The following is a 57,671-nucleotide window of genomic DNA, read 5'->3' as shown; positions in this document are numbered from 1 at the left end:
TTAACCTTTTCAACATCATCTTCAATGACATCTTCCACTTTAATATCATATACAAGGTTTTTACCAGCGAGTTCATGGTTGAAGTCAACAGTGACCCTTCCACCGCTGATGCTTCTTATGATTCCAGTGGTTCCCTCTGAGGATATTGCCATTCCAACTTCAGGTTTCATTCCCTGTTTCCTGAATTCTGACATTGGAATTAGCTGCATTAATTTAGGATCTCTCATTCCAAATCCGTTTTCAGGTGCTATTTCCACTGTTTTCTCTTCACCTTCTTCCATTCCAACTAATGCTTCGTCAAGACCTTTTAAAACATGTCCGCCATTAACAACTATTGGTATTGGTCCGTAAGATTTATTTTCTACATGAATTCCTGCTTCTTTAGCTGCAGTCTCGTCAGTTGTGTCAAATACGTCCCCTGTTTCCTGAATTTTAGCTGTGTAGCCTATCTTAACAAAATCTCCTTCTTTCACTGCCATAACTCTAGCCTCCTGTGTGGTATTCTTTTTCGAAATTCATTTAGAACTTCTTCATTTTTATATTTCAGTACCCGTATTACAGATGGGTATCTGTCTATATACTTATGTATATCTTCCTTAAAAATACCAGCCTCAAGTGCTGATAAAACCCTGTTTTTATGGTGTCTGCTGAAACCTCTAGAAATTGATTTTTCTAGTTCTAAAACTGTTTTAAACGGTCTGTTTTCAATTAGGGACATCAATGTTCTTTCATCCATCATTGTTAACGATCTGAGTTCATTGATATTGCTGTTGTTCACCCTGTCCAGTATTCCATTATAATTTCTGAGCTGGTCCATGGGTGCCCTACCATACTCAATTTCCCTTTCTAAAATTCTCATGGTTTCAGTGGGGAGCATAGTTTCAACGGCATGCAGATCACCATCTCCAACATTTTCCCTTATTTTTGTGCCACTAACCCCTTCTAAGCGTTTTATAAATATGAATTTGTTTTTAAAATCAAAATTTATTTTGTTTAATGATTTGGAAAGGGATACTATCACGTAGTTGTCTTCGTCTAACTTGCCTTGATAGAGAACATCTTTGGTTTCCATGTCCACTATTTTGTAGGGTTTAGGTGCCACACCAAAGCCATTTGATATCCTGTTTAATATGGTTTGAAAACCATCAAATGGCCTGTATCCTCTTGGAATGTAATCTGCATCCAATGCTTTGAATGTGGCTGCAAGACACATGGAATACTGTCCAGAACCCATAATACCCATTGGAGGACCTTCCACAACAATATCTGCACCCACAGAAACAGCTGTATCAGCACGTGCCTCTCGGGTCATGATATAAGGATTTCCCCTTCCATTTCTCTCAAAAAGTCCAGGAACAATGGCAACAAATATTCCTTCTGGAACCTGCTTTTTGGCTTGTTCCATACAGTACCTATGGCCCAAGTGCATGGGTGAATACTCAGTAAAATCTGCAATTATCTTCACATCAGATTTAACATCACCGTAGGAAGGTTGTTTATTTAGGTCTCCTTTGAAGAGTTTTTCATCCCTCTTGAAAATTTTAGTTATCAATTCAGCTTCAACCAATTAATTACCCCAAACATTTTATTTACATTCTACGATATCTAGAACATAATTAATAGTTCACTCTACAAAACATATAAAACTCTTTAAAATAAGGATTCATGATACAATGTTGGACATGTGCATAGTAAATTGTAGGCTAAACCCATCAGATCAGGAATGTTCCATAGGCATTGAAAATGGGAAAATTGTTTCGATACAACGGTTACCATCTGTAGCTGATGAAATTGTTGATTTGAATGGAAAAATAATATTACCTGGATTGATAGATGTCCATGTTCATATGAGGGACCCTGGACTTACTTACAAGGAAAATTTCAAAACAGGAACAGAATCTGCTGCTGCAGGAGGTTTTACAACTGTCCTGGACATGCCCAATACAAAACCTCCCACCAACACAGCTCATGATTTTAAAAATAAGTTAAAAATAGCAGGATCAAAATCAATTGTTGATTTCGGACTTCACGCAGGTACTGCTAATCCTGAAGAGATTCCAGGTTTAGGAGATCTTAATCCTGCATCCTTTAAAGTGTTCATGGATCTCCATGATGACGAATTTTTAATGAATCTATTTTCAGAAATTTCTGATCTCAATCAATCAGGGACCCATGATCATCTAGTTTCTATCCATGCAGAGGATCAGGAGATCGTGAAAAAGTACACAACTATGAAATCATCTGAAACTAGGAGTGATTCCATGGTGTATGCAGATGCAAGACCACCACTTGCAGAAGATGTGGCTGTTTCTAAGGCAATAATGATGGCCAAAGAATTTAATTTAAAGGTCCATATTTGTCATGCAAGTACTGAAACGTCTTTGAATTCAATACAAAATGCCAAAACAGAAGGCTGTAATATAAGTAGTGAAGTAACACCCCATCATCTGTTTTTAGATTCGAGTTACCTTAAGAAATTTGCCAATTTTGCCAAAACCAACCCTCCCCTCAGGAGTGATTCAAAGAAGATAAGACTCAAAGATCTTCCAATAACAGATATTGTGGGCACTGATCATGCCCCACACACCATTGCAGAAAAGGAAAAAAATGTCTGGAACGCCCCTCCAGGAATTCCTGGACTTGAAACTGCACTTCCATTACTGTTAAACCAGATCAATCTGGGAAATATTTCTTTCAATGAAATCAGGAGACTCCTATGTGAAAATCCTGCAGAAAGGTTTAAAATTAAGAATAAAGGACATATAAAGACAGGGATGGATGCTGATTTCGTTGTGGTGGATATGAAAAAAGAGTGGATCATCGATTCTGATAATTTCTATTCAATGGCACATTATTCTCCTTTCGATGGAATGAAAGTTACAGGAGTTCCAATAATGACGATTTTAAGGGGTGAAATCATAATGAAAGACTCCGAAGTATTCAAGGCCATTGGAAACCATGTCTACAGTTGAAAAATTTTCTACAGAAGATTTTTTTACTACTATCTAGATAATTAAAGTTAATTTAATTTCTTAAATTTGTCCTATTAATTATATTTCAAAATTATTATTGTTGGATTATGATTTAAATAGGTATATTTACTTCTTTGCAACAGTTTAACTAAAACAATTTCATTAAACAGTAAATTGATAAAGCTCGGAAGATAATATGTAGATACAAGAAGGTGGTAGAAAATGTGTGAATCAACTGTGTACTCAACTGAAAATTCAATGATAATGGAAGATGTGTTGAACATTAAAATTGATGGCAATAAAATTTATCTCACTGACATATTGGGCATGAAAAAAGAGTTGTCTGGAGTGATTGTTGAAATTGATCTTGATAAACATGGAATATACATCAAACTCAATTAATTTTCTTTTTTTGATGATAAAATATTTTTTTTAATTAGATCCTTGTTCTTAAAATTAGATTAGAATAGTTAGGTTTCAAGTATTAATGAAATGCTTTAAAAAAAAATGGTTGGTGGATTTAAATCCACCATTCAAACAAATTAATTACTTCATTGATAGTGCGTCCTTAGGACATGGTTCTATACACTGGTCACAGAGTATACAGTAACCCTTGAGAGGTACTTTTTCTCCAGTGAGTTTCAGCATATTGTATGGACATACATCCACACAGTCACCACATTCTGTGCACTTGTCTGGGCTAAATGAGATCCTGTTTCGTTTAACGACTTTGCCGTCTATTACTTTGTCAATCTCAGATATGGTTAGAGCTCCTTCAGGACATGCTGTGGTACAAGCACCGCAACGTGTACACATTGCAAATGATGGTTCTGCACCTGTTTTAGCATCTCCAGGAACTTCCATTCCAGTGTTGGTAACTACCCTTATTGCGTCAGTTGGGCATATTCTTGCACATGCTCCAATATGATCACATTTGGATTCGTCCCATACTATACCCTCTTCTGATGCAGGTTTGGAAGGACCTAATTCAACTTCAAGATCTATAGCATCTACAGGACACAGTTTTTCACATAATCCGCACGCTGTACAGACTTCTGGAAGGGTAACTGATAATGTAGATGGTTTAGGTTCTATAAAGTCACCAGGACATTCTTCAACACAGAGATTGCACCCTATACAGGTGTTCTCATCCACTTCAAATTTGAGCATGTTCTTGGAACGTTTTTCTGGTTTCTTGCCTGAAATGTAAACTGCATTCCATGGACAGGTCTGTGAACAGACACCACATTTTATACAGGTTTCTTCATCAATGGCAATACTTCCACCAATTTCGTCGAGTGTGATTGCGTCTACTGGACATTCATCCACACACATTCCACAACCTACACAGTCGACGATGGCTATAGGTCCGCTGATGTCAATATCAGTATGTTTAGGTTCTTTGACACCTTCAACTCCTATGACTTCAACTGGGCATATGTCAACACATCTCTGACACATGACACAGTATCCTTCAAGTGGAATCTTGCTTACTTTACCTTCATCGAGTTTCAGTACTTGTGGTGGGCAAACATCAATACAGTCACCGCATTTATCACAAAGGGCGGGGTTGTAAGCTACACGAGCTTGTGCAACTCCGTTTTCACCAACAGTAATTTCTTCGGTTTTCAATGCACCTTTTGGGCATATATCCACACATTTAGGTGCGCCTCCACAGACATCACAGAATATCACATCTTCGGGTGAAACTTCTATGGCTGCTGTAGGACATGCACCCTGGCATGCGCCGCATCTGATGCAGTCTTCCTTGTTGACTACTATCATTTTATCACCTGCGGTTATACCTTGTTTATGAGGTGTCCTTGACCGTCGTACACTTCAACTGTTGCGAGTTTCATGTTTGAGTCGATTGTGTGAGTTGCACAGGATAGACATGGATCGTATGCTCTTATTACCATTTCCATGAGGTTGAATATTTTATCATCTACTTCAACTCCAGGTTTTATGTAATCTTTAGCAACTTTCTGTATACCCATTTCCATGGCAGGGTTGTTCTGGATTGTTGCAACCACAATGTTTGCTTTGGTTACGAGTCCATCTTCATCTGTCTGGTAGTGGTGGGTTAATGTACCCCTTGCTGCTTCAACTATACCCACACCTTCTCCAGCCTGTCTTTCGATAGGTCCAGGGAATTTTTCACCGGATAAATCTCCTTCAAGAGCATCTGCAGCCATTTCTGCAGCTGCTATGAGTTCGATTAATCTTGCCCAGTGGAAGAGTAGTGGTTGTTGAGCGTATCCAAAGGTTTCTTTGAACTCTTTGAATGCATCCTGTGCTATTGGTGATGGCATTTTGTCAGCCACGTTTAGCCTGGATAGAGGAGCAACTCTGTAGATACCTTCTGGGTATCCTAAGTCTTTGATGTATGGGAATTTGAGCCATGAGTAAGGTTTAACTTTCTCAGCCATATAGTCAAGGTAGTTTTCGCTTCCAAATTCAGCGTATATTTTACCTTCCTTGTCTTTCATCCTGACATCACCGTTGTAAACATCCCAAACACCCTTGTTAACTAAACCGGTGTGGTAAGTTTCAACAGCTCCTAAGGTTTCAACTAATTCTAGGTTTTCTTCGAAGATTGGTTTTGCAAGGTCAAAGGTTGCCTGTGCAAGTTCCACGTTTCTCTGAGCCTTCTTGAGAAGGTCTGCCTGAGTTTCAGCATCAAGTTCTGTTGAGATACCACCTGGGGTGGATGATGTTGGGTGAATGGACCTTCCACCAGTTGCTTTGACTATGTCTAAAGCGTTTTTCCTCAGTTCAATTGCCTGAAGTGCAACGTCTGGTGCGTCTTTAATGATCTGGAAGACGTTTCTTGTTTTACGATCTTTACCTGCTATGAAATCAGGTGCTGCTAAGAAGTAGAAGTGAAGTGCGTGGGAGTGCATGAATGAACCCCAGTTCATCAATTCCCTCATTTTGTAAGCAGCTGGTAAAATTTCGTCGTCTTTGAATCCGTAACACTGGTCTGATGCTTTAGCAGCTGCCAGGTGGTGCTGCACATCACAGATACCACAGATTCTTGGTACTATCCTAGGAACCTCTTCAACTGGTCTTCCTTGGAGGAATTTTTCAAATCCTCTGAATTCCATAACGTGAAGTCTGGTTTCCTCAACATTTCCTGCATCATCGAGATGCACTGTTATCTTTGCGTGACCTTCAATCCTTGTCACTGGTTCCATTGTTAACTTAACCATTTATTTTCCCTCCTTTTGCACCTTCATTGGTATTAATGCAGCTGGGAGTGTGTATGTGTAAAATGTACCCACAATATCATCTAACTGGTCAGCAACTTCTTCTGGGTCAACTGTTTTATCATGTTCAACACCGAAGTCTGAACCAATTGCACTTATCATCTTTGCACCTTGGTCAGTAACCTTTGCTGTTGGTCCGTAACATCCTCTACAAGGAATGCCTATTGATGGACATTCTGCTCCGCATAAAGATGTTGTTGATGGGCCCATACATACGAGTCCCTGTGGAACTAAGCACAGTTCTTCATCTGGTCTACCAAGTTCAAACTGCCTGATGATTTTGTCCATAGCCATTCCTTCCGGTGGTTTTTCCCTTGGACAAACTTCGCAGAGGTTTGTTGTAGGTAGTGAAACAGCTTCTCCTGTTAAAAGAGCAACTAATGCTTCAGCTAAAACATCAGACCTTGTTGGGCATCCTGGTATGGATAGATCAACATCTATTACGTCTGATAGTGGTCTTACTCTGCTTTCGAGGTGTGGTATATCTTCATTTGGGATGATACCTTCTTCGTTGTATGTACTTGCAGAGTTTACGTAAGCTTCCTGTGCAAGTTCATCGGCTGTGTGTAGGTTTCCGAGTCCTGGTATTCCACCATAAACTGCACAAACACCGTAAGCTATGACGAATTTTGCTTTTTTCCTTAGCATTTCGGCAAGTTCACGGTTTTCGTCGTTTCGGATTCCACCTTCAATAATTAGAACATCCAGGTCATCTGGTACTTCATCGTATTTAACATCCATGAGTACAGGACTGAATTCGAAGTCTGCTAATCCCATCACGTCGATTATAGCTTCGTGTATATCTGCAATGGACAAGTGACAACCGGAACATCCAGCCAACCACATAGTCCCTATTTTTGGTTTATCTGCCATATTCTTCAATCCTCCGCTTATGCTTCAACTGATAGTTGTTCTTTGAGTGGGGATTTTCCCAGACCCTTTATACGGTTAACCATCATTGTAACAGTATTTGCGAATTTTTCTCCTTCTGAAGCAGAAATCCAGTCGTGGTAAATTCTTTCCCTTCCAATTCCTAGGTCTTCTGCTAATTTGTAAATTAATCTCATTCTTCTGTCTAATTTGTAGTTTCCTGCATCGTAGTGACAGTCACCATGGTGACATCCAGCTACAATAACACCGTCTGCTCCCTCACGGAATGCTTTAAAAACAAACTGTGGTTCTATACGTCCAGAGCACATAACTCTGATTACACGTACGTTTGGAGGATATTGCATCCTTGCAGTACCAGCAGTGTCTGCTCCACCATAGGAGCACCAGTTACAACAAAACATAACGATCTTTACATCATCCTCAGCCATAGAGTTTCCTCCTGATTTATCAATGTACCGTCAAGTTCACCATTTTCTGGTGACTTATTAATGTACATTATATGGATAGCAAAATAGTTATTATAAAGGTTACTCCAAGAACGATTCCGAAAGGCATATATATAAGAATATGATTCCCAAGTTTAGTATTATCATATCATTTTTTTAAGACTAAATCCTCTAAATTTACATTTAATTGTTAAATGGAATATTATAATTGATTTTTAACAATTAATATAAGGAAATATTCATTTAAAATAGATTTAAAGTTCAATTATGAAATTTAATATTTGGCACAAATTCACTTAAATATCCATATTTAACCTTGTTATATGCCTATTTGTTTAAATCAAAATTAAGTTGTTAATAACTTAACGCTGTTAATTATAGGGATATTTAGTCATTTTTAAATAAAATCAGTTATAGAAATTGACTCAATTGTATTTAAAAATACAATAAATTAAAAAAATAAAAATAAGTTGGTGGTTACACTGCTGCTTGAAATAACAGATCTCGCTGTAGAAGTTAATGGAAAAGAAATACTAAAGGATATTGATTTGTATATCGATAAAGGAGAAACTCATGTACTGCTTGGACCAAATGGAAGTGGAAAAAGTACGCTCTTTATGTCACTGCTTGGGTTTCCCAAGTACAACATAACAAGGGGAGAAATACTCTTCAAAGACCAAGATATAACCCACATGACAACAACTGAAAGAATAGAACTGGGATTGGGAGTTAGTTTTCAAAACCCCCCTGCAATTCGAGGAGTCAAACTTAAAGACTTGTTGAATATTGAAACCAGTAAAAAAGGAAAAAGTCCAATGGGTCAAGAACTCAGTCCAGAAACCCTGGCACTTGCTGACAAACTGAAATTAAATGATCAGTTCCTTGAAAGGGATGTTAACCTTGGTTTCTCAGGCGGAGAGGTTAAAAGATCCGAAATTCTTCAACTGTTGGCACAGCAACCAGATTTTATAATGTTCGACGAACCTGATTCAGGTGTTGACATTGAAAATGTTGAGCTACTGGCAGAAGAGATTAATGTACTGTTGGATAAGGATAAGAAGCCAGGTCTACGTGAAAAATCGGGCCTTTTAATCACACATTTAGGTTACATACTAAACTTCGTAGGTGCGAACACTGCCCATGTTCTCATGGACGGTAAAATAGCTTGTTCAGGAGATCCAAACGAAATATTAGAAGATATCAGGAAGGAAGGATTTAAAGGGTGTGTGGAATGTTGCAAAATACAATAGAACGTGCAGAAAAAGCTAAGAAGAAAAAAGCAGCCCTTGGTGAAGACATTGACATTGAAGAGTTCGAAGGTGAGGAAGCTGGAGAACACGAAGAAGTGGAATCCCTAAGGGATCTGCCTGGGAAGTACCAGAAATCTCTACTTAAAGTCGGTGTAGATCCATCTGAAACAGGAAGAGCTGGCTCATTCCTACAGATCGATCAGTCGAAAGTGTGCAGTAATTGCGAATCAGAAAATATTGAACTCATGGGACTTCCACAGGCTCTGGATAAATATGATTGGGTTAAAGATTACATGTGGAATGCAGTTCCTGTTGACACAGATAAGTACACTGCAAAAACTGCTTTAGGAGAACCTGGAGGGTACTTCATAAGATCGCTTCCAAACACCAAGGAAGTATTTCCAATACAGGCTTGCATGTTTATTGGGGATGAGAAAGTTGCTCAAACAGCACACAACATAATTATTGCAGAAGAGAACTCCGAACTTCATATCATCACAGGATGCTCAACTGGCAGTGATGTACAGTCAGCCATGCATGTTGGAGTTTCAGAATTTTATCTGAAAAAGGGTGCCAAGATAACCTTCACAATGGTGCATAATTGGGCTGAGCAGGTTGAAGTTAGACCAAGAACTGGTGTTATATTAAGCGATGATACAACCTACATAAGTAACTACATTTTAACTAGTCCAGTTAACACCATACAGACATACCCAACAGCATACTGTCAGGGAGAAAACTCAAAGGTAGTATTTCAGTCAATTCTCGGAGGTCAAAAAGACTCCATTTTAGACACTGGTTCCAGAGCAATTCTCACAGGCAAAAATTCAAGTGCTGAAATGATCACAAGAGCAGTTTCAAAAGATGAATCCCAAATATACACAAGGGGCCATCTTGCAGGTAAATCACCCGATGTGAAGGGACATTTAGAATGTATGGGTCTTGTTCTTTCCGATGATTCATTGATCTATTCTGTTCCTGAACTTGAAGGAAGTGCCACAGATCTTGAACTGTCACACGAAGCAGCTGTGGGTAAAATTGCTGAAGAAGAAGTTTTATACCTGATGTCCAGGGGGCTCACAGAGGAAGAAGCCGCATCAATGATAGTCAAGGGATTTTTAAGCATGGACATTGCAGGACTTCCACCAGAATTAGCTGCTGAAACACAACGAATGATAGATCTGAGCATTCAAGGAATGTAAAACAATAATTCAGGTACAACTCACCTGACCATTATTTTTTTTTAAAATTATACGATGATGCTGTAATGGATGTTCTTTTTTATATAAGCCTAACTTTCTTTTGAAAAATGAAAATTTAGACCGGACCAAGCTCCATGAGATTAAATATAACAGATAGTCACAATAATAATCATAATTCTAGGGATTTAATCTTTAAAATAGTATCAAAATTATAATGAAGGATAATTGAGAGAAAAATGATAGTTATGACTCTTCATTCAAATGTTCAATTAATGAAAATGGAAAAAATGTTTGGGTTTACTCTGAAATGATTATGAATTCACCCACTTTCTCGACCTTTCCAAAGGGTACTAATAAGTTATCTCCCTTTTTCTTAGCTCCCTTGATATGAACATTTCTGCCCTTCTCAACTTTTATTACCACATCGGTAATTTTTCCAGTTTTTCCGTTTATAACTAGTTCTTCGAGTTCGCCCAGTATTCTTGCGTTGTTAGTTGCTACTTGGTAACCTTTGATCTCACTCCAGACCTTTTCTTCCCCTTTTATAAGTTTTCTCTCTTCAACAACCATTGCTATCACCTATGTTTTTATCCCAATGTTACTCAAGACTTCCTCTAAAACTACTATGTCCTCACAGCTATTAATATTTACGGCCAGTTCAATTTTCCTTAGCTTGAGTACTTCCTCATCTTGTTGCTTGTTGTTACTTCTTAATATATTTAATCCCGACGGAACCACATCATCTAACACAATACTGGGCTTCAAGCCATATTCTTGGAAAATGTCCTCTGGAACTGCCACACACATGGCAGGTTTTGGAGAATTGTTATAAGCAGCTATAACTTCGTCAATAATATCAGCATTAATTAAAGGCAGGTCCGATGTGGTGGTTAAAATTGTTTCATCATCATCAGAGTAGCATTTTTGAATTACGTACTGTAAATCTTCCACATATCCATTTCCAGGTGTTTCAACCACTTTAAATCCCCAATTGCCCACAACTTTTGCAGTTTCAGGTGTATTTGCACTGGTTGCAATGATAATATCCTTAATATTCTTAGATCCCTTGAGTGCCTTCAACACATGTAGTATCAGGGGTTTTTTGAAAACTTCTTTGAGTGGTTTTTCAGAGTCTCCCTCCATTCTTGTGCCTTTGCCACCTGCCATCACAATAGCTTTAACCATATAATCACACCATTTTCTTATTTCTTCTGTAATTTCCTTCTGGGTCCCAGTATACATGGTCCTCCTTGTGAGCCACCAACTGGTTTGGTAGGAGTTCCCAATGAATTCATACATCTTGCCATCATTGCTGAACCCATTGCAAGGGCATCAGATACAAAAATTGTTTCTTTGAAGTAATCCTTTGAAAAATCGAGTATTAATTCCGGTTTTTTGCCGGTGATTCCTGCTCTTCCTGTGACCCCAAGCATGGACCCCTCTTCTATAACTCCTTCTTCAAATGCTTCTTCTATCAATCTTTTTACCACGTTTGTACTGACATGATCCAGAGTTGCGAATAATGTGTGTATTCCTGATGTTTCAAATATTTCATGACCTAACTTGACTAAGGTTGGAATTTCATCCCCATCTTTACCTACATCACAACCAATGAGGGTGGTTCCAGCTTCGTAGGCTGCCTTTGGATCAACTGGCACAGTACCAAAACGTTCCCTGTTCTCTGGTACCTTTCTAATATCTACATGTTCATGGATTTCTGTTGCATATTTGGCTGCAGCTTTCCAGTCTGCTCCTTTAATAATTCCCTTCTCATAAAGATCAAGGGCAGCACCTCCCCTCTTATCAACCTTTTCTGTTCCACGGATGATGGAATCTGATATGGCACCTGCGAGTCCACAGAAGTTTCCTATGGTTCGAGCATATGGTTTGTCGTTGTTGGTTATTCTACCTGCCAGTGTTGTTCCAAAGTCCATTGATACACATGGATTTCTGAAGTCTACATTGGTCCAGTTCGATGCAACTTTAATACCAGCTGTTACAAGTTCACCCTCCATTTCGTTTGCAACGACTACTCTGCCTGTTGGCGGTAGCACGCCCACTACTGCCCCATCGAACATTACCTGATCAAGGTAGGATTCTTCTTGAAGATCCTTCCTAAGGTTGTCCTTGGACATTGCAGGAGCCATCTTTCTTGGTGGTATTCCAGCTTCTAGACAACCCTTTGCAAGGGCTATGATCAATTCACCTACTTCATCTGGAGTTGCAAATCCTGCTGTAACCCCTGTTGATCTAACAACAAAATCAAGATCCTCTTCAACATCCACATGCGCCTTTTTAAGAGATTCTAATATGGTGTCCCTAACCATTTCAGAAACAGATTCTTTGGTGAGTTCCACTTCCCACACTGTTTCTCCAAATACTTTTTCTCCCTCTTTTGGAGGTCTTATGTCCCTTGTCATTTTAACTGTTTTATCAAGGAGGTAAGTTTTGCTGGTTGTGAGGTTGGTGGCTGTTAATATGCATTTGGTTGTAGTGTTACCTAATTCAACTGATGCTACAACGTAGTAGATATCCCTCTTCATATTGAGTCCGGAACCCGCAGTTTTTTTCATAAAAGGTGTGGATTTAATTGTTTCAGTGTAAATATAATGACTCTTTGCAAATATGGGTTTTGAACCTCTACCAAATAAATTACCTAACAATGACATAAAATCTCCTCCTAAAAACAATTGACAAATTGTTAAACACTATAAAATAGGCGTGTTCTAATCTTAGTTCATTGAGATGGAATATAAATTTTTTGAAAATGTACCTAGAACATTTTCATAAAAAAGTAAAAAAAGGAGAAATATTAAAAATTTCGCAAACGATTTGTTTTATCCCAAGAACGGTTGTGCAATGGTTAGCATTATCACGACAGTTAGTATGATGCCTATTACAACCATTGGAATTCCAGCTTTTAGTATTTCCTTGATCTTCACAAATCCAGTACCGTAAGCCATTGCAACTGTAGGGTCAGCCATTGGGAACATGAATGAAAGCGAACATGCAATAGCAACAGGAACTGCGTAGACACCTATAGGTTGACCTTGAGCAGCTGCTAAGGTAACTGATAACGGCACTAAAATAGCAGACAACGCAATGTTCGACATGACTTGTGTGAAAATTACACCTATGATCATGAGAAGCAACATGATAGACACTGTTGAAACGTTGTTACCCATCAAGGTTACTAGATCATTAATCAACCATGCTGCAGCTCCGGTATTTAGTAGTGCTGCTCCAAGGGAAAGTGCTCCTCCAAAGAAGATGATTAATCCCCAATCTACATTTTCCTGGGCATCCTTCCAATCAACAACACCAGTTATGAAGTACAGTGCAGCACCTATCAAAGCAACTGAGTAGCTGTCAATACCTGTGATACCCGTTGTTACCCAGAGACCAATGGTGAAGAACAGAATAACTGCTGTGATCTTCTCAGTCCTACTAATGGAACCCATAGCACTCAAAGTCTTGTTCAGTGTTTCATGTCCACCAATGATACCTTTCACTTCTGGTGGGAAAATCCAGCTCAACAATTTCCAAGTTACGAAGAGCATTATAATTGATAATGGTATACCAAATATCATCCATTGTACAAATGGAAGATGTGTGTATGCTGCGGCCATCAGGTTGGGAGCAGTACCAATTTCTGTACCAAATCCACCTGCAAGGGAACCGTATGAAGCACCTAAAATCATTGCTTTGGCAAAGTTACTGTTGCCCTTTTCAGCGTCATTAACACCGAACAATGGAACAATTTCCTTAATAATAGGAAGCAACATTGCAAAAGCAACCACATTTTCGATCCAAGCAGATAAAAGCCCTGTGGAAAATACAGCAGCAAAAATACTCATACTCGGAGTTGTACCCACCTTCTTCAGCATAAAATAAGTAAATCTTTTTGCAAGTCCACTCTTACGAATGGCCTCTGCAAGAATGAACCCTCCAATCATCAAGAAGATGATGGGATTGGCAAAACCAATAACAGCATTATTAAAACTCTCAATACCTAAAATTGGCTGTAAAAACAATAAAATCAAAGAAGTAACAGCCAAATGCTGAGCCTCACTAGCCCACATAATAATCGCAAACGCTAAAAGAGCGAGAGCAGCATGACCAGAATAACTCAACCCATCACCTAAAGGAATGATCATAACTAAAAAAAAGGCAACGATAGCTAGAGGCATTCCTAAAGTCTTAAAACTCAAATTCGTCTTACATCCCTCCCACAATTTATATTAAACTTATTAATATTTTTTTATTAAAAAACTATAATTTAAACAACATTTTTTTGTTAAAGTAAATTACTGTTTTTGTATATTAAACATCTAATCAGTTTCTGTTATTACCATATTATATTTAAACTTTCTTGTTAACTGAATAATACATTATATCCATATAATGACACGTATAAGTAACAAAAAGTAAAAATAACAGCGTTATAGATAGTTTACAGATGACTTTGAAATTTATGGGTGTTGAACAAGGTCTATAATTAAAATGACGTTATATTGAATTTAAAAAAAAATAAGAAAGTTGGCGACATTGTCGCCATTACAAACTGCAATTATAACAGTTTGTTGAATGGGTGGGTTTCTATTGGCTCGGTACCTATATCTTTAGCAGCTTCTGCCATGAACATATCGGTCATTGCAACTGCTGTAAATGCCATTTTGGCGTTTTCTATAGGTCCCATGAGGACAAAGTCTCCTCCAGCTGCTACTTGCAGTAGGTTGGAGCCTATGTCACTAACAGGCCATACTTCTCTGTTTTCCTTTTTGTAGCCTCTTAACCAGTCCCATGCAGATGGCACGTTGTGGATTCCACTACCTACTGGGTATCCCCATTTGCTTTTAACAGCAAAGGAAGTCCTTAATGCAGGACCTGCACCTTGTCCTAATGGTGTAACTGCTACATCCATGAATGGTTTGTCTATTCCACAGTCAGCTGCCATGTCAAGCAGACCTTTGTCTAATACACTTCCACCATTGTCCCAGATGTTGATTTTACCTTCTACTCCTGCTTCCATTGGGTTGAACCCAAGAACAATGGAAGAGGTAATATCACATTCAGTAAGAACTTTAAGTTCTTCTTCATCAGCAGACATGTTCAGGGAGTTGTATATACCCCTGTCAGCTAAACCAGTTTCTGTAACATATTTTGCTCCAGCCATCCTGGCTTCTCCGGATGTTGAGTCAATGAAGAAAGGTGCGTCTGTTGTGTCTCCGACAAATTCCAGATATTTTACTAAAGCTTCTGGTGTTGCACCAAAAGTGTGTACAATATGTGGGTTTCCGGTTACGTCCGCCATTTCTTCCTGCATTTTTATTAAACCTTCAGCTTTATCTTTGTCGAAGGTTCCTGCTTTTTCATCACTAATAATCTTGTGTCCACCGTAGAAGATGGTTCCTGCTAAAACAGTTGGGTATTCACCTGGCTGTCCACCTACTTTGAGGCCAGCAACATCTAATACAACCTGTTCTTTGTCAAATCTAAACATACTTAAATCCTCCTATAATTAGACTCCACCAAATGTTGATAGGATAGCTCCTATTTTAACAACTTTGAAAGCCACAAATAAAATTATAAGACCAATCATGATACCGTATAAGATACCAATGTCTCTTCCTATTTGTTGACCCATTTTCTGAGAGATCTCACCGTGGTTGAACTCTACTTTTTCTTCAATGTCATCTAATCTCTCGTTAGCTTTGTTGTACTCATCTGCAGAGACAATGACACGTGGTATAACGTTATCTTTTGCCATACTTATGCCCCCACCATTGTTTTGTAAATTACTGGTAGACCCACAAGGAGAAGTGCAAATATGAATCCCACTGCCATACCATAAACTCTGGTAGTAATGAGTCCTGCAAATAACCTTTGATCCCTACCAATTAATCCGGTACGATATTTGATATCTTTTACAGTACTTTTTATGCCTCTAACATTAGGTTTGTTTGATAATATCATTTAAAAACCCCCGTTATTTTAGCAATAGTATTGTTCCAAGAGTCAATATGAAAGCTAGACCAACGACAATTCCCTGTACTTTTCCTGCGTACATTCCTGCGAATTGCCTCTGGATGGAACCTACAGCTTTAACTTCACTCTGAATGGTACGCATCCTAGCTTCTATTAAGGCTGTTTCGGGAGCTACTGGACGAACTTCTTCGCCTTCTTCCTCTTCGCCTTCCTCTTCAATCTCTATTACCATTGCTTCTTCTTCAATTGCTCCGGGATCTTTTTCGATGCACTCTTTGACTTTTGCCTGGATCGCTGCTGCGTCCTCGACATCGATCAGATCTACTATTTCGAATTGGGATCTGAATCTGTCCAATCCTGCGTCAGGTACGTTTTCGATGTATGGTATAGCACCAGGGGCACCTACAATACTTCTTTTTTCAGGATCTACACCATTTTCATGGAGTGCCTTAATACTCTCACCTGTAATATGTCCCTGAACCTCAGCTCCGCATAATATTAGGAATCTTAGGTTTGGATTGGATATTAAGTTTGAGATCATCTTTTCTATTCCGAGGTTTTCGGTTTTGCATGGTCCTGCAATTGCAGCTCCTGCATCCACAGGAATTTGTTCGTTGTGAGAAGCAAGAGTAGCAACAGCTACAGGACTCTCTGGATCGCCGGTTACGTAGTCACCGTTTATTACAGGCCATCCTTCTGCGGGTGATTTTTTATCAGCCAATTTAACACCTCCTATAATAATATGGCAACCAGCAGTACTAGCCCAAGTACGAATCCATATACCATGTTGGTTAATTTACCAGCTGTGGCGTAAACTCCTTCCCTTCCAGGGTAGGCACCAGGTGATACTGTGGATGGATCTAGGGCGCTAGCTATATCGTCCGCTGCAGCCTCTAATTCTGTTATTTGCTCGTTTATATCGTCCATGGATAAAATTAGGACTTCTCTACCTAGAGATGCTCCAATTATACCAGTTGAAGGATCTAGTGTTAGGTTGAGTTCAGGAGCTACTTTTACTAAAGGTAACATTTCTACCATTTTGCTTCCTCCTTACTGTTCGTCCTCTTTAGGCCAAAGTCCAGACCATTTAACTGATGCTGCACTTTCTAGTGAATCTGTTAGGAATGCCCTCATTGATATGAACCATCCTAAAGCACCAACTACAGATATAACCCACCATGATGAGTGAGATCCTATTCCGAGCAGCCCAATTATGGCCATTGACATAAATGCAGTTGTTGCTGCAAGTTTCAATGTCCTGGTCTGATCTTCGTTAGGTCCTAAACATGCGTTGAATGGGTGCTGAATAGCCATTGTGTTCAAAATGAACAGTAGACCTATGAAACCAGTTGATACAACTGATGCCAGTATAGCTGGCATTGCGTAGCTTCCAGCAATTGCTGCTGAGAATCCTAGAACTGAAAGTGCTGCTGCACCTGACAATTCTATGGTACACTGTACAAGTATTGGTATTTTCATTCCAACAACTTTCTTACCGATGATTGCTACTACTCCACCTAAAATCATTGCGATTGCAAATGCAAACAATGGGCTTATGAGTGTGTATGTTGGCCCAATCATAATGGCACCGGAAAGTCCTGCTAAAACACCTATTATACCTATAGCTAATGACATGTATCCTATGGATGGAACACCTGTTCCGAGACCGTAGCTTGCTACTCTCCTTATTGCGTCTGCACCCCATACTATAGCACACACTGCTCCAAGTGAAGCAAGTAAAGGTCCTAGTACTGGGTTAAATGGTGTTGCGTATATGCCTACGAGTCCTCCAATTACTCCAAGAGCAATTGTTTTTGATGGTGCGATTGCTACTGATGCTTCGCCTCCTCCTGCTGCTGACATTAGAAGACACCTCCTTTAAGCAATAAGACTGCTATTAAACCTGTCACTATGGATACAATTAAACATGCTAATGCTCCACGAGGTATCCTCTTGAATTTAGGGTCGTGGAAACCTTCAATTGTACCACCTATGTTGTATGAAGCAACTACTGCGTTGATGAAGAAAACACCAATAGCAAATATTGCTGCAACTGTAGCAGCAGTTAGAGATACTCCTCCACCTAATAAAGCAGATAGTTGATATCCAGGTAGTATTGATAATCCTTCGTACAGGGCCCAGTAGATTAAACCTCCACCAATTCCACCTAATGCTCCTCCAATGATTCCACTGACGAAACATACTGTTGGAATTCCGTGGCCTTCTGTACCCGATGTAACATATTTACTCTGTTCGTATTTAGTTATAGGGTCGTATTCAACCTTAGCTGAAGCTGGTACACATCCCACACCCCATACGTATATGAAGTTACCTACAAGCATGGTGATTCCGATCATGAGCATGGAACCTATAGCACCTGAAGCAAGGATTAACCAAAGTGGCTGTCCTGTCATTGCGGCTGCTGCTATAAGTCCTGTCATACCTCCACCTGCTGCGAGCATAGCGGTACCTGTTCCGACTCCTGTTGCTGTTGCTATAGCTGCTGGTGCTCCCCCTACTGGTATGAAGTGTACACCTCCACCAATTAGAAGTCCTCCAACTGATATAGCTCCTATTAATAATAATGGATCCATCATTAAACCTCCTTAGTCCTCATTCTTTGTATGGTCCATATTGATTTCGTGCGAAAAGCTCGATTCTGTTGTTGAGGATTATAATTGCTAAAACTATTACAAGACCTGCTATAACTCCTCCAGTTGGTCCGAAAACTACTGTTGTCCAGAAACTGAAGAATACTATTAGTCCAAAACAGAATCCTGTCACCGGTCCTCCATATTTCGCACAGAAATGTACAACATCTATTGAGTTTCTTGGTCCCAGTTCAGACATGGTTGTGATATCACCGTGGATAGCCACAGGTATACCCCCACCAAATGGATAAGTCTGGTATTCCCTTTCAGCACCGTAGTGAACATCCCCAGTGGATGATCCTATAGCACCAATGGTAATACCCCATAGAACTGCGAGTAGCGGTAATGGGAATGGGTGATTAAATCCTTGAACTGGTAAAGTCATGAGATATGATAATCCTACTATACAAAATGTAACGATAAATCCATGGGCTGCTATTGGTCCTAAGTGACCAGTGATAACATCCATGAAAACTGGTTGATCAAATTGAGATTGTCCTACAATCCTACCTAAGTAAGATGTTGTTGCAAATGCAGAATGGAATAATGCTGCAATAAATCCACCTGCAGCTATTGACATTATAACTGGTAGATGTACTGAACTCATAAGAACAAATGCCACTGAACCAGCTATACCAGCAAGTGTACCCATCTGTACGGGTTCTCCTGATATGGCCTTGTTGAACATCCTGTGAAGGTGTCCCATCTGCGGTGCCAGCTGAACTTGTGAGTTTGGGTTACTCATAGAACCTACATCAGATTCCAAGTCCTCTGCGGCCCCTGCAATGGTTGCGGCTGCGCCCATGAGAGCAACAATACCTAATCCTGTTATCATAGGGTCCATATTACTTTCCTCCTTCTTTTTAAAAAATACAAAAAAATAGGTGTTTGCGTAACACCTATTTACTTAGCTGGAGAAATAAGAGCTCTTTCTCCTGCTGGTTCGAATTCTCTTAAAGCACCTTTTGCAAACTCTGCCCTGACATTTGAGAAATCAAATGCTAGGTTATCATCAGCAAATGCGATTTTAACCAGTGGGTTGAATACAAATGCATCTCCACGTGCTGCGTGAGCAGACTGTGCAATACCTGCGTATTCTCCCTGGTGTCCCACGTTCATTGCGTAGTTTGGATAGTTAGGTCCTCTCATTTCCACTGGTAATCCTTCGTCGTTCCTTATGGAGAACACGTTGGATGCACCACACTGGTCCTGAAGGTCGTAACCATAGAAACCTAAACGGGAGTGCTGTTCTTTGTGCAGGTACATTGAAAGGTACCATGCGCTAAGTCCAGTCTGTGCATTTCCTGTAGCAAATCCAGTTGAAGCTCCAGCTGCTGCAGCAACTATGGATGCCCTCTGAGATCCACCGAATATGGTTTCTAAGAGTGCTGGGTATTCTTCGAACTGTTCTAGTGCGTAGAATGTCACTTCAGAACCTACGTCAAGGACTGTGTCCATGTTGTTAGGTGCTTCAGTCATACCGAACTTGTCTTCGACGTATTCTTTACCGTAGTAAACAAAGTCATCAAGGATGTTGTCGGTGTAAGCTGCTGTAGCGTACTGAGTGAATCCTACTCCTCCTGACATGTAAGAACCGAGCCAGATCTGATCGTATAACATTGCTCCGGATGCAACTACGTCCAGAGTAACTTTGGCTGGGTCTTCAGGGTTAACTCTTGAGGACTGACATATGTCAGCTAAGTAACCAAATGGAATTCCACCTGGTTCGTTTTCTCCTCTTGCTCTCCTCTGTGGTAGTGCAGTTCCCATGTGAACAACTTCTGCGTGTTTAGCAGCGTAAGCGAAGTCACCAGTAGCGGCTTCCCCTGCTGCTTGTTTGTAAGCAGAGATCATTGACATACCGATCTGCATAGCAGACCACCTTGAGGTTGTACCTCCATCACATGTCCTTGAAACTATGGTTGGGATCCTGACAACCTGCCAAATACCGTCTCCAACTTCAGCTTTAAGGACTTCTGCCTGTTCTTCATTGAACATTTTGTTAATGTTTAGAACATATGCAGGGTCGATTTCATCGGCAATTTCATCATTTCCTGTGAAAGTTTTCACGTAACTGTCAGCCACCAAGTATGGGTTGGTTTCTACCATGTGTTCCTGAACTACCGCTGCACCAGGCATAGCGTGGTTTACAGTTTCTAGGTAGTTGGTGATTGTTTCTGGGCTAACTTCTTTACCTAACCTCTTTTCAATAACCATGTGAGCTGTGTTCATACCCACAATAACAGTTCTTCTGATATCATCCCAGAACTGCTGCATTGCTGCGTTGTTTACAAAGTGTAAATCGTCACCTTCAACAAATGTGTCAGTTGTGGAAACCTGGTATGGCATTAAAACTCTCTGTCCTAATGGTGTACCTACGTCTGGGTCGTACATTGGGATTCCACGTTTAGCTGCAATATCTTTACCAGCTGCAACGAATTCCCTTTTTCTTTCAGACTGTTTCCATCCGCCTTTGTTGTAGAAAGTGGTTTTATCATCGGTTGGGTCTTCTTTAAATGCTTTTTTCAAAGCGTCTATAAACATCTTTTCAGCCATTTTTTCACCTCCTTCTTATTCAGGACCATATCCACCGTTGGATCTGGTTACGTGTATTCTGTGGAGTACTTCTACTGCGTCAGTGTCGTCTTTGTATGCTTCACCATCTTTCCTGTAAATGGTTGTTTTTTCTTTGAGGACTGCTTCTTCCAGTGGTTCTCCTAATATGACTGGTTCGTCTAATTCGTCACCAATCTGGTTTTTGACCATTTCGACGTTTCCGGTAGCTTTGTTTAAGACCTGTCTTCTGACCATATCAAACATCATACCGTCTTCGTCAAGTCTTAATGAGTGTCCGTGTACACTCTTTCCCCTAATTCCTGTTCTTGCAGGGTCGAAGAATTCTGTTTCAAGAAGTTCTTTGGAGATCTTTTCGAGGTCTCTTTCCCTTGCTTCTATAATTTGCCTTCCTGATAATGTACCTGCGTCAGATCCTCTGTATCTACATAAGTATGCTCTGGATCTTGCGAATGGTTGTGCTGGAGCAAAGTACATTGAGTCAGCAAACTGTATATATCGAACTCTGTCACCGGCTTTTGCACCGTCAACTGGTTCTACCATTTCTCTAATTGCGTCTTCTGGTTCGTCCATTTCTTCCAGTGGTGGGTGTACGCTTGGGTATTCCTCACCGGGAGCTCTGTGACCTAATATCTTTACAACATCTTCGTCTGAAATTTCCCTCAATTTTTCGAGGTCGTAATCAGGGTTGCATAGATTTCTTCTGTTCTGTGCAACCTTGGTTGTTCCGGGATAGTATTGTGCCATGTTCATGCACCTCCTAATGCTAACTTTACCTTCCTTATTATCTCATCCAATTTGTCTTGGGGACATGTTTCGCCTCTAATGACGCCACTAATGATATCCACAATTTCACCTTTTGTATTAGGTTCGTTGGGCATAACAGATCTGGTTTTTACACCAATTTTAGCAAAATCTTCAAAATCTACAGGATATTCGCAAATCACAACACAAGGCCGATTTACATGTCTTAAAATCAGTCTGGCTTTGTAGATGATGTGATGTCTCACACCACCAAGATGTACTACTACCAAGCGGAATCGTTTTATCTGTTCTATCTCCTTTGGAGTTAGTCCAAATAAACTTCCTGCGCCAGCAGATGGTGCATCCTGAGGTACGCCAGCTCCTGCGTTTAATACAAGTGTGCTGGTCTGGATGTTAGCTTCGCGCAGTGCAAAGGTTATTTCACAGACTGGCTTGGTTATGTGCCTCCTACCTGGAGACATTGCAATTGCTAAAACTTCACTTCCACACTCTGCAAATGTTCCTCTTTGGGCTATTCCTCCTCCTTCGCCCATTCCCATGGTTTCTCTGCAGTCAACAACGTGTGTAGCTTTTCCGATCATTTCTATTCTTTCCTTTTGAGTATCGTGGCTCTTTCGCTGAGTAGGGCGTTTTGATCCGTTAAACCTACCATTTCATCAGGTACGTTTTCAAGAGCTTCGCCATATTTTATCTTATCAGAAACGGTCTTTTGTTTCCTTATAAAGGTACCAACGTGAACGTTGAATCCAAAAGACAGATTTTCTTCGCATTTCTGTCTTACTAATTCTATAGTGTCTTCAGTGTCAATTTCCATTAACACTCTACCAGTTTTGACTTGTAGATCTACTTCTTCACCTTTAACAGTTATAGTAGTGTGATCCGAATTTATGGCTTCTGGCGGAAGCCTTTGTCCTTGAAGAACAATTGTTTTTACTCCATCTATTTCATCAAGAGCATTTAAAAGACTCTCTGTGGTTTCTGGGTTTAATAATCTGTGCGGAAAGATCTCGATGTCCATATGTCTCTTTACCCCCAAGGGTGGATTTTATTTAGAGTTTACCTTTTAAGTCGATCGCTGCTTCGTTCACATATTTAAGTGGGTTACGGAACGCGTCTACTTGGCTGAATACATCCTTAATTAATCCGGAGGTTGCTTCTGGGGAGAACAGTTGTGTTCCTGCATCCAAGGACATAGCTGCTGCCACACATGGTATAGCAAATCCTTTACTGTGTCTTGTTACAACGTGGTTTCCGTTAAATATACCAGGACCTCCACCACCATAAATTGAGTGGCTGAAGAAAGAGAATCCTACAGCAGTACCTTCAACTCTACCGAAGTCTACACCAGGTAATCCAGTTTCGAACTCTAATATATCGTTGTAGTATAGAAGTGTTGATGAAACACCCTGTGCAGCTCTTGCAGCTGCTTGGTTGACCATAGTTGCTGCCATCATACCGGCTGCAGCGTAAGCGTTCCATTTAGCCATGTCATCTGTTCCATAGACATTGAATCCGCTTAAGTCTTTTTCTACTCCGATTACACCGTCTTCTTTGGCCCTATCGATCATGTCGTTTATGACTGAACCGACAGTTCCTTCTTTACCGTTTGCTTTAACAAGGTCGAAGACTATGTTGTCTGCGTTCATTCCCTGATATGCGAGTCCAAGTAAGTGCATTCTTTCAAATTTACCTACTGCGTCTCCCATCTCGAACATTGCTGCCTGTTCAAGTAAACTTGATAAAGCTGCTGAGTTCATGGTGTTTTTCAAGGTTGTTGCTACCACGTGGTTAACCATTATGTTCCTCAAGGAGTAACCAGGTCCCTCTAATTTCTGAGGTACGTCAAGCATGGTTGCTAGGTTTCCACCCATGTAATCTACTGACTGTGGGTATCTTCCAAGAATTGCTGCTTTGACCATGTTAGCATCGTACATGCTTACATCACATACGTCAATTATGGACTGGATAAATGCTGAAGCAGTTACCAGTGGTCCGGCTGAATATTCAGCACCGGCATCAAATCGTGCCTGTGGAATCTGGACAAGAGCCCTTTTACCACCTACTAATAATTCTACGTTTGTGTTGTCGCCTTCCTCTACCTGTATCATTTCAGCTGCTTTAGCTGCAATAGCTTCTGCATTAGCCACTATGTCAAGGTCGAGTTCCCTACCTAAGATTTTGCCTCCACCGAGTTTACCGGTTTTAAGAGCGTTCTCTACACCCTCTAGGTTTACAGCTACAGTCCTTTTAACACCCTGTACGATTGCTTTAATCGCTGAGTTTCTTAATGGACTTAGGGCTTCTAGCGGGACCTGTTCTTCAACAAGATTTCCTCTGTCGTCGTACAAGTCGATCTTATCATCAAACTTTGCCATTTTTTCCCTCCTACGCATTCATGTACACCAATTTAGTGCACCAAGTCAAATTCGTGACCAGATAGAATCTGTTCACATTGGGGATATTCCCCATGGTACCTTTTGATATACGAAACTGCATTTATGGGTTTATATGTTATTAAAGTTTCTTCTTGATTCAATTAGAAAAATATATATGCTACAATAACCCATTATTTTTTTAGTTTTTATATTGTTTTTTCCTGATTTCTAAATACAAAATTACTTATTTTAATGGGTAAAGAAGTGGTTAACATGCAGATAATAGCAGATGTAGGTGGAATACCCGGTAAAGATTGCAGAGGATTTTGCAAATATTGTTATTTCAGAAAAGTAACTGGAGAAGATCCATTAGGATGCAGAAGTTGTACTCCAGGTACTGTGGGTTGTGAAAACTGCTCCACAGGAGTTAGGGAAACTCGAAATGAGTTTATGCACCCGTTTATGGTCATGGGTTCTGTTCAAAATTCTTTAATGATGAGCGAAATACGTGACAACAATTTGAAGGCAAACATCAGCGGAGGAGGGGATGTGAGCTGTTATCCCCATCTATTAGAACTTGCTTCCGGACTCAACCAGTACAATCTTCCCATACATCTTGGTTATACCAGTGGAAAGGGTTTTGACAGTGCTAAAACTGCTGAAGAACTTATTTCTTTGGGAGTGGATGAAGTAACCTTCACAGTGTTTTCAACAGACCAGAAACTTAGGGATTCTTGGGTTAAAGACCCCACAAAGGGAGAATCTTTAAATGCCCTTAAATTGTTTTGTGAGAATACAGAGGTACATGCTGCTTCAGTAATAGTTCCCGGGGTAAATGACGGAGATGTTCTGTATGAAACCTGCAGCAACCTTGAAGATTGGGGTGCAAAGGCATTTATACTAATGAGATTTGCAAATTTCCGAAATCAAGGTCTCATATTGGGAAATGAACCCATATTGAAGGATGTTGTTCCACACACACTGGTAGAATTTGAATCTCTGGTCAGGAAAATTAACAAGGAATTTAATTTACGGGTTACAGGAACTCCTCTTTGTGATCCTGAAAATGACACCCCATTTGCAATTTCTAAGGAAAAAAATAGTGAATATTTGGAAATTCTAACTGATGTTCAGTCTGAAGCAACTGTACTATCAAGTAACATCGCTGCACCCTACATAAAAAAAATTGTTGGAATGATAGGTGCCGATGAACTAATAAACGTTGTTCCTGTTGATCAGGATATTGGTTGTTTAATAACTCAGGAAGATGTTGAGGGTGTTGATCTTGCTGAGCTTAAGGAAACTGTTATAATACCGGGCAGGGCTTTAATACACGATAAAGTTGCTCAAAATATTTTAAGCAAGGATGGTGTTGATAGAATAGTTGCCAGGGGACCTGACAAATTATCGGTGGATGGGGAAATGAGTGGTACTCTGAGTAGAGAAGATGTGCTTAAAAAAGAATTAATAGCCTTTGAAGACCTTATTGAAGCCATTAATTTCTTTGGAGTGAGAAAAAAATAAACCCGAAAGGATTGTTAATTGAATTTTATTCCCCTATTTCTTTCATTCACTACTTCTGAGTTTCAAGCAATTTTTTACTATGCCATTGATTTATTTTTTTGTATTTCATCAAACTTTCTTTAGGATTTGTTTTAGGCTTGGAAGCTTCAAGATCCAAAGCTGTTATTTCACATCTTGAACCTAACCTCATTGGAGGCCCCCAAGTTCCAGTTCCTGGTGAAACATAGAGGTAAGTGTCTTTATATTTATATATCCCATTCATGTACCTGAACATCAATCTAACGAGGTAATTGAATGGCAGCATTTGACCGGCATGGGTATGGCCCGAAAGCTGGAGTCCCACATCAGCATCAGCAGTTGCTTCAAGTTCAGTTGGAGTGTGATATAGGACTATTGAAGGTTTTGATGGATCTAAGTCAACTTTCGAAAGCACATTTTTCATATGATTCCTTTCAAAGGAGTATTCAACCCCAATAATTTGAATCCCGTTGAATTCAACCTTCTGATCCCTCAATATTTTCATTTTAACCCCATTCAAAACTCGAAGCACCTCATCTAATCCTTCATAAGTTTCATGGTTGCCCATAATAAAAAATACCGGAGCTTTAAGCTTGTTAATTGCATTGAATGTGTGGGTATGGAGTCTTGCACTTCCATCAACCATATCTCCAGTGATAAAAACCACCTCAGGATCTAGTTTATTGGTTTTTTCAACTACTTCTTCCAGATATTCAGAATTTCTTATTGAACCGATATGGATATCAGATAGTTGAACTGCTTTAACTTGCCTTTCAAGACCCTTTAATGGAATTTTCACGTGTTTAATATCGATACGGCTGCTGTTTATAAGCGAGTATCCACTTAATAGGGCAGATAATACAATTATTATCGTTCCAGCTGCTTCACCAGGAATCTTTATGAAAATAGATAGTATCCAGTATACTGCCATGAATGTAAGCACATAAAATGATATTCCCATCCAAGATGATGCAGCTGTGTAGAAGATCCTAGTATAATTATTGGAAACTACACGTTCTATCATGGCAGCCAAGGGATAAGAAACTGCAGCTATGACCAGTAAGGTGTAAAAACCCAGTCCAGGTTCAACACCAAACAATGTGTAGGTACCATAGAATATGGTGTAGTTAACTGCCAAAAATCCCAGGAAAAAAAATGACATAAACCCTGCAAATCTGATTATCGTGCGCATATAAACTCCCCAACACTCTAAAAAATATATAGAATCTAAATGATAGATGTTTCAGAAAGAAGTCTTACGAGTGTGTAACCGTACATTTTAGATTTAACAACCTCTGATATGTCGCCAAGCCTTTGATCACTCACCATCACATCTTCAATCTCTTGATGGTATTCATCGTAGTCGAGTTTAACTCTGACACCCATCAACTGGCTTACAACTGGTAGTGGCGAGTAAACTTCAGCAATTGCTTCCACTTGATTTTCAATCTCTCGTTTTACAAGTACAGGTGGAACAATCGGAGGATCCAAAAGAATTTCCCTCCTTTTCTCATCAAAAATAGTTTCAATAACTTCAACCAATTTTTTAAGGGCCCTTATATTCTCTCCTCTTTTCAATCTGCGAGGTATTCTCCCTAAACCAGATACATAAGCATCCGCACCAGGAATATCATCAAGATCTATATCTGGAGCACCAGTAACAACAACTGGTATTTCTATGTCTTCGAAAAGATGAGTTTTATTGGTTATACATTCCCTAAAACTTCCCAGTGCAAAAACAGCAAGATCATGTTCTTCTATCAATTTCTTTTCATCCTCAGATATCCTGGATATGCCCTTTCCAGCACCCCTCGAAAGTCCAATCATGTTATCCTTTGCTCCGTACCTTCTAAGGTACTCTGAAATATCACATGCTGAGTGGGGAAGATGTTGACGTGCAAGTGTTGGAGAAACTACTGCAATTTCAGTGCCTGCCATTGGAGCAATTTTTATTGATCCTAGAAGTTCCTTGGCCTTATCCTCAATTTTATCAATATCTTCGATTGGAACTGCAAGTGTCAAAACAAGATCCATTTGACTAATGTTCTCCTGAAGAACAAATCCTCCAAGATCTTCAATAAGCTCTGTCATTTCCTCGTGTTTGTGAATTCCGCCCGTGTATGTCAGTGTTTCATACATAATTTTTTCTCCAGAAGTTTGTATCTCAGTTCAGCCCTTTTAACTGGATTTATTGGACTGTTTTTATGTGAAGTTATTTCAACATAATTTTCGCCCATAGAATCTAGCTCCCCTTGAATCTCATCCCGAATATAATCTGGATAAACCAGAAAATCATGGTGTTCGTTTCCATTTACCACTGTGTAACCCATATCCTCAACAATATCCCTAAGAAAATTTGAATAAACCTTGACTTTTATGTTTCGATTTCGAGTATTAACCCCATGGGGTAGCTGAATTGATGATCCCTCTCCAATGCTTCCTGTGCCCAACTTAGTCTGAACAATTTCAATACTTTCTTGTATCTGTTTAAACGTGTTTAATTTAAGTTTAATGGATTGCATGCCAGTATTTGTTTCTGATAGCACAACCGCTATATCTGCATCAGTAGAATCAGGATTCAAACTTACTTGATATTCCTTCAAACCAGCCAGCTTTAAAATATCTTCACACATGGGAGTTGTAACGATCTTCATCTTAAACTCTTTATTCCTCCTTAACAGTATATAATTGTATTTAATATGATTTAATACTCGCGATATAATGATTCAAAAATTAAATCCAATGATACTGAACAACCTAATTGGGATTCTGGAATAAATTAAACTGAATCTCCAAAGATTTATATAATAAATTATACAAAATAAGTATACACTAAAACCTATTTAGCAAGGTTTGAGGAAGTGAAGAATTTGTTCAGAATGGATCAAAGCCCAAAAACAGCCCCCATTCAAGAGGGTGAAGAATACGACGTTAAAATTGAAGATGTTGGTAAAGAGGGAGATGGCATTACCCGAGTAGAAGGTTTTGTCGTGTTTGTACCTGATACAAAAGTTGGTGACGAAGTTAAGGTCAAAATAACATCCGTTAGAAGGCGTTTTGCATTTGCTGAAAAAATTTAATAGACTTATGGAATAACTATTTTTTCTCTAATTCTATTTTTGGTGATTTTATGAAGGTTTCACTTAGTTTAGATAGTTCATATTCTGAAGATGTTGCAGTGGTAGTTGATGTGCTCAGGGCCAGCACAACAATTACTGTCGCTGCCCAAAATTTTGGGAAAATCATTCCTGTCAAGAGTATTGATGATGCCCAGTACCTGGCAAAAAAATATGATGCTATTTTAGCTGGAGAAAGGCGTGGAGCTGCCATAAAAGGTTTTGATACGGGAAATTCTCCCAGGGAAATTTCCAATTTCCATGGAGATGTGCTGGTAATTACAACCAGTAACGGAACTAGAATTATGGAAGGGATCAAAGCCAAAATATTGATAGGATCATTTGTTAATGCAAGGGCAGTTGCAAAAGAAGCTTTGAATCTAGCCAGTTCACATATAGAACTAGTTATGGCTGGTGTTGAGGGAAGATTCGCAATTGAAGATTATTTGGGAGCTGGAGAAATCATAAGCCATCTACAAGAACATAATTTGGATGAAAATGCCATGGGAGCTTATATGGCTTCTTTAAATGAAAATATGGTGAATAATGCTGTAAAAAATTCCAGATCCGCCAGAAGACTTGGTGAACTTGGATTGTCCGAAGATGTGAATTTTTGTTTGAAACGCAACTTATATGACCATGTACCAGTATATGCAAATGGAAGTATAACTGGAGCTCAATGAAAGTTTTATATACTTAGTTGAAGTATGCACTTTAGTTGAGAAATTCCTATTGAATATTTTGAATTATCACAAACCAAATTAAATCGATTTTTTTATAATAAAAATTAATTGTGTGACACCATGGCACCAGAAAATTTGAAACTTATTGGTACAGCCCATGTATCAAAAGAAAGTATCGAAGAAGTTAGAGCTGCTATAATTGAAAATCAACCCAAAGTAGTCGCTGTAGAACTTGATCTTAACCGTTTTCAAAATATGATGGCAGAAAGGAACGGTCAAGAAAAACAGGACATAAATCTCAGGGAGATCATAAAAGGAGACAAACTAAGCATCTTCCTTGTCAGCATGTTCCTCTCATATATGCAGAGAAAGATTGGTGACAAGTTGGGTGTAAAACCAGGATCAGAAATGCTTGCTGCAGTAGATACAGCAGAAGAAATTGGTGCAAATGTGGCACTAATTGATAGGGATATAAGCCTGACTCTGAAAAGAGCCATTGAAAAGATGAGCTGGATTGAAAAGGCCAAATTTTTATATGGGATCATTACATCCTTCTTCAGTAGCGAAGAAATTGATGATGTGGAAAGTATAAAAGACGGTGATGAACTCACAGAAGTCATGGAATACTTCAAAGAAATGTCTCCCAAAGCCTACGACGTTCTTGTTTCAGAGAGGGATGCTTACATGTCCCACAGGCTTCTTGAAATTAACAATGAAAGTGTAGTGGCCGTTGTTGGGGCAGGCCATAAAAAGGGAATCACTCGATACATGGAACATCCCGAAGAGCTGCCCCCAATAGAAGACCTTCTGACCCTTAAAAAATCCAGGATACCCATTGGAAAGATCATTCTCTACTCGATTCCACTGGTTTTTGTAATTATTTTTGCATTGGCCATCCTTCACGGCATCAACGTCCAGACAAGCATCATAAATTTCATTTTATTGACTGGAACTTTCAGCTTTTTAGGATGCATTTTATCAGGTTCAAAGATATACTCTGCAATAACCGCGTTCGTTGTTGCCCCCTTAACAACTATACATCCACTTCTCGCTGCAGGATGGTTTTCAGGGATAGTTGAAGCTAAAATGAGACATATATCCATGGACGATGCAGTTGAAATTTCAAAGGTTGACAGCTTCAGAGAACTTTGGGGAAATAATCTGTTTAGGGTACTCCTCGTTGTTGTGGGCACCAATATTGGTGCGTCTATCGGTCTTTTCCTAACAATTCCCAATGTAGTGCTCCCATTGTTTGGCAAGATATTTGGAGGGTAAATAGGTTGGTAAAAAAATATTAAGGCATTACTATGTCCCCAAATATTTCAGAACACAAAAATAAACTTCCACACTTAATTACTTCGATAAGGATTCTTCTGGCACCAATATTCTTTTTCAGCGTACTGAATCTTTCCCAGCTAGACTCCATATTCATATTTCTTTTAACAATTGTGACAGATGGATTAGATGGTTACACCGCCCGAAAATTGGGCACAACCACATCTCAAGGAGCATACTTCGATGTTTTCGCAGATTTTATATGGATATTAGCGGCATTTTCAGCTTTCAGTATTGTTGGATTGTATCCTGCTTGGTTGATCATCCTTTTCACGTTCATGTTTGTTCAGTTCATAGTCACATCAAGATTCAAAGTTCCAATTTACGATCCAGTAGGTAAATATTATGGTTCTTTCCTATTTTTAACCGTATTTATCAGTTTAATATTCATATCAAATTGGATTAATACGTTATTAACCGCAACCATCATCATTTTCAGTGCAACATCCCTGGGAAGTAGGTTTTACTTTCTGATTAAACACGAAGCTGGTGGGAACAACCTTAAAGAACCGTAAAATTTAGTCAGTATGATCTTTACAGTAGGTCAAACTAAAAAAAATTCAGTAGTAATTTATAAATATGTTTCATACAATTAAACAAGGTAAAAATATCAAATTATAGATTGGGTTAAAAAAAATGTACATCGTTTTCAGGTGCGACTGTGGAAGGGCAGTTTACTCTAAGCAGGGCACAGCAACTAAAAAATGTGTTTGTGGTAAAACCCTTAAGGTTAAAGAAAGGAGAATTCTTGCCATGACTGAAGAAGCTGAACAAGCATCAGATAAGGTAAGAGAACTTCAAGAAGAGAAGTATGGAGGGGCAATATTTACCACTGCAGACAAGGTTCCTAACAAACGTTAATTTTTAAACCACATGAAAAATAATATCTACGATATTACAAAACACGGCGAAAGAGATAATATAGAGTTTAAAGAACATCTTAATGTAGATTATCATCTTAAAACAGACCGTAAACTTCACCTTGCATCACAAATGAAATACAGGATGGAAATGGGCGAGGGTGAAGCCATTTATTTTATTGGAGTTCATGATGAAGGCCATTTAATTGGATTGCCAGAATCAGAATACAAAGAATCTCTTTTTGTTTTAGAAAACATAGCCCAAGAAATTGGCCTAAAAATTTTAGACATCGAAGATCATCAAGCAGAACATGGTACAGTTGCAAAGGTGAGGATTGGGAAACCTCAAAAAAATAGATTGGAACACATGCTGGTTGGTGTTGCAGGTCATGTAGACCATGGAAAAAGCACACTGGTCGGAACCTTAACAACAGGATCTCTTGATAACGGAGCAGGGCGTACCAGAATATTCTTGGATGTGCAGAAACATGAGATTGAAAGGGGGCTGTCTGCAGATCTTTCGTTTGCTGTTTATGGATTTTGCAAAGATGAACCTGTTCGCATCAAAAATCCCTTAAAAAATAATGAAAAATCTAAACTAATTGAAAAGTGCGAAAAGATCGTTTCATTCGTGGATACTGTTGGCCATGAACCTTGGCTTAGAACAACCATAAGGGGTATTGTGGGCCAAAAATTAAATTACGGACTCGTGGTAGTTTCAGCAATCCAAGGCCCGACACATATAACCAAAGAACATCTCGGCATAATATTGGCCATGGACCTTCCAGTTATAATTACCATGACCAAAATTGATAAAGTAGAACCAGAAAAGATAAAAGAAGTCAAACAACAGATATTTGGCCTTATAAAACTGGTTGGAAGAATACCCCTCATGGTAAATACATTGAAAGATGCAGATTTCGTTGCACAAAACATGGAAAACCATATTGTACCCATATTAAAGGTTTCACCAGTTACTGGTGAAGGTATAGATCTACTTGACCGCCTATTTTTAAAACTAAAAGTACCATCCAATGGCAAAGACCTGAAAAAACCATTCATGATGTACATAGACAAAATTTACTCGGTTATGGGAGTGGGTACAGTTGTGAGTGGTACGATCAGACAGGGAAAAATTACTACAGGGGACAAATTATTAATCGGTCCTGAAGGAACTGGTAAATTTATTGAAACCAGCTCAAAATCCATGGAAATGCATCATTACAGAAAAGAAGTTGCAGAAGCTGGTGAAATAGTTGGAATATCCATAACAGGTTTAGAGGTGGATGATATCAAACGTGGAATGATACTCTGCGGAACAGATTATCCTGTTAATGCAGTCAGAGAGTTCGAGGCAGATGTGGCAATACTTGTTCATCCCACCACCATTAAAAAGGGTTACGAATGTATCGCCCACATCGAAACCATTGCTGAAACCATGATATTTGAACCAATTGAAACTAGATACATGGCTGCAGGTGATACAGGCAAGGTTAAAATGAAATTTAAATACAGACCCTGCTATGTAAGGGAAGGTCAAAAACTGATATTTCGAGAGGGAAGAAGTAAAGGTGTCGGTACCATCACCAAAATCATAAGATAAACAGTTTAAATCTCATTTAATACGATCATTTATTTCTGCCATCATTTCACAAGCCATACAAACATCCAAAGATGATGGTTCACCGCACAGACTGCAAACACCCATTTGAACATCTTTTTTTTCAAATTTAAACGATTTAGAGAATGATTTTAACATGGATAGTTTAGTTCCTGGCCTTTTTTCTTCTAATTGATTTAAATATCCCTTTATTTTGGATCTCAACGAAGTTGCTGAATAGGGACACTCTGCAAAATGGACTTCAATATTGTTAAGAACTGCCCATATACCCACATCCTTTTCATGAGTTTTCCAGAGGGGTTTAATCCTTGGTACCATGTCTGGATGGATTTTGTCCAATTTTGGGCCGAACTTGTAAAATCTTCTGATTTCAGCCTTTGCAAGGCTCATTAAAAACGATTGTATTTCATCATCAAGGTTGTGGCCAGTAGCAAGTTTATCAGCACCTAATTGATGTGAAATCTTGTTTAAAAGCTGTCTTCTGAACACACCGCATGGAATGCAGGAACTTTGATACATCCCATGCAGATCATCCAGTTTAAATCCAAATTCATCCTTAAATGATCCTTCAACCAGTTTAATTCCAAGACTTTCACAATTAAGTCTTGCAGCCTCCACACCTTCAGACCTGTAGCCAGCTACACCTTCATCAATTGAAACTGCTACAAGATCAAATTCAAGTTCGCCCATAAGATCTGCAAGGATATGAAGGGTCAAAACACTGTCTTTTCCACCGGATAATGCAACCACAACTAATTCATTGGGATCTATTAGCTTGTACTCATCTATAACCTCCCTGGCACCTGCAATTATCCTCTGGTTGAAAGCATCTCCATCGATCTTCATGAAAAAATATATGCTATCATTAACATATATAGAACTATGATAACGGCAGAAATAACTATAATCCCCATTGGAACACCAAATACCAGTCTAAGTAGCTATGTGGCCGCAGCTGTTATGGCCCTTGAAAAAAACGGAATAAAATATGAGTTAACAGGTATGGGCACATTGTTAGAGTCAGAAGATATTAGTTTAGTTTTCGATGCAATAAAAGAAGCACATGAAGCTGTTTTTGCTGTTGGGGCTGAAAGAGTTTCGACCAATGTGAAAATTGACGATAGGAGAGATTCTAATCGCACCATATCAGATAAAGTCAGTTCTGTGAATAAAAAATTAAGCAGTTAATGTCGTGGGATTATAAAAAAAGAAGGAAAGATCAGAGAAACTTGCTAGATGCAGCTTCCAGAACAGATACTATCGTATCTAGATCTTCTGTTTCCAGCGACGGATGTACTGGTAGCGAAAGAACTTCCAGAGAAGCAGATTCTGCTTCAGGACACGATGCTGTGAATCCAAGTTCCATATAAAGTTTCTGCTGGTAAATTGGTTTTGGATAATGAATACCTGTTCCAACTCCATTCTCATTTAAGAATTCCTTTAATTCATCTCTTTTGGATTTATCCACCCGTATGGTGTACTGGTGGAATACATGCTTCACATCTGGAGACACGTATGGGGGTTTGATCCCTTCAATACCATCAATTTTCTCAGATAAGTATTTAGCGTTCTTGATTCTCTGTTCATTGAATTTTTCAAGTTTTTTTAGTTGCACCACCCCGATGGCTGCGGCAATATCTGTCATTCTGAAGTTATATCCGAGTGTTACATGTGTGTAACGTTCACTTTCTCCATGGGCCCTTAAAATTCGTACCATCTCTGCCAATTCTGCGTTGTTGGTTGTTACCATACCGCCTTCACTGGTGGTCATATTTTTCGTGGGATAGAAACTGAAACAGCCCATATCTCCAATAGATCCTGCTTTTTTACCCTTGTAAACTGCACCATGGGCTTGTGCAGCATCTTCTATCACAGTTAAACCATTGTCCTTTGCAATTTTGTTAATTGGATCCATGTCTGCAGGTTGACCATAGAGATGGACTGGTATGATTACCTTGGTTTTTTCTGTGATTGCTTCTTCTATCTTTTCAGGATCTAGGTTGTAGGTATCCCTGTCTATGTCCACAAATACTGGTTTTGCTCCGACGTAGAGCACAGAATTTCCTGTTGCTGCAAATGTGAATGGAGTCGTTATCACTTCATCCTCTGGTCCAACTCCTGCTGCAAGAAGGGCTAAATGAAGTGCAGTTGTTCCCGAACTTGAAGCAGCTGCTTGTGTGACCCCTACAAAATCTGCAAATTTAGCTTCAAATTCTGCGACTTTAGGCCCCTGTGCAATAAACCCTGATTTTAATACATTTACGACTTCCTCTATTTCCTCATCTGCTATGATTGGTTTGGCAATTGGTATCATATTATCACTCATAAAATTTGTATGTAGAAAAAATTAATTAATTCCCTCGGGTTTTCCATCATACGCTGGATTTAATTAAAATAAAATTTCATCATAATTTTTTCATTTAATTTTAAATTTGGAAATTAATTCCATATAAAAATAGTGTTAACAAGTCATATATTCATCTATATTTTTCATGGAATTCAAGTTACCCCTGAAATATTCTGGAAATATTAGATTTTTTGTTCCAAAACAGTATCGTTAGTGTGATTAATGCCATCAGGAGAAGTAAGGGTATTCCAGAATAGGGATCTGTTGATTGTGCTGTGATGAGCGACGGTAAATTTCCCATTCCAGAGTCGGAAGAGTTTAAAATTACTGCAACAAAGAAGTTGTTTGCAATATGTACTCCAATCGCAGTTTCAAGACCATTCTCTCCTAAAACTATTACACCAAGCATTAACCCCAGTATCATGGCAGATATCACTATTGAAATGCTGTTGCTTATGCTGCTTCCATTGAAGTAATGTATACTTGCAAATATGACCGTTGTGAGAACTAGTGAAACTACAGGTTTCTTGAAGATCAAACTAATTCCCTGCATGAGGTAACCTCTGAAGAATATTTCTTCGAATGATGCCTGTAATGGAAATACAAGTAAGCTTAAAATTATAAGGTAAAATAATGAGGGATAATCAAAATTGATGGATAAACTGTTCCCCTGAAAAATTAATGAAAGTAGTGTGAAGGCGCCCATAATTCCTGTCCAGAGAGCAGCTCCTATTAGGATCCTTTTCCATTTAATCTTTTTTCCAGTGTTTATCAGAATATGAAAATTCTTTTTGTGGATGAACCTGATGCATAAATAAAAAAGCATGGCATACAGTCCGTACACTAAACCTACTAACATCAATAATAATAGGGGGTTGGCCCCAAGATTGTCGAATTGGGTTTGTGCATTAATTCCAGGAATAAATAGATATATGAACATCAATAGAATGATGAAAATTATAGCTGCAATGGATCCTCCAAATATGGTGATGACTATGGTCAGGAAGTAGTTCATTGGTTTGTTTTTTCCCAAATGAGCATTGTTTAAAAATTCTATGTTCGACATCACGAGTCCTCCACTTAAGCTGAGTAATAATGTTTGAAGTGTGCTTAATAAATTTTTTTATATGTTTAACACAAATATCATAATGATAGTTTTCTGTTGTATTAGTATAATCTATGTTGGTGTAGTATGGAAAGTAAAGTTATCAATGAAGGTAAAGTTTCAATCAAGGTCCCAGAGTATGAAAAAATTTCATCCAAGGCTCCAGTTTTTTACAATCCCGTAATGGAGCTTAACAGAGATCTTTCTGTTGCAGCGCTCACTGTTTTCAGTGAAACAGTTGATCACAACATCACAGTATGTGATACATTTGGTGGGACTGGTATAAGAGGCATAAGATATGTAAAAGAAATAGAAGGGGTTGAAAAAGCCGTAGTCAACGATCTAAACCCTGTTGCAGTTGAGTTTGCCAAGGAAAATGTGAATTTAAACGGGCTTAAAGGGGTTGATGTACGTAACGAAGATGCCAATATCATTCTCAGAAAATGCAAGGGACAATTTGATGTTGTTGATCTGGATCCCTTTGGTACTCCATCATACTTTGTTGACTCTGCAGCCCACAGCATTAGATCAGGAGGCATGATATGTGTAACTGCCACAGATACTTCTGCTCTTTGTGGTACTTACACAGAGCCGTGCATACGTAAATACAGTGCTGTTCCTCTTAAAACAGAGTATTGTCATGAAAATGGTCTTAGAATACTAGCAGGTTTTGTTGCTAGAACATTTGCCAAGTACAAAAAATTCATTGAAATCAAATTTTCCCACAGCACAGAACATTACATGAGAATCTACGCCACAGTGGGCAAAGGTGGAGAAAATACTGATAACTCATTGAAAGCTTTGGGTTACATTGCACACTGCAGAGATTGCATGAATAGAATGGTTATCAAAGGGTTAGCACCAATAATTTCTGATAAATGTCCCATATGTGGCGGGGATATCCTGATTGGAGGGCCATTATGGTGTGGAGATATGTACGACCCTGAGTTTGTGAGTTCAATGATAGAGAACTTTAAAAAATTGGAACTCAACACAGAACCTGCAGCAATCAAATTATTAGAAACTTGTTTATCAGAGTCTAGGGCACCTGTAAGTTTCTATGAAATCCATAAAGTATGCAAAAATCTGAAGATTGGTGCTCCGCCCCTCCAGAAAATTATGGATCAACTTAAAGATGGGGGTTACTTCGTTTCAAAGACTCATTTTAGTCCCACATCCCTTAAAACCGATGCAGGGATAATTGAACTCAAAAAAATTATTTTAAATTTGAAATCTGATCAAAAGTGAACTGTAAAGTTCACAAATTTGAATCTTTTTACATTTACCAAGACATAAGTGCTGGTTTTTTAAACTCAATGGTTTATAAATGATCGAATCCATAAAAAATAAATGGCTAAAAGCCAAAATAACGGAGGTTTAAAAAATGGATGTTGGAGATATAATATCTGACTCAATCAAGTATCCCTCCTCAAGTTGGGGGAAAGTACTGATCTTGGGAATTATAACCATAGCATCAATTCTGATTGTTCCTTTTTTCTTAGTATTAGGGTACATGTTCAGAATTATTAAAGCAACCTTGGCTGGAATTGATGAACTCCCAGAATTTGATGAAATTGGGGACATGTTTGTTGATGGTCTTAAGGTTTTTGTTGTAGGGTTTGTATATGCCATCCCTGTATGGATACTATCAGCAATTGTTGGTTTAGTAACAGGTGGCAATTCAGCCGCAGCAGTAACCAGTCTTGGCACAGGTTATGCTCTCGCATTTATATTAGGTAATATTGTATTCTTTATTATAGCAGTGATTATTGGATTAATTGAGCTAATGGCAATCGCCAACATGGCATACAATGATGGAGATTTAGGAACCGCATTTAGATTCAGTGAAATTCTTGACATTATCGCCACAATTGGATGGGGAAAATACATAATCACATACATAGTGATTGTGATTCTAGCAGCAATTGGAGTGATGATAGGGGTATTTACCATGTTCATCATCATAGGTATCATACTACTGCCTTTGATCATCCTACCTTACCTGATAATGTTCGAGGCTCGTGGAATCGGTTTACTATTCTCTGAAGCCATGGAAACATCTGCTGAAGAACCTTTAATAGAATAAATACAAAATTCCTAATTTTTTTTTTTGATTGTTGCGGATGCTGAGTTATTTTAATTTCAATTTCTATCTAAACATCCATATTTCCAACTAAATCTGGGTAACTATATTAGTTGAATCCAGAAATATTACCTAAAAGGATCATGGATCCCTAAAAAATGAGGTGATTGAATTTGGATATAGGGTATGTTATTTCTGATTCCATGAAGTACCCTTCAACAAATTGGAAGAACGTTATAATCTTAGGATTACTATTCATGTTTAGTTTCTTGATTGTACCGTTATTTTTGTTATATGGGTATGTATTTAGGGTAATTAAGGCTTCTTTAGCTGGTATTGAAGATCTTCCAGATTTTGAGGAATGGGGAGAGATGTTGGTTGATGGGATTAAATTGTTCTTGGTTCACATAATTTACATGTTACCTGCAATGATCCTTGTAATCTACTCTATCTTCGCATTCGCCATGGCTCTGCACTCCTTCAGTAATTTAAATCCTACCACTACACTTAACCCCACATTAATTTACAGTTTAATTGGCGGAAGTGCTGCTGTAGGGTTAGTGTTGGCAGCAATTTACAGTTTAATTATTTATCCAATAATGACCGTTGGAATTGGAAACATGGCATTTCACAATGGAGATTTGGGATCTGCATTCAAAATTGGAGATATATTAACGATTATTTCGGAAATAGGATGGGTTGACTTGATAATCTGGTATGTGGCCATGATTATAATTTGTATAACTATATTTGTAGCTGGAACTATAATTGCAATGATACCTCTACTTGGATGGTTATTACTCACCTTGATTGTTTATCCCTATCTTTATCTATTCTTTGGAAGAGCTTTGGCATGGTTGTATGCCTCAGCATTCACCGAAGAATATGAACCCTGATCTGTTGTGGGATGGATATCCATCCACCCTACTCAACCATGGTTTATGAAATTTTCACATAGGCAAAGTTTGATTAATAATAAAAATTAAATACTCGATCCTATTATGTTCTTTTGGAGAGGCATTTCTTGAGTAAACATATATGCAATCATGTTAATTGATAATTACAGTTACGGCTTTTAAATAGCTTATTAGCCCAAATGATAAACATATCATGGCTGAATGTTATTATGCGCGTTTTGCATGTGACATATTATTAAAGTAACGAGTTATTCAAAATCCAAAAATATTCAAGGAACAAAAGACGTATCACAATTATTTATAGTTCTTTGCAGAATAAAATATGCATATTAATATAATAATATATAAGATAATGCTGTTAATTATATACAATGTTCAATAATGGTGAAATTATGAAAAATAACGATGAAAACCAAATAGTCAAGATCGATGAAACAGATAAAAAAATTCTTAATCTCTTCAACGAAGACGGAAGAATGTCCTACAGAAAAATATCTCGCAAACTTGACATTTCTATTGGTACAGTTCATAACAGAATAGAAAAACTGGTTAAGTCCGGAGTAATTAAAAAATTTGCTCCTGTGATCGATCACAGTAAACTCGGATACAACTTCACAACAATCATAGGTGTTAGGGTTAAGGGAGGCGTCCTCAAAAATTGGGAAGACAAAACATCCTACCATAAAAACGTACTCTGTATGTACGATGTTACAGGGGAATTCGATGCATTGATAGTTGCAAGATTCAAAGACACAACAGAACTGGATGAATTTGTGAAAAATCTGCTACAAGAACCAGATGTACAGCGAACATACACCCAAACAGTCCTGAACATTTTAAAGGAAGACCTTGGATCAAGCAAAATGCTTTAATAGAATTCAAATTAAAAACGAAATTGTGATGCTGCTTGATAAAATACAAATATTTCGGGCGTTCAACAAGTTTGAGGTGATGATATGGAAAATTTCAGGATTAAACAGGCTGAAAATCTTCTAAAGTCTGCGGCTAAAAATAAAACTAAAAATAAAGAATTAAAAAATGCTAAACCCGGATTTATAAACGTGGATATCTATGAATCTGTGATAAACAACTTGTTGGAAGCAGAAGAATTTATTTACTCAAGCAGACCCATACACAAACTTGATTCTGAAGATGCCACCAAATTTATATCAAAAATTTTGGCTTCAAGAAAAGATATTGATGTCATACTCTCAGATTTTGGTGTAATTGACAAGACAGCTCCTGAAGAAGATGTTAAGGAAAATTTTAAAGATTATTTAATTTTAACAACTAAAAATAATTTCAAAAAAACCATTTCCAAATTTGGTATCGACACTCAGAAAATTGTAGTGGCAGGAGTGCCGCTGGTTCCTGAAGATATGCAAATTTTAAACCCTAAAATGCCAGAATCTGCCTTGGGACCCATAGCCAAAAAAATTCAGCACGTAAAAAATGATATAGAACGAAAAATGGAACAGTTCCAGTTGGAAAATATGGTTGTGCTTGTTGAATCAGATAAATCTGGTGAATTACTATCTAAACGTGCTAAAGAAATGTACAACGCAAAAATTGTTGTTGTAGAAAATTTAAAGGACATAACAGTCGAAGAATTCATTTCCATCATGTCATAAACCCTACTCTTACACTGAGGAATAGTTTAAAATTTTAAATTCTTAAATAAAACTAAGGTTAATATAGATCAAGCCACTCTTATCATTAGCTTAGAAAATGTGAGTGATGAAAAAAATATAGAAAATTATTAATTAACTGTCTTCAATTATTTAGTTAATTGTTTTCATTAAATGTTGAAATCTAGATTTAGGGGTGAAAAAAGTGGACAAATGTTTCCCTGATACCCAGGACAAAATACCTACCATTCCAGTGCATTTAACTAGAGTGGGAGTTAAAGGCGTTAAAAAACTTTTAAAAATTGAAAGAGAGGAAAAAAGACCCATAGTTCTATTACCTACCTTCAATGCCTTCGTTGATCTTCCAAGTACCCAAAAGGGGATCCACATGTCAAGAAATCCTGAAGCCATTAGTGAGGTTTTAGAACAGGCACTTGAAGGCACTACACTAGAAATTGAATCACTGTGTGCAAAAATTGCCAGTTGCTTACTTAAAAAACACAAGTATGCCAAGAGGGTTGAGGTGAGTATGAAGAGTGACTACATGATAATGAAAAAATCACCAGTCACACAGATAAAAACTCAAGAAATGACCAACATCATGGCAGATGCAATTGGTGTGCGCAATGAAGATGGAATAGTCATCAGAAAAATGATCGGAGCAGAAGTTGTTGGGATGACTGTTTGCCCATGTGCTCAGGAATCTACCAAAGAATCTTCAAAACAAGAACTTTTAAAGTTTTTAGACGAAGAAACAACTGAAAAAGTGCTTGAAACTGTTTCCTTTGCTTCCCACAACCAAAGGGGTCGTGGTATGATAATGATGGAAGTTCCAGAAAATTATGTTATTCGGGCTGAAGACCTAATAAGGATCATTGAAGATTCCATGAGCTCACCTGTTTGTGAACTGCTTAAAAGAAGTGATGAAAATGCTGTAGTTGTTCATGCACACAAACATCCAATGTTTGTTGAGGACTGCGTCAGGAACATGGTTCAAAGCATTGCAAATGAATATTCACATCTTCCAGATGATGCATTGGTAACTGTAAGACAGACAAATGAAGAAAGTATTCACAGACACAATGCCTTTGCAGAAAAAGTAGCTACCATGGGAGAATTGAAAAGGGAAATCAACAATACGGAGGCTGCTGACATTGATGCCCACTCATGAAATTGCAGGAAAAGTAATGAATGAATTAGAGGCTTTCCATGGATCTAAACCTGCCATCGATACTCCTCAAATCTTGATTGTTAGGGGAATGTCAAGAAAAAGGATCGATCCAGAAGAACTGTCCTCCATCATATCGGGGACAATGAAGGGGCTTGGTGCAAGGACCATCGATGTGTTTTCAGAGGAAGCCACTGATATTATTGGAATAATGGATGAAAATATACGGTCCACCGTGGAAATCCCCGGAGAAACTGATGTCTATGGAATCTACCGTCTTAAAGAATCATTCGAATCAATGAATTGTCATACAGAATATTCTTTAGGCATAATAGGCAAATTAGCCGTATTTTTAGTTTTATGGAAGGATAAAAGTGGTATGGGTCCTCTCTTTGTTGAACTAGTAGTATCAAACGCTGAAGCATGAGTTTGACCTCAAAATAATTTTTCTTTTTAAGTGTTACCATGAAGTTATTAGCTAAATCTGAAGTTGAATCCCTTTTAACTGGAGATTATAAGAGTTTAATAGCAAATTTGGAAGCTGCAAATTCCCATAGGAACTCCAACGAAATCACTTTTTCTAAAAATGTATTCCTCCCAATAACAGATATTTGCAGAAATATCTGTGGGTACTGTACATTTCGTAGGGATCCTGATTCTAAGGATGCAACCATCCTCATGAAACCCGACTCAATAATGAAACAATTAAAAACCGCAGATAGTTTTAATTGCAGGGAGGCATTGTTTGCATTTGGAGAACAAGCAGACAGCGAAGCTGTAGTGATGAATGAACTGGAAGCACTTGGTTTTAATAATATTGTGGACTATCTTCACCACATGTGTGATGAAGCCCTAAAAAAAACAGGTCTTCTACCACACAGCAATCCCGGAGTACTGAGCAAGGGAGAACTTAAACAGTTACGGGAAGTTAATGCCTCCATGGGACTGATGCTAGAAACCACCAGTCAAAAACTAATGAATACAGTTGTTCATGAACAAAGTCCGGGAAAACAACCGAAACTCCGAATAAAATCCATCGAAAATGCGGGTAAATTGAAGATACCCTTTACCACAGGACTTTTAATAGGTATTGGTGAAACCATTGAGGATAGGGCAGAATCTCTCCTTGAATTAAGGCGTCTGCAAAATAAATATGGGCATATCCAGGAGATAATAATCCAAAATTTCAAACCTAAACATGGAATTCCCATGGAAAATCATGGCGAACCAACATTGATAGAAATGATAAAAATGGTAACTGTAACCAAGTTAATGTTTCCAGATGTGAGTGTTCAGGTTCCTCCAAACCTCAACAATCAGCACTCCCCAATATTTCTGATTGCAGGTGCAGATGACTGGGGTGGTGTTTCACCAGTAACTCCTGATTTTGTTAATCCAGAGGCACCATGGCCAGAAGTAGATGAACTTAAAAAATTAACGGAAGAATTAGGGTTTAAACTCAAAGAAAGGCTGCCTGTATATCCAGATTATATCAACGAAGAGTTTCTTGACTCCAGAATACTTAAAAAGATTGAAGGCATGGGCCACAGTTAACTGTTTTCTACTTTGAAACTGATCTTGAACCTTGTGAATCCATTAGTTTCGAGTTCAATGTTACCATCAAGCTGTTGTGCCAGGGTTTGGACTATTTGAAGCCCCAAAGTATTGGGATTCATAAAATCAATTTCTTCAGGGAACCCAACTCCATCATCTTCAACACTTAAAACATAGTATCCATCATTTATATGCATTTTAATAACAATATTCCCTTCTCTACCATCTGGAAAAGCATATTTAATCGAATTAGATAGTAGTTCGTTGATTAACAGCCCGCATGGAATTGCAGAATCAATGTCCATGGTAATGTCGTCGGATATTACTTTAAGAGTGATCAATCTTGATTTTAAACTGTAAAATTCTAGAAGTTTAGTTGTAAGGCTTTTTATGTACTTTGAAAAGTTTATCAAAGATATATCCTCAGACATGTAGAGTTTTTCATGGATGAGCGCCATTGTGCGTATTCTGTGTTTACTATCCTCAAACATTTTTATGGTAGACTCGTCAGTCGCATAATCCGATTGAAGGTTAATTAAGCTTGAAATGATCTGCATGTTGTTTTTAACCCTATGGTGAATCTCTTTTAAAAGTACCACTTTTTCATTTAAAGACGACCTAAGAGCAGCTTCAGTATTTTTCTGGGTAGTAACATCCCTTGAAATACCCATGACCGCAAATATTTTGTCATTTTTATCCTTCAAAGGGATAATTTTGGTGTCAAGCCACATCTCACCCTTGGGTAGTGCCATCTTAATCTCAGATCTTACTGGAGATTGTGTTTCTATGGCCTTATCAATACTTTTCCTCTGTTTTTCAGATATGTCCATTGGAAACAAGTTTTGTCTTAATTTCCCCACAATATCCTCGGGTTCAAATCCTAATATGTTGGCAGCGAATTTGTTAACGTAATCCACCCTGTCCTCAAGGCTGATGATAAATATTATATCTTCAGCATTTTCTGCCAGGGTACGATACGTTTCTTCACTTCGTTTTAATCTGGCCTCCATTTGGTGTTTGTAGAGTGCTATTTCAATGGTTAGTTTGAGTTCTTGGTCATTGAATGGTTTGAGAAGGTATGCTTGAGGAAATGTTATCTTGGCCTCTTCAATGGTTTTTTCGTCATCGTATGCAGTTAAATAAATGATCGGAACATCATAACTATTTTTTATGATATTTGCCGCTTCAATCCCATTTACCTTTTCTTTAAGAACAACATCCATTAATATTAAGTCCGGGCGTTTGTCCAGTGCAACCGTTATTGCTTCTTCTCCAGAAGATAGTACGCCCACCACAGAATAACCCCATTCTTCAACTTTGTTTTGAATTTCAAGAGCTGTTACTCCTTCATCCTCAACTATGAGTAAATTCTTTTTGTTCATTTTTCCCACTCAAAAATATGAAATCAACTCATTTTCCCATCCATTGTAGTTACATACCAATCGAAAATGGTCTAAAATAAATTTAAATATCAAGCATGAGCATCAATCTTATTTAACCCATTTTACTCCTAGAAATATTATAAAGAAATCTAGTTTTGTATTTGATAATTTTGTTGTCCGATATATTTAAAAATTTAGAGAAAAGAAATTTATGCCAAATTCAATTCATTGAAATAGATGGTGTCCTAGACCAGTTCAATCAATTTTCGCATCTACAACAACATGATAAACACCGGGCGAGTACGGTTTAATAATTCTGGCATTTAAAATTTCTACATCTCCCCTTCCAGCAGTTTTTGCAGCTGCAATTATGCGTTCAACAGGTCGTTTAAATTTGATGTTGTCTGGCACAGATTCATGGTAGTGTAGTGTTCCTCCCTTTTTCAATACATCCATTGCAACATCTAGATATTCATGGGTGTTTCCAATGTAACCCATCAAAACTCGATCTGCCACAGCTTTAGGTGCCACTTCCCTGCAGTTCCCAAGTATTGGCTTCACCACTCCATCAACCTTGTTTATCTTGATGTTTTCACAGAGATAACCATGGGAGACAGGATTTATTTCCAAGGAATATATCTGTTTTGGGTTGGAATGTACTGCCATTGGAATTGAAAAGTAACCAATTCCTGCAAACATATCCACTATTATCTCCCCATCTTCAGGAAGAAGTGACATTCTTTTTCTTTCTGTGGTGTTGCCCTTGGACCACATGATCTTCGAAACATCCAACTTAAATCCACATTTATTTTCCCGGTGAACAGTTTCAGTTCCTTCCCCAATAATTACTTCTACATCGGGTTCCCTTTTCAAACCACTTATACGTCCTAACTTGACTATTCTATTGACACCCGGTGTTTTAAGAAGATTTTCAACATCTTCTACATCATCCTTTACAACCAGTATGTCTCCAATGACCTTCCCCTTCATACTTACTACCTCATATTTGGAAGTTTAAATATTTTCAGATCGTTGGATCCATCTTGAAGACAAAAAAGATAATTACCCCAACCAACCAACGTTATTCAAATGATTATGACTGATAAATTTGAATGATTAAGGAGAGATTTTATGGTGAAAGTTAACAGAAACGAAATTCTCGAAATATTAAAGGGGTATGACAAGGAAGACATCACTATTGCAACGTTAGGTAGTCACACATCACTCCACATATTGAAGGGAGCAAAAGAAGAAGGTTTTAGAACCGCTGTTGTTTGTGAAAAAGGGCGTGAAGTTCCTTATAAACGTTTTAAAGTGGCTGATGAGTACATCATAGTTGATAAATTTAGTGACATAGTGAACGAAGATGTGCAGGAAAAATTAAGGGCAATGAACAGTATTGTTGTGCCACATGGTTCTTTTGTTGCTTATGCCGGTTTAGATCGTATTGAAAATGATTTTAAAGTTCCTATGTTTGGAAATAGGGATATTTTAAGGTGGGAAGCAGAGAGGGATCTTGAGAGGGAACTGATGATAGAATCTGACATAAGGATTCCCTTGAAATTTGAGGATCCATCAAAAATAGACAGGACTGTAATGGTCAAATTCCCAGGTGCCCGGGGAGGTAGGGGCTATTTTGTAGCATCTACACCTGAAGAATTCCATCAAAAGATAGATTCCATGCTTGAAAGAAACTGGATTGGAGAAGAAGATGTAGAAAATGCCCACATAGAAGAATATGTTTCAGGATGTAATTACTGTGTTCACTACTTCTACAGTCCCCTAAACAATGAAGTTGAAGTTCTTGGAATGGACAGCCGTTACGAATCTAATATCGATGGATTAACAAGAATTCCTGCCAAGGATCAGTTGGATGTTTCGTTGGATCCTTCCTACGTTATTACTGGAAATCATCCAGTGGTCATGAGGGAATCTCTTCTTCCGCAAGTGTTTGAAATAGGCGATAATCTGGTTGAAGGAGCTAAAAAACTAGTTTCACCAGGAATGAGCGGACCTTTCTGCCTGCAAACATTATGTACCGATGATCTGGAAATAATAGTGTTTGAAATGAGTGCCAGGATTGACGGCGGATCTAACACCTTCATGGACAGTTCTGCGTACAGTTACCTCCTATTCGGAGAATTTATGAGTATGGGGCGTAGAATTGCCAGGGAAATTAAAGAAGGTGCCAAACAGGACAAGTTAGATATATTAATAACTTAATATTATTCCTTTTTTATTTTTAGTTAGAATATATTGATTAATCCTTCTAAAAACATCAGATACACTTCTTTTTCCATGCTTTTTTTAAGAAAGATTTATAAGTATCTTCCACTAAAAAAAGCATATTAGAGGGCTTAAAATTCTTGAGTTGTTTTATTTAGAATTATTTCAAACATTGCATTGAATTATTTAAGTTGTGTAAAAAACTGGAGTTTGAAGCAATAATTTATATAGAATGAATTTAACATATAAGACCTAGAAATTAACTTTGAAAATTATTTAAAAACTATTTTTATTTATCGTGTTTTTTTAGAGGTGTATTTCATGAACGATAAAGATCGATTAAAAGGCACTACAACTGTTGGTGTAACTTGCAAAGACGGAATTGTGTTTGCAACAGAAAGGAGAGCTTCAATGGGTAATTTAATTGCCCACAAGGTTGCAGACAAGATATTTAAAATTGATGATCATATCGGAGCTACAATAGCCGGATCAGTATCAGACGCCCAAAAACTTATGGGATATATTAGTGCAGAAGTAGCCCTTTACAGGCTAAGGAATGGTGCTCCCATGAGTGTGGAAGCAGCTGCAAACATGACCTCAAACATACTTCATGCATCCAGATTTTATCCTTACTACGTCCAAACCCTCCTCGGAGGAGTGGATGAGAAGGGACCTGCTCTGTTCTCATTAGATCCGAGTGGAGGAGTAATTAAAGATCTCATGATTTCCACTGGATCAGGTTCGCCAGTAGCTTACGGTGTTCTTGAAGACCGTTACAACCAAGAGATGGACATTGAAGAGGGTACATCAGTTGTAATTAGGGCAATAAAAGCTGCTATGGAAAGAGATACCTATTCTGGTAATGGAATTAAGGTGGCAACTATAACTAAGGAAGAAGGATTTAAAATACTACCCGACGATGAGGTAGCCAAAAAAATCGAAGAATTAAACTAGTTTTAAATCTAACTACACCAGTACATTTTAAATAAAGCTTAAAGAATCACATCGGCTTAGAATGTGATTCAATTAATTTTCTTATTTTTTTAGACGTGATTTTATGGGATCAGAGATTCAAGAAATTAAAAATACAATAGTACAAAGATTACCTAGCAGAGTACAAGTGGCAAAGGTGGAATTTGAAGGGCCTGAGGTGGTTATATACACCAAAAACCCGGAAATTATTACAGAAAACGGGGATTTAATAAGGGATCTGGCAAAGGATATCAGGAAAAGGATCATCATACGATCAGATAAATCTGTCCTTACAGAACCTGAAAAAACCATCGACAGAATACATGAAATTGTCCCTGAAGAAGCCAAAATTACCAATGTTTCCTTCGACGAAGTCACATGCGAAGTGATAATAGAAGCCAGGAAACCCGGACTTGTAATAGGTAAGTACGGTTCAACTTCAAGAGAAATTATAAAAAAAACAGGTTGGTCTCCAAAGATTCTTAGAACACCTCCAATTACTTCTGAAGTAATTCAAAGAGTCAGGAGAACACTGAGGAAAAACAGCAAAGAACGTAAAAAAATCCTACAAACTCTGGGAAACAGAATTCACAGAGAATTACCAAGTGAAAACGAATGGACTCGTTTAACTTCCCTTGGAGGATTTAGAGAGGTTGGAAGATCTTCACTGTTCCTGCAGACAAGCAACAGTAAGATCATGCTTGACTGTGGAGTGAACGTGGCTGGATCAGATGATAAAAGCTCTTATCCTTACCTCAATGTTCCGGAATTTGTGCTTGACGATCTTGATGCAGTTATAATTTCCCATGCTCACTTGGATCATTCAGGATTTTTACCCTACCTGTACCACTACGGATACGAAGGTCCGGTGTACTGTACAACACCTACAAGAGATTTAATGACACTTTTACAGTTAGATCATATTGATATTGCACACAGAGAAGATAACCCACTTCCATTCAATATTAAACACGTTAAAAAGAGTATTAAACATACAATTACCCTTGATTATGGTGAGGTTACTGATATTGCTCCAGACATACGCTTAACCCTCCATAATGCAGGTCATATCCTTGGTTCTGCAATAACCCACATGCACATTGGTGATGGTCAACATAACTTCGTTTACACAGGAGATTTCAAATACGAACGAAGCAGACTTTTAGAACCTGCAGTTTCAAAGTTCCCACGTATAGAGTCCCTTGTTATGGAAAGTACCTATGGTGGTCATGATGATGTGCAACCATCCAGAAACGATGCAGAAAAAGAACTGGTTAAAACCATTTATCGAACCCTAGAACGTGGCGGGAAAGTTCTTATGCCCGTATTTGCTGTGGGTAGGGCTCAAGAACTTATGATCGTTCTTGATGAATACATAAGACATGGTATGATTGAAGAGGTACCTGTGTTCATAGACGGTATGATCTGGGAAGCAACAGCCATACACACTGCAAGACCAGAGTACTTGAGTAAGGATCTCAGGGACCAAATATTCCATATGGGTAGGAACCCATTCATTTCAGATGTCTTCCACAAGGTTAATGGTGGAAATGAAAGACAGGAAATTGTTGAAGGTGAACCTGCAATCATACTATCAACATCAGGTATGTTGACTGGAGGAAACTCTGTAGAATACTTCAAACAACTTTGCGGTGACGAAAAGAATTCGCTGGTGTTTGTTGGTTATCAGGCAGAAGGATCCCTTGGAAGAAGGCTCCAGAAAGGTTGGAAAGAAATTCCTCTCAAAGAAGAAGGTAAAACCAATGTTTACAATGTAAAGATGCATATTAAAACCATTGAAGGATTTAGTGGACATTCAGATCGTAGGCAGCTCATGGATTACGTTAGAAGGCTTTCTCCTAAACCAGAGAAGATCTTGTTCTGCCACGGGGATAATTACAAAACCCTTGATCTTGCATCCAGCATTTACAGGAGTTATAAAATAGAAACAAAAACTCCAATGAACCTTGAAACAGTAAGGATCCAGTAAAGATAGGTTTATTTAAATTCTATATTTTTATGAACCATTTTCATTTAAACGGGAGGAAGGTAATACTAACTGAACTTATCCTCCCATTGGCAGTTGATTTAGATATAAGTTTTATAAACTGTCAAGTGTAAATATGCATAAATAATTGTTGTTTTAAAAATTTTTGGTGAATTTCATGGTAACCTATTCAGAATCAGGAGTGGACATCAGTCTTGAAGAGGTGACTGTCTCGGCATTGATCTCAAAACTGAAGGAAACTCTCAATTACAGAGACGTCATAACAGAATCCGGACACTTTGCAGCTTTAGTTAATCTTGGTGACAGAGCAATTGCAATGAGTACGGACGGTGTGGGAAGCAAAATATTGGTTGCAGAGATGATGGAAAAATACGATACAGTGGGGATAGACTGTATTGCAATGGTAGTTAATGACATCATCTGTGTAGGGGCAGAACCAATTGCAATGGTTGATTATTTGGCCGTTGAAAAACCAGATCCAGAAGTTGCTGAACAAATAGGAGAGGGACTTAGGATAGGTTGTAAACTCGCAAATGTTGCTATGATTGGAGGGGAAACAGCAAGCCTTCCGGAAATAGTGAAGAACTTCGATCTTGCAGGTACAGGAATAGGAATAGTAGACACTGACAGCATAGTAACCGGAAGTTCGATGGTTGAAGGAGATGTGCTGATAGGTATTGAGAGTAGTGGAATTCACAGTAACGGACTCAGCCTTGCAAGGAATATATTTTTCGAAGAAAATGATTTTAAGGTGACTGATAAACTTCCAAATAATCCTGAAACAACAATTGGGGAAGAGTTACTTAAACCCACCAATATTTACGTGAATCCTGTTATTGAACTTTTAAAAACAGATGTGGAAGTGCATGGTCTCGCCCACATTACAGGAGGAGGATTCACCAATCTAAAAAGGCTTAAAAAGGGTGTCGGTTACAATATCACATCGTTGCCTGAACCTCAATCAATCTTCTTGGAGATGTATGAACTTGGAGTTCCAGTGGAAGAACTTTATCGTGTTTTCAACATGGGTATAGGATTTGTAGTGATTGTGAAACCCGGGGACGAAACACGAACCATGGAACTCATTGAAAAATATAACCGAGCCTACAAAATAGGTCATGTCACAGCTGATCCAGATGATAAGGTAACAATCAAAACCTTTAAGGAAGGTACAATCATATTATAAAAGGAATAGAAGGTGCGTTCATGAATATAACAGCAGAACAGGAAAGATCAATCATAACAGGTATCCTAAAATGTATGAAAGTTTCAGATGAGGATGCATCCATTGTTGCAGATGTTACAGTAGATGCTGATCTTAAGGGATTTTCATCACACGGTATTGGAAGATTTCCACAGTACATCAAAGGCCTCAAAGCAGGCACAATAGATCCTGAAGCAGAACTATCCATTGAAAATGAAACTGATTCCATGGCTCTGATTAATGGGAATCATAAGTTTGGTCATGTAGTGACCTACACTGCAATGGAAATTGCCATTAATAAGGCGAAGAAAAATGGGATAGGAATGGTTGGTGTTCATGATTCTAATCACTTTGGTGTTGCTGGTTACTACTCTGACATGGCGATAATGAACGATATGATAGGGATGGTTATAGCTAACACTGAACCTGCAGTTGCCCCTATTGGAGGTAAAGTACCCATCATAGGCACAAATCCTGTGGCAATAGGAATTCCTTCCAATAAAAATTATGTTTCTGTTGATATGGCAACTTCTGCATCTGCTAGGGGAAAATTACTTGAAGCCAAGCGTAAAGGTGAGAAAATACCTGAAAATGTTGCATTAGATGCAGATGGAAATCCTACCATCGATCCTGAAGAAGCTTTAAATGGTTCTATACTTCCATTTGGTGCACATAAAGGGTACGCACTTTCATTTATGATAGAAATCTTAGCGGGCCCTCTTGTGAGAGCTGCTTTTGGTAAACAGGTTACTGGAACCGCAGATCCCGGTGTCATGTGTACCAAGGGTGATCTTGTTATGGCAATTGACCCATCTAAGTTCTCTGATCTTGAAGACTTCAAAGAACAAGTGGATGACTTTGTTGAAGAGATCAGAAATTCTGGTAATGTTTTTATTCCTGGAGATATGGAAGTTAAAAACATCAAAGACCGCAAAGAAAATGGAATATCCATTGATGAAACTTTAATGGGTCAGATAAAAGATATATCCGATGAATTATCCTTTGATTTGGAGAAAATTTTAAGCGGATCCTAAATAATTTTTTTTATTATTTATCATAAATTTTATTTATTGACATCATTTTGGTGTTAAAACTTAGTATTCAACCTAAATATTAAACAAAAAATTAAGGTGTTTTTTTGGACAGTAGTCAAGCAGTTTACGATGCAATTAAAGAAGCAGGTATAGATTTCATTGTTTCACTTCCATGTGTGAATCTAGGAAGGTTGATGGGAATGGTTGAAGAAGATCCAACCATAATTCATGTTCCTGTGACACGTGAAGAAGAGGGTTTTGGAATCTGTGCAGGTGCCTTCATGGGTGGGAAAAAGCCTGGAATTTTAATGCAAAATTCAGGCCTTGGAAATTCAGTGAATGCACTTGCATCTTTGTTCGAACTCTATAAAATTCCAGTACTCATGATAATGAGCCACAGAGGTACCGAGGGAGAGTTTATGGGTGCTCAAATTCCCATGGGTAAGGCAACTCCCATGGTGTTAGATGCCCTAAAAATAAAGTATTTCAATCCAAAAAAACCTGAAGAAGCTTTGAATATTATTCCAGAAGCTTGGAATATGGCAGAAGCTGACGGAGCCCCAGTTGGCATACTCTTAGATATTAAATTTTGGTAGTGATGTTTTATGAAAAGGATAGATGCCATAGAAAAATTATCATATGAACTGACGGATGAACTGGTAGTTTGTAACATAGGATTTCCATCCCGAGAACTGCATCATCTGAAGGACTCTCCAAATCAGTTTTACATGATGGGATCCATGGGTCTTGCATCTTCAATTGGTCTTGGAGTGGCCATGTCTACAACTAAACGGGTGGTTGTGATAGATGGAGATGGATCTGTACTCATGAATATGGGTAGCATGGTAACAGTTTACAATCAAAGCCCAAAAAATCTGGTTTGGGTAGTGCTAGACAATGAATGTTATGGATCAACCGGGTCACAGTGTACATATGCTTCAAGCTTTGAACTGGGAGATGTGGCAAGATCAATTGGATTTAAAAATGTATTTTCGTTCGATCTAAATTCTGAGTTTGATTTCAGTGAAGCTCTAAGTTCTGAAGGCCCTGTTTTTGTACATATTAAAGTTGAACCCGGAAATGCTGATGTTCCAGTGATACCAATGGAACCTGAAGAAATCAGGGACAGGTTCGTCCAAACCATCAGAGAATAACCTCATTTAATTCAATATTTTTTTTTTATAATCTTTTTCAGATTAGCTTCTCGACATTAAGACACCGGTGCATTATAATTATATTGAATTGTACACTGACACTTTATTTTATGTCCACTTCTCATTAAATCTGGTTAGATGTTTAATGAGTTTCCATTGTTTATGAAGTTCAGTTTGGACTAGTGAACTAAATGAATTTTAGTAATGTCCAATGGTATGGAAATTAAAATCTTCAATCTATATATCACCCTTTTTTCAGGTGTATTTCCAGTTTAATACGAAAGAATTTAAAAAAAAGAATTTGGTTGGATTAATTTTGTTCAAATTTTTTGCGCACATCCATCAGTGCTTTTTGGATCGGAACCATTTGTGGGCAGATTTTTTCACATTCTCCACAACCAGTGCAGTTAACTGCTCTTTCTTCCTCTTTCACACCCATGTAATAATTCATTTTAGCATTATCCTCGTCTTGAAACATGTAGGCATTGTTCAGCTGAAGAAGATTAGCAGGAATATCTACTCCTTGTGGGCATGGAACACAATATCCACACTGAGTACAGTTATACTGTTTTCTCTGGCTGTAAACAGACTTAACTTCCCGGATGATCTCCTTTTCCTCAGAACTTAAAGAGTTGGGATAACCTTGATCAGCAGTTTCAAGGTTCTGCTTAAGTTCTTCCAAGGTGTTCATTCCACTCAACACAACATCTACATCATCGAGATCCCAGACAAATCTGAGTGCCCACTCAGCTGGCTTCCTTTTCACCCTAGATTCGTCCCATATTTCCTGAACTTCCTCTGGAACATTTTTAGTCAAAGTACCTCCCCTGAGAGGTTCCATTACAACTACTCCTACGCCATTGGCTGCTGCGTAACGAATGCCTTCCCTTCCTGCTTGATAATTCTGATCAACAATGTTGTATTGAACCTGGCACATGTCCCAGTTGTAGGAATCAACAACATCAAAGAACAGTTCCAGTTCACCATGATATGAAAATCCTGTGTACTTTATTTTTCCAGATGCTTTGGCATCATCTAAAAATTCCAGTACACCGTTGGAGATCATTTTTTCCCAGTAACTCTCTTTAACGGTGTGAAGAAGATAAAAATCAATACACTCAATACCAAGCCTTTTTAACTGTTCATCAAGGTATTTATCCATATCTTGCCTGTTCTCAACTAACCATATGGGCAATTTATCTGCTATGAATACCTTTTCCCTGTAGCCATCCTTAACTGCTTTAGAAATTGCAATCTCACTTTGACCGTTGTGATATGGATATCCTGTGTCCAGATAATTGATTCCACTATCAATAGCTGTTCTTATCAATGGAACAGCAAGATCCATATCGACTTGTCCACTATCTCCGTTTTTAACTGGTAATCTCATACATCCCAAACCTAGGATAGATAATCTCTCACCAGTAACACCAAGTTCCCTGTAAAGCATTTGTTTCACCATTAACCATGAAAACCAAAATTAGAACATCAAACATGAGAATTTTTGTTAACCCCTTCTCCTTTCAAATTCATCGAAGATGTCATCAATTTCAACTCCCTTGTAAACCAGAAGAAGCAGTGCATGAAATATGAGATCCGTTGCTTCGTAAACCAAATTTTCATCGTTCTTTGATGCGATTATGAGTTCTGCAGATTCTTCACCCACCTTTTCGAGTATTTTATCCTCTGCCTTCTTATCAGAATCCTTCATTATGTTGGAGGTGTATGAATCTATGGGATTATCTCTCCTCTCTTCCAGTACTTGATAAAGTTCTCTTATTATGGAATCTTTATTTTTCATTTTCTAGCCTCCTTTCTGAGGCTGCTTGTTATTGCAATCAAGGGATGTTGAGCATCATCTATGACTTCAATGTCTTTAAAAGAGAAAATACCATTTTTATCAGCTGTTTTTTCTAGTCCAAGATGTATGTCATGGTCCAACTGTATCACGTAGGAGTCAATATCTTTACATCCAAGCTTCAACGCTGCAACTGTTCTGTGATGACCATCCACCAAGATGTATCTATCACCAGTGTGTGCTATTATTGTGGGTTCTGCAAGGCCCCTCTTTATTTCATAGGTTCTACCTTGAAGCTCGTCTGCGTAGATCTTGTCCTGTGTTGGCCTGATCCTATCTATAGGAACCTTCATACGAACAACTTTGGTGTCAATTTCATATAGTTGTTCCAAGGTCCTTTTGAAGTAATCTACTTTCATTGGAGTTGATCTTTCTATGTGTGACCTGACAATATCTGTGTTTGTTAAAATACCCACTAATTTAGAATTTTTATTTATAACAGGCAGTCGAGATATTCCCATTCTAAACATGACCCTTGCTGCATCATTTATTGACATATCCTCTTCAGCCACCACTATATCAGTGGACATTATGTCTTTAACCAAAGGGAGCCATTCTTTAAGGAGAAGATCAAAGGCCGTTACCATACCTATAACTTCACCATTTGTTTTAACTGGAAATCCGTCGTGACCAGTACCCTTCATGAGCATTATAACTTCTTCATTAGGAGTTTCTGGATTCACGGTAATTACTTCTTTAGTCATGTAATCTTTTACAAGAGCTGAACTCGTCATTAAAAATCTCCTATCTAGAATTTATTGATGAAATTCTGTTTTCAATTTAAATTGGTTTAATCCCTAAAAATTTTGTAGGCAGTGGATTTTTTGTCTGTTACAAATTTAATGGGATTTATTTCATTGCATATGATTATGAAACAAAATTTCTTGTGACCCTGTTTGATCATGATCCCTTAAATTTTCATAATTTAGAAAATCTGTTTTCTAAATTAAGGCTTGCTGATCAAGTGGTCACTTTTGATTGAATGGTTCACATTGAGTTTAATTCTACCTCTAACAATTTGTTGGTCTCTGTAGGATCTGCCTTACCTCTCGTGAGCCGCATAACCTGCCCCACCAAGAAATTTATTGCATTTTTCTTTCCTTCAAAGTAATCTGAAACAGCATCAGGGTTTTCTTTTACGACCTGTTTAATTGCATCGACAACCTGATCCTCTGTAACAACACCTGTCAAACCCATTTCTTCTGCGATGGTACTGGGCATCTGGGAGTTTCTTGGTAATTTCTCCATGATCCTCTTACCAGCTTTGGCAGTGATCTTCTTATTCTGCAACATCTTGAGTAGATCAACTATTTGTGATGCTGTAATTTCACTCTCTTTGAAGCTCATCTTGTTGTAGTAAATTACTCTCTTGAGTTCATCCCTCATCCAGAGTGCAGCAAATTCAGGATCAACAGAATTTGCAACTTCTTCAAATGCATCAGCAAGCTCTAATTCAGATGTTATTACCTTTGCATGGTCCCTACTGATGCC

The 57,671-nt window shown here is 38.3% G+C and carries 62 protein-coding genes (2 of these 62 running past the window's edge); 27 read left to right on the top strand and 35 right to left on the bottom strand.

Annotated elements, in window-relative coordinates:
- Both METBO_RS01920 and METBO_RS01915 read right to left on the bottom strand, forming a co-directional pair.
- Window positions 1-479 carry the 5' portion of a peptidylprolyl isomerase gene (locus METBO_RS01920; RefSeq protein ID WP_013643978.1) on the bottom strand. It extends 301 nt beyond the left edge of the window, so only the first 479 of its 780 coding nucleotides appear in the window; it begins with the start codon at window positions 477-479; its stop codon lies off the left edge, out of view.
- Complete coding sequence (locus tag METBO_RS01915; protein ID WP_013643977.1) at window positions 470-1,567, bottom strand: nucleotidyltransferase family protein; 1,098 nt, start codon at window positions 1,565-1,567, stop codon at window positions 470-472. The genes METBO_RS01920 and METBO_RS01915 overlap by 10 nt, the downstream gene beginning before the upstream one ends.
- Before the next feature lie 115 nt (window positions 1,568-1,682).
- Between METBO_RS01915 and METBO_RS01910 the strand changes: the two genes are divergently transcribed.
- Both METBO_RS01910 and METBO_RS01905 read left to right on the top strand, forming a co-directional pair.
- Window positions 1,683-2,972 (top strand): dihydroorotase, encoded by a 1,290-nt coding sequence (locus METBO_RS01910; protein ID WP_320406857.1) that lies wholly within the window; start codon window positions 1,683-1,685, stop codon window positions 2,970-2,972.
- A gap of 222 nt (window positions 2,973-3,194) precedes the next feature.
- Window positions 3,195-3,374, top strand: coding sequence for a CooT family nickel-binding protein (locus METBO_RS01905; RefSeq protein ID WP_013643975.1), 180 nt, complete (start codon window positions 3,195-3,197; stop codon window positions 3,372-3,374).
- A 144-nt stretch (window positions 3,375-3,518) separates the two neighbouring features.
- Here the strand turns inward: METBO_RS01905 and METBO_RS01900 are convergent, their stop codons facing one another.
- The 4 genes from METBO_RS01900 to METBO_RS01885 are packed head-to-tail and all read right to left on the bottom strand — an operon-like array spanning window position 3,519 to window position 7,560.
- Complete coding sequence (locus METBO_RS01900) at window positions 3,519-4,757, bottom strand: 4Fe-4S binding protein (RefSeq protein ID WP_013643974.1); 1,239 nt, start codon at window positions 4,755-4,757, stop codon at window positions 3,519-3,521.
- Between the two features lie 14 nt (window positions 4,758-4,771).
- Window positions 4,772-6,184: a F420-non-reducing hydrogenase subunit MvhA gene (gene mvhA / locus METBO_RS01895; protein ID WP_013643973.1), complete on the bottom strand. Its 1,413-nt coding sequence runs from the start codon at window positions 6,182-6,184 to the stop codon at window positions 4,772-4,774.
- Window positions 6,185-7,114 carry an NADH-quinone oxidoreductase subunit B family protein gene (locus METBO_RS01890; RefSeq protein ID WP_013643972.1) on the bottom strand — a complete coding sequence of 310 codons (930 nt, stop codon included), beginning with the start codon at window positions 7,112-7,114 and terminating at the stop codon, window positions 6,185-6,187.
- A 17-nt stretch (window positions 7,115-7,131) separates the two neighbouring features.
- Entirely contained in the window at window positions 7,132-7,560 is a 429-nt protein-coding gene (locus tag METBO_RS01885) for a hydrogenase iron-sulfur subunit (RefSeq protein ID WP_013643971.1), read from the bottom strand.
- Between the two features lie 500 nt (window positions 7,561-8,060).
- Here METBO_RS01885 and sufC point away from each other — a divergent pair, with 500 nt between their 5' ends.
- Window positions 8,061-8,828 (top strand): Fe-S cluster assembly ATPase SufC, encoded by a 768-nt coding sequence (gene sufC, locus METBO_RS01880; protein ID WP_048186497.1) that lies wholly within the window; start codon window positions 8,061-8,063, stop codon window positions 8,826-8,828.
- Window positions 8,810-10,030, top strand: a complete 1,221-nt coding sequence (locus METBO_RS01875; protein WP_013643969.1) for a SufB/SufD family protein — start codon at window positions 8,810-8,812, stop codon at window positions 10,028-10,030. Before sufC ends, METBO_RS01875 begins: the two co-directional genes overlap by 19 nt.
- Before the next feature lie 297 nt (window positions 10,031-10,327).
- On the opposite strand, the gene METBO_RS01870 is transcribed toward METBO_RS01875, so the two are convergent.
- The 17 genes from METBO_RS01870 to mcrB all read right to left on the bottom strand — a co-directional run bounded on the left by METBO_RS01870 (window position 10,328) and on the right by mcrB (window position 24,383).
- A complete protein-coding gene (locus METBO_RS01870) occupies window positions 10,328-10,600 on the bottom strand; it encodes a PRC-barrel domain-containing protein (RefSeq protein WP_013643968.1) in 273 nt (90 codons plus the stop codon).
- A 9-nt stretch (window positions 10,601-10,609) separates the two neighbouring features.
- On the bottom strand, window positions 10,610-11,272 hold the full coding sequence (locus METBO_RS01865; RefSeq protein ID WP_013643967.1) for an NTP transferase domain-containing protein: 663 nt from the start codon (window positions 11,270-11,272) through the stop codon (window positions 10,610-10,612).
- Window positions 11,233-12,699, bottom strand: a complete 1,467-nt coding sequence (locus METBO_RS01860; RefSeq protein WP_013643966.1) for a methanogenesis marker 14 protein — start codon at window positions 12,697-12,699, stop codon at window positions 11,233-11,235. The genes METBO_RS01865 and METBO_RS01860 overlap by 40 nt, the downstream gene beginning before the upstream one ends.
- Window positions 12,700-12,867: 168 nt before the next feature.
- Window positions 12,868-14,241 (bottom strand): DASS family sodium-coupled anion symporter, encoded by a 1,374-nt coding sequence (locus METBO_RS01855; RefSeq protein WP_394294929.1) that lies wholly within the window; start codon window positions 14,239-14,241, stop codon window positions 12,868-12,870.
- Window positions 14,242-14,600: 359 nt separating this feature from the next.
- Entirely contained in the window at window positions 14,601-15,533 is a 933-nt protein-coding gene (gene mtrH / locus METBO_RS01850; RefSeq protein ID WP_013643964.1) for a tetrahydromethanopterin S-methyltransferase subunit H, read from the bottom strand.
- 18 nt (window positions 15,534-15,551) lie between these two features.
- Window positions 15,552-15,806, bottom strand: a complete 255-nt coding sequence (gene mtrG / locus METBO_RS01845; RefSeq protein WP_048186313.1) for a tetrahydromethanopterin S-methyltransferase subunit MtrG — start codon at window positions 15,804-15,806, stop codon at window positions 15,552-15,554.
- Window positions 15,803-16,006 carry a tetrahydromethanopterin S-methyltransferase subunit F gene (mtrF, locus tag METBO_RS01840; RefSeq protein ID WP_013643962.1) on the bottom strand — a complete coding sequence of 68 codons (204 nt, stop codon included), beginning with the start codon at window positions 16,004-16,006 and terminating at the stop codon, window positions 15,803-15,805. The genes mtrG and mtrF overlap by 4 nt, the downstream gene beginning before the upstream one ends.
- A gap of 13 nt (window positions 16,007-16,019) precedes the next feature.
- Window positions 16,020-16,739 (bottom strand): tetrahydromethanopterin S-methyltransferase subunit A, encoded by a 720-nt coding sequence (mtrA, locus tag METBO_RS01835; RefSeq protein ID WP_013643961.1) that lies wholly within the window; start codon window positions 16,737-16,739, stop codon window positions 16,020-16,022.
- 11 nt (window positions 16,740-16,750) lie between these two features.
- The gene (gene mtrB, locus METBO_RS01830; protein WP_013643960.1) at window positions 16,751-17,056 is read right to left on the bottom strand and encodes a tetrahydromethanopterin S-methyltransferase subunit MtrB; all 306 of its coding nucleotides are present in this window, start codon (window positions 17,054-17,056) and stop codon (window positions 16,751-16,753) included.
- Window positions 17,057-17,068: 12 nt separating this feature from the next.
- Window positions 17,069-17,881 (bottom strand): tetrahydromethanopterin S-methyltransferase subunit MtrC, encoded by an 813-nt coding sequence (gene mtrC / locus METBO_RS01825; RefSeq protein WP_013643959.1) that lies wholly within the window; start codon window positions 17,879-17,881, stop codon window positions 17,069-17,071.
- Complete coding sequence (gene mtrD / locus METBO_RS01820; protein ID WP_013643958.1) at window positions 17,881-18,612, bottom strand: tetrahydromethanopterin S-methyltransferase subunit D; 732 nt, start codon at window positions 18,610-18,612, stop codon at window positions 17,881-17,883. The genes mtrC and mtrD overlap by 1 nt, the downstream gene beginning before the upstream one ends.
- 19 nt (window positions 18,613-18,631) lie before the next feature.
- Window positions 18,632-19,513, bottom strand: a complete 882-nt coding sequence (gene mtrE, locus METBO_RS01815) for a tetrahydromethanopterin S-methyltransferase subunit E (RefSeq protein WP_013643957.1) — start codon at window positions 19,511-19,513, stop codon at window positions 18,632-18,634.
- A gap of 59 nt (window positions 19,514-19,572) precedes the next feature.
- Entirely contained in the window at window positions 19,573-21,225 is a 1,653-nt protein-coding gene (gene mcrA, locus METBO_RS01810) for a coenzyme-B sulfoethylthiotransferase subunit alpha (protein ID WP_013643956.1), read from the bottom strand.
- 15 nt (window positions 21,226-21,240) lie between these two features.
- Window positions 21,241-21,990 carry a coenzyme-B sulfoethylthiotransferase subunit gamma gene (mcrG, locus tag METBO_RS01805; protein ID WP_013643955.1) on the bottom strand — a complete coding sequence of 250 codons (750 nt, stop codon included), beginning with the start codon at window positions 21,988-21,990 and terminating at the stop codon, window positions 21,241-21,243.
- Between the two features lie 2 nt (window positions 21,991-21,992).
- A complete protein-coding gene (mcrC, locus tag METBO_RS01800; protein WP_013643954.1) occupies window positions 21,993-22,589 on the bottom strand; it encodes a methyl-coenzyme M reductase I operon protein C in 597 nt (198 codons plus the stop codon).
- Between the two features lie 2 nt (window positions 22,590-22,591).
- Window positions 22,592-23,026, bottom strand: a complete 435-nt coding sequence (gene mcrD / locus METBO_RS01795; RefSeq protein ID WP_013643953.1) for a methyl-coenzyme M reductase operon protein D — start codon at window positions 23,024-23,026, stop codon at window positions 22,592-22,594.
- 31 nt (window positions 23,027-23,057) lie between these two features.
- Window positions 23,058-24,383 (bottom strand): coenzyme-B sulfoethylthiotransferase subunit beta, encoded by a 1,326-nt coding sequence (gene mcrB, locus METBO_RS01790; protein WP_013643952.1) that lies wholly within the window; start codon window positions 24,381-24,383, stop codon window positions 23,058-23,060.
- A 273-nt stretch (window positions 24,384-24,656) separates the two neighbouring features.
- Here mcrB and mmp10 point away from each other — a divergent pair, with 273 nt between their 5' ends.
- Window positions 24,657-25,907, top strand: a complete 1,251-nt coding sequence (gene mmp10, locus METBO_RS01785; protein ID WP_048186312.1) for a methyl coenzyme M reductase-arginine methyltransferase Mmp10 — start codon at window positions 24,657-24,659, stop codon at window positions 25,905-25,907.
- A 49-nt stretch (window positions 25,908-25,956) separates the two neighbouring features.
- Here the strand turns inward: mmp10 and METBO_RS01780 are convergent, their stop codons facing one another.
- From METBO_RS01780 to METBO_RS01770, 3 genes are read right to left on the bottom strand one after another with little or no spacing between them, the layout of a single operon-like run.
- Window positions 25,957-27,117, bottom strand: a complete 1,161-nt coding sequence (locus METBO_RS01780; protein ID WP_013643950.1) for a metallophosphoesterase — start codon at window positions 27,115-27,117, stop codon at window positions 25,957-25,959.
- A 35-nt stretch (window positions 27,118-27,152) separates the two neighbouring features.
- Window positions 27,153-28,064 (bottom strand): methanogenesis marker 7 protein, encoded by a 912-nt coding sequence (locus METBO_RS01775; protein ID WP_013643949.1) that lies wholly within the window; start codon window positions 28,062-28,064, stop codon window positions 27,153-27,155.
- A complete protein-coding gene (locus METBO_RS01770; protein WP_013643948.1) occupies window positions 28,049-28,579 on the bottom strand; it encodes a hypothetical protein in 531 nt (176 codons plus the stop codon). The genes METBO_RS01775 and METBO_RS01770 overlap by 16 nt, the downstream gene beginning before the upstream one ends.
- 225 nt (window positions 28,580-28,804) lie before the next feature.
- Here METBO_RS01770 and METBO_RS01765 point away from each other — a divergent pair, with 225 nt between their 5' ends.
- The 6 genes from METBO_RS01765 to METBO_RS01740 all read left to right on the top strand — a co-directional run bounded on the left by METBO_RS01765 (window position 28,805) and on the right by METBO_RS01740 (window position 33,522).
- Window positions 28,805-29,005 (top strand): TRAM domain-containing protein, encoded by a 201-nt coding sequence (locus tag METBO_RS01765; RefSeq protein WP_013643947.1) that lies wholly within the window; start codon window positions 28,805-28,807, stop codon window positions 29,003-29,005.
- A 50-nt stretch (window positions 29,006-29,055) separates the two neighbouring features.
- Window positions 29,056-29,724, top strand: a complete 669-nt coding sequence (gene comB, locus METBO_RS01760) for a 2-phosphosulfolactate phosphatase (protein ID WP_013643946.1) — start codon at window positions 29,056-29,058, stop codon at window positions 29,722-29,724.
- A gap of 120 nt (window positions 29,725-29,844) precedes the next feature.
- Entirely contained in the window at window positions 29,845-30,999 is a 1,155-nt protein-coding gene (locus tag METBO_RS01755; protein WP_013643945.1) for a TraB/GumN family protein, read from the top strand.
- A 32-nt stretch (window positions 31,000-31,031) separates the two neighbouring features.
- The gene (locus tag METBO_RS01750; RefSeq protein ID WP_013643944.1) at window positions 31,032-31,574 is read left to right on the top strand and encodes a CDP-alcohol phosphatidyltransferase family protein; all 543 of its coding nucleotides are present in this window, start codon (window positions 31,032-31,034) and stop codon (window positions 31,572-31,574) included.
- 121 nt (window positions 31,575-31,695) lie between these two features.
- Window positions 31,696-31,920 carry a DUF1922 domain-containing protein gene (locus METBO_RS01745; RefSeq protein WP_013643943.1) on the top strand — a complete coding sequence of 75 codons (225 nt, stop codon included), beginning with the start codon at window positions 31,696-31,698 and terminating at the stop codon, window positions 31,918-31,920.
- Between the two features lie 12 nt (window positions 31,921-31,932).
- A complete protein-coding gene (locus tag METBO_RS01740) occupies window positions 31,933-33,522 on the top strand; it encodes a GTPBP1 family GTP-binding protein (protein WP_013643942.1) in 1,590 nt (529 codons plus the stop codon).
- Between the two features lie 12 nt (window positions 33,523-33,534).
- On the opposite strand, the gene METBO_RS01735 is transcribed toward METBO_RS01740, so the two are convergent.
- Window positions 33,535-34,386: a TIGR00269 family protein gene (locus tag METBO_RS01735; RefSeq protein ID WP_013643941.1), complete on the bottom strand. Its 852-nt coding sequence runs from the start codon at window positions 34,384-34,386 to the stop codon at window positions 33,535-33,537.
- Between the two features lie 36 nt (window positions 34,387-34,422).
- Here METBO_RS01735 and METBO_RS01730 point away from each other — a divergent pair, with 36 nt between their 5' ends.
- Complete coding sequence (locus tag METBO_RS01730) at window positions 34,423-34,728, top strand: MTH1187 family thiamine-binding protein (RefSeq protein WP_013643940.1); 306 nt, start codon at window positions 34,423-34,425, stop codon at window positions 34,726-34,728.
- Between the two features lie 31 nt (window positions 34,729-34,759).
- Here METBO_RS01730 and METBO_RS01725 read toward each other — a convergent pair whose 3' ends face one another.
- Window positions 34,760-35,866 (bottom strand): DegT/DnrJ/EryC1/StrS family aminotransferase, encoded by a 1,107-nt coding sequence (locus METBO_RS01725; protein ID WP_173319764.1) that lies wholly within the window; start codon window positions 35,864-35,866, stop codon window positions 34,760-34,762.
- Between the two features lie 178 nt (window positions 35,867-36,044).
- Entirely contained in the window at window positions 36,045-36,953 is a 909-nt protein-coding gene (locus METBO_RS01720; protein ID WP_013643938.1) for a CPBP family intramembrane glutamic endopeptidase, read from the bottom strand.
- Window positions 36,954-37,079: 126 nt separating this feature from the next.
- Between METBO_RS01720 and METBO_RS01715 the strand changes: the two genes are divergently transcribed.
- The 8 genes from METBO_RS01715 (at window position 37,080) to cofG (ending at window position 44,342) form a co-directional block, all read left to right on the top strand.
- Window positions 37,080-38,240: a tRNA (guanine(10)-N(2))-dimethyltransferase gene (locus METBO_RS01715; RefSeq protein WP_013643937.1), complete on the top strand. Its 1,161-nt coding sequence runs from the start codon at window positions 37,080-37,082 to the stop codon at window positions 38,238-38,240.
- Between the two features lie 136 nt (window positions 38,241-38,376).
- Complete coding sequence (locus tag METBO_RS01710; protein ID WP_013643936.1) at window positions 38,377-39,078, top strand: DUF4013 domain-containing protein; 702 nt, start codon at window positions 38,377-38,379, stop codon at window positions 39,076-39,078.
- 170 nt (window positions 39,079-39,248) lie between these two features.
- Complete coding sequence (locus tag METBO_RS01705; RefSeq protein ID WP_013643935.1) at window positions 39,249-39,971, top strand: DUF4013 domain-containing protein; 723 nt, start codon at window positions 39,249-39,251, stop codon at window positions 39,969-39,971.
- A 413-nt stretch (window positions 39,972-40,384) separates the two neighbouring features.
- Window positions 40,385-40,864 (top strand): Lrp/AsnC family transcriptional regulator, encoded by a 480-nt coding sequence (locus METBO_RS01700; RefSeq protein WP_048186310.1) that lies wholly within the window; start codon window positions 40,385-40,387, stop codon window positions 40,862-40,864.
- Between the two features lie 84 nt (window positions 40,865-40,948).
- Complete coding sequence (locus METBO_RS01695) at window positions 40,949-41,623, top strand: DUF2100 domain-containing protein (protein ID WP_013643933.1); 675 nt, start codon at window positions 40,949-40,951, stop codon at window positions 41,621-41,623.
- 202 nt (window positions 41,624-41,825) lie between these two features.
- Window positions 41,826-42,791: a GTP cyclohydrolase MptA gene (mptA, locus tag METBO_RS01690; protein WP_013643932.1), complete on the top strand. Its 966-nt coding sequence runs from the start codon at window positions 41,826-41,828 to the stop codon at window positions 42,789-42,791.
- Window positions 42,778-43,215: a DUF2120 domain-containing protein gene (locus tag METBO_RS01685; protein ID WP_013643931.1), complete on the top strand. Its 438-nt coding sequence runs from the start codon at window positions 42,778-42,780 to the stop codon at window positions 43,213-43,215. Before mptA ends, METBO_RS01685 begins: the two co-directional genes overlap by 14 nt.
- Window positions 43,216-43,253: 38 nt before the next feature.
- Window positions 43,254-44,342 carry a 7,8-didemethyl-8-hydroxy-5-deazariboflavin synthase subunit CofG gene (gene cofG, locus METBO_RS01680; protein ID WP_013643930.1) on the top strand — a complete coding sequence of 363 codons (1,089 nt, stop codon included), beginning with the start codon at window positions 43,254-43,256 and terminating at the stop codon, window positions 44,340-44,342.
- On the opposite strand, the gene METBO_RS01675 is transcribed toward cofG, so the two are convergent.
- On the bottom strand, window positions 44,339-45,724 hold the full coding sequence (locus tag METBO_RS01675; protein ID WP_013643929.1) for a sensor histidine kinase: 1,386 nt from the start codon (window positions 45,722-45,724) through the stop codon (window positions 44,339-44,341). The genes cofG and METBO_RS01675 overlap by 4 nt on opposite strands.
- Window positions 45,725-45,979: 255 nt before the next feature.
- Window positions 45,980-46,714 carry a class I SAM-dependent methyltransferase gene (locus METBO_RS01670; RefSeq protein WP_013643928.1) on the bottom strand — a complete coding sequence of 245 codons (735 nt, stop codon included), beginning with the start codon at window positions 46,712-46,714 and terminating at the stop codon, window positions 45,980-45,982.
- 141 nt (window positions 46,715-46,855) lie between these two features.
- On the opposite strand from METBO_RS01670, the gene METBO_RS01665 reads away from it, so the two are divergent.
- From METBO_RS01665 to comE, 7 genes are all read left to right on the top strand, one after another.
- Complete coding sequence (locus METBO_RS01665) at window positions 46,856-47,947, top strand: formate--phosphoribosylaminoimidazolecarboxamide ligase (RefSeq protein WP_013643927.1); 1,092 nt, start codon at window positions 46,856-46,858, stop codon at window positions 47,945-47,947.
- 324 nt (window positions 47,948-48,271) lie between these two features.
- Window positions 48,272-48,904 (top strand): archaeal proteasome endopeptidase complex subunit beta, encoded by a 633-nt coding sequence (gene psmB / locus METBO_RS01660; RefSeq protein ID WP_013643926.1) that lies wholly within the window; start codon window positions 48,272-48,274, stop codon window positions 48,902-48,904.
- Window positions 48,905-49,007: 103 nt separating this feature from the next.
- On the top strand, window positions 49,008-50,912 hold the full coding sequence (locus METBO_RS01655) for a beta-CASP ribonuclease aCPSF1 (protein WP_013643925.1): 1,905 nt from the start codon (window positions 49,008-49,010) through the stop codon (window positions 50,910-50,912).
- A gap of 175 nt (window positions 50,913-51,087) precedes the next feature.
- Window positions 51,088-52,116 carry a phosphoribosylformylglycinamidine cyclo-ligase gene (gene purM, locus METBO_RS01650; RefSeq protein ID WP_013643924.1) on the top strand — a complete coding sequence of 343 codons (1,029 nt, stop codon included), beginning with the start codon at window positions 51,088-51,090 and terminating at the stop codon, window positions 52,114-52,116.
- A gap of 20 nt (window positions 52,117-52,136) precedes the next feature.
- A complete protein-coding gene (comC, locus tag METBO_RS01645; protein WP_013643923.1) occupies window positions 52,137-53,168 on the top strand; it encodes an L-sulfolactate dehydrogenase in 1,032 nt (343 codons plus the stop codon).
- Between the two features lie 104 nt (window positions 53,169-53,272).
- On the top strand, window positions 53,273-53,764 hold the full coding sequence (comD, locus tag METBO_RS01640) for a sulfopyruvate decarboxylase subunit alpha (RefSeq protein ID WP_013643922.1): 492 nt from the start codon (window positions 53,273-53,275) through the stop codon (window positions 53,762-53,764).
- Window positions 53,765-53,773: 9 nt separating this feature from the next.
- The gene (gene comE, locus METBO_RS01635; protein WP_013643921.1) at window positions 53,774-54,322 is read left to right on the top strand and encodes a sulfopyruvate decarboxylase subunit beta; all 549 of its coding nucleotides are present in this window, start codon (window positions 53,774-53,776) and stop codon (window positions 54,320-54,322) included.
- A gap of 310 nt (window positions 54,323-54,632) precedes the next feature.
- Here the strand turns inward: comE and METBO_RS01630 are convergent, their stop codons facing one another.
- From METBO_RS01630 to gatB, 4 genes are all read right to left on the bottom strand, one after another.
- On the bottom strand, window positions 54,633-55,772 hold the full coding sequence (locus tag METBO_RS01630) for an aldo/keto reductase (RefSeq protein WP_048186309.1): 1,140 nt from the start codon (window positions 55,770-55,772) through the stop codon (window positions 54,633-54,635).
- Between the two features lie 57 nt (window positions 55,773-55,829).
- A complete protein-coding gene (gene hisE / locus METBO_RS01625; protein ID WP_013643919.1) occupies window positions 55,830-56,123 on the bottom strand; it encodes a phosphoribosyl-ATP diphosphatase in 294 nt (97 codons plus the stop codon).
- The gene (locus METBO_RS01620; protein WP_013643918.1) at window positions 56,120-56,914 is read right to left on the bottom strand and encodes a CBS domain-containing ParB/RepB/Spo0J family partition protein; all 795 of its coding nucleotides are present in this window, start codon (window positions 56,912-56,914) and stop codon (window positions 56,120-56,122) included. The genes hisE and METBO_RS01620 overlap by 4 nt, the downstream gene beginning before the upstream one ends.
- Window positions 56,915-57,167: 253 nt before the next feature.
- On the bottom strand, window positions 57,168-57,671 hold the final stretch of the coding sequence (gene gatB / locus METBO_RS01615; RefSeq protein WP_013643917.1) for an Asp-tRNA(Asn)/Glu-tRNA(Gln) amidotransferase subunit GatB. 855 nt of this gene lie beyond the right edge of the window; the window shows 504 of its 1,359 coding nt (coding positions 856-1,359); its start codon lies beyond the right edge, outside the window; it ends in the stop codon at window positions 57,168-57,170.

It is taken from the genome of Methanobacterium lacus (genome assembly GCF_000191585.1).
Classification (GTDB): Archaea; Methanobacteriota; Methanobacteria; order Methanobacteriales; family Methanobacteriaceae; genus Methanobacterium_B; species Methanobacterium_B lacus.
Note: the sequence above shows the minus strand (reverse complement) of the source record. Positions and strands in the feature narration are given on the sequence as shown.

Excerpts from the sequence above, each read along its gene's own strand:
- mtrC (WP_013643959.1), bottom strand. The coding sequence starts at position 17,881 with ATGTCAGCAGCAGGAGGAGGCGAAGCATCAGTAGCAATCGCACCATCA.
- cofG (WP_013643930.1), top strand. The coding sequence starts at position 43,254 with ATGAAGTTATTAGCTAAATCTGAAGTTGAATCCCTTTTAACTGGAGAT.
- METBO_RS01870 (WP_013643968.1), bottom strand. The coding sequence starts at position 10,600 with ATGGTTGTTGAAGAGAGAAAACTTATAAAAGGGGAAGAAAAGGTCTGG.
- METBO_RS01730 (WP_013643940.1), top strand. The coding sequence starts at position 34,423 with ATGATAACGGCAGAAATAACTATAATCCCCATTGGAACACCAAATACC.
- METBO_RS01765 (WP_013643947.1), top strand. The coding sequence starts at position 28,805 with ATGGATCAAAGCCCAAAAACAGCCCCCATTCAAGAGGGTGAAGAATAC.
- comC (WP_013643923.1), top strand. The coding sequence starts at position 52,137 with ATGAATATAACAGCAGAACAGGAAAGATCAATCATAACAGGTATCCTA.
- mtrH (WP_013643964.1), bottom strand. The coding sequence starts at position 15,533 with ATGTTTAGATTTGACAAAGAACAGGTTGTATTAGATGTTGCTGGCCTC.
- METBO_RS01735 (WP_013643941.1), bottom strand. The coding sequence starts at position 34,386 with ATGAAGATCGATGGAGATGCTTTCAACCAGAGGATAATTGCAGGTGCC.
- METBO_RS01670 (WP_013643928.1), bottom strand. The coding sequence starts at position 46,714 with ATGAAGGGGAAGGTCATTGGAGACATACTGGTTGTAAAGGATGATGTA.
- METBO_RS01725 (WP_173319764.1), bottom strand. The coding sequence starts at position 35,866 with ATGAGTGATAATATGATACCAATTGCCAAACCAATCATAGCAGATGAG.
- METBO_RS01910 (WP_320406857.1), top strand. The coding sequence starts at position 1,683 with ATGTGCATAGTAAATTGTAGGCTAAACCCATCAGATCAGGAATGTTCC.
- METBO_RS01675 (WP_013643929.1), bottom strand. The coding sequence starts at position 45,724 with ATGAACAAAAAGAATTTACTCATAGTTGAGGATGAAGGAGTAACAGCT.
- METBO_RS01700 (WP_048186310.1), top strand. The coding sequence starts at position 40,385 with ATGAAAAATAACGATGAAAACCAAATAGTCAAGATCGATGAAACAGAT.
- METBO_RS01860 (WP_013643966.1), bottom strand. The coding sequence starts at position 12,699 with ATGTCATTGTTAGGTAATTTATTTGGTAGAGGTTCAAAACCCATATTT.
- mtrD (WP_013643958.1), bottom strand. The coding sequence starts at position 18,612 with ATGGATCCATTATTATTAATAGGAGCTATATCAGTTGGAGGACTTCTA.
- METBO_RS01755 (WP_013643945.1), top strand. The coding sequence starts at position 29,845 with ATGGCACCAGAAAATTTGAAACTTATTGGTACAGCCCATGTATCAAAA.
- mtrF (WP_013643962.1), bottom strand. The coding sequence starts at position 16,006 with ATGATATTATCAAACAAACCTAATGTTAGAGGCATAAAAAGTACTGTA.
- mvhA (WP_013643973.1), bottom strand. The coding sequence starts at position 6,184 with ATGGTTAAGTTAACAATGGAACCAGTGACAAGGATTGAAGGTCACGCA.
- mtrB (WP_013643960.1), bottom strand. The coding sequence starts at position 17,056 with ATGGTAGAAATGTTACCTTTAGTAAAAGTAGCTCCTGAACTCAACCTA.
- METBO_RS01770 (WP_013643948.1), bottom strand. The coding sequence starts at position 28,579 with ATGAAGATCGTTACAACTCCCATGTGTGAAGATATTTTAAAGCTGGCT.
- METBO_RS01630 (WP_048186309.1), bottom strand. The coding sequence starts at position 55,772 with ATGCTTTACAGGGAACTTGGTGTTACTGGTGAGAGATTATCTATCCTA.
- METBO_RS01655 (WP_013643925.1), top strand. The coding sequence starts at position 49,008 with ATGGGATCAGAGATTCAAGAAATTAAAAATACAATAGTACAAAGATTA.
- METBO_RS01875 (WP_013643969.1), top strand. The coding sequence starts at position 8,810 with ATGTTGCAAAATACAATAGAACGTGCAGAAAAAGCTAAGAAGAAAAAA.
- METBO_RS01710 (WP_013643936.1), top strand. The coding sequence starts at position 38,377 with ATGGATGTTGGAGATATAATATCTGACTCAATCAAGTATCCCTCCTCA.
- METBO_RS01885 (WP_013643971.1), bottom strand. The coding sequence starts at position 7,560 with ATGGCTGAGGATGATGTAAAGATCGTTATGTTTTGTTGTAACTGGTGC.
- mcrC (WP_013643954.1), bottom strand. The coding sequence starts at position 22,589 with ATGATCGGAAAAGCTACACACGTTGTTGACTGCAGAGAAACCATGGGA.
- purM (WP_013643924.1), top strand. The coding sequence starts at position 51,088 with ATGGTAACCTATTCAGAATCAGGAGTGGACATCAGTCTTGAAGAGGTG.
- METBO_RS01740 (WP_013643942.1), top strand. The coding sequence starts at position 31,933 with ATGAAAAATAATATCTACGATATTACAAAACACGGCGAAAGAGATAAT.
- METBO_RS01715 (WP_013643937.1), top strand. The coding sequence starts at position 37,080 with ATGGAAAGTAAAGTTATCAATGAAGGTAAAGTTTCAATCAAGGTCCCA.
- METBO_RS01890 (WP_013643972.1), bottom strand. The coding sequence starts at position 7,114 with ATGGCAGATAAACCAAAAATAGGGACTATGTGGTTGGCTGGATGTTCC.
- mmp10 (WP_048186312.1), top strand. The coding sequence starts at position 24,657 with ATGCAGATAATAGCAGATGTAGGTGGAATACCCGGTAAAGATTGCAGA.
- hisE (WP_013643919.1), bottom strand. The coding sequence starts at position 56,123 with ATGAAAAATAAAGATTCCATAATAAGAGAACTTTATCAAGTACTGGAA.
- mcrG (WP_013643955.1), bottom strand. The coding sequence starts at position 21,990 with ATGGCACAATACTATCCCGGAACAACCAAGGTTGCACAGAACAGAAGA.
- METBO_RS01745 (WP_013643943.1), top strand. The coding sequence starts at position 31,696 with ATGTACATCGTTTTCAGGTGCGACTGTGGAAGGGCAGTTTACTCTAAG.
- comB (WP_013643946.1), top strand. The coding sequence starts at position 29,056 with ATGAAGGTTTCACTTAGTTTAGATAGTTCATATTCTGAAGATGTTGCA.
- METBO_RS01865 (WP_013643967.1), bottom strand. The coding sequence starts at position 11,272 with ATGTATACTGGGACCCAGAAGGAAATTACAGAAGAAATAAGAAAATGG.
- METBO_RS01900 (WP_013643974.1), bottom strand. The coding sequence starts at position 4,757 with ATGATAGTAGTCAACAAGGAAGACTGCATCAGATGCGGCGCATGCCAG.
- METBO_RS01620 (WP_013643918.1), bottom strand. The coding sequence starts at position 56,914 with ATGACGAGTTCAGCTCTTGTAAAAGATTACATGACTAAAGAAGTAATT.
- mcrA (WP_013643956.1), bottom strand. The coding sequence starts at position 21,225 with ATGGCTGAAAAGATGTTTATAGACGCTTTGAAAAAAGCATTTAAAGAA.
- METBO_RS01905 (WP_013643975.1), top strand. The coding sequence starts at position 3,195 with ATGTGTGAATCAACTGTGTACTCAACTGAAAATTCAATGATAATGGAA.
- METBO_RS01665 (WP_013643927.1), top strand. The coding sequence starts at position 46,856 with ATGGTGAAAGTTAACAGAAACGAAATTCTCGAAATATTAAAGGGGTAT.
- METBO_RS01750 (WP_013643944.1), top strand. The coding sequence starts at position 31,032 with ATGTCCCCAAATATTTCAGAACACAAAAATAAACTTCCACACTTAATT.
- psmB (WP_013643926.1), top strand. The coding sequence starts at position 48,272 with ATGAACGATAAAGATCGATTAAAAGGCACTACAACTGTTGGTGTAACT.
- comE (WP_013643921.1), top strand. The coding sequence starts at position 53,774 with ATGAAAAGGATAGATGCCATAGAAAAATTATCATATGAACTGACGGAT.
- METBO_RS01685 (WP_013643931.1), top strand. The coding sequence starts at position 42,778 with ATGCCCACTCATGAAATTGCAGGAAAAGTAATGAATGAATTAGAGGCT.
- METBO_RS01775 (WP_013643949.1), bottom strand. The coding sequence starts at position 28,064 with ATGTATGAAACACTGACATACACGGGCGGAATTCACAAACACGAGGAA.
- mcrB (WP_013643952.1), bottom strand. The coding sequence starts at position 24,383 with ATGGCAAAGTTTGATGATAAGATCGACTTGTACGACGACAGAGGAAAT.
- METBO_RS01780 (WP_013643950.1), bottom strand. The coding sequence starts at position 27,117 with ATGCGCACGATAATCAGATTTGCAGGGTTTATGTCATTTTTTTTCCTG.
- mtrE (WP_013643957.1), bottom strand. The coding sequence starts at position 19,513 with ATGGACCCTATGATAACAGGATTAGGTATTGTTGCTCTCATGGGCGCA.
- METBO_RS01695 (WP_013643933.1), top strand. The coding sequence starts at position 40,949 with ATGGAAAATTTCAGGATTAAACAGGCTGAAAATCTTCTAAAGTCTGCG.
- METBO_RS01720 (WP_013643938.1), bottom strand. The coding sequence starts at position 36,953 with ATGTCGAACATAGAATTTTTAAACAATGCTCATTTGGGAAAAAACAAA.
- mcrD (WP_013643953.1), bottom strand. The coding sequence starts at position 23,026 with ATGGACATCGAGATCTTTCCGCACAGATTATTAAACCCAGAAACCACA.